We start from the raw sequence: 57,671 nt of genomic DNA, 5'->3' as shown, positions 1-57,671 counted from the left end.
TCTGCTTTATCTACTTCATCTAAATAAGCTGTTAAATCAGCTGGATCAGTTATTAAAGCTTCTGGTACTTTTATATCTTCAAAAATATTTTTTAAAACATTTACAGAGTTTTTAAAACTTTCTTCTGCACTAGGCATATAAAAAGTAGTTCTCGCTAATGGAACAAATACCGCCTTAATTGCCATAATATATACACGTCCTTTTTTTATTTCATATCGCTTAAAGATAAATACTTATCATCAAAATTGCCAATAATTGGCATAATCCATTCTTTAAAGTCTTTTGTCATTTGTTTATTTTTAGCATCATAAAAAGCATCAGGCACTTTCTTTTCTTTGCCACCAACATCTTCTAAAGCAATAGTATAATAATCTTCATTATTATCTGCTAAACAAATCATTTCATTATCATGATTGTCTTTTAATGCTTCAATAGTTACAAATCCTATTTTATAAGCTTTTTGCTCATCAATATCTGAACGTAGTGCCCCAAAACATCTCTGTGCCATAGTTAAATCTTGAGCACGTGCCTTTAAATTTAATTTTTCACTGATAAGTGATGCTAAATAAGTGGAAGCTCCACCATAAATTTTGCTTGCCTGTTTTACATCAGCAAATGGATTTGAACCGACTGGATTTCCTTCGCTATCATGAATACCTTCACCAATAACAGCTACTACAAAACCATTTTCTTCATATACTTTTTTTACATCTTCTACAAATTCAGCTTCATTAAAATCATGTTCTGGTAAATAAATTAAATGTGGTGCACCTTTTTCACTTCTTTTAGCAAGCATACTAGCAGCTGCTAACCACCCAACAGAACGACCCATAACTTCAATAATGCGAACTTGTTCAAATGTCTTCATAGATTCAAGGTCAACGCTTATATCTCTAACTAATTGCGCAATATATTTAGCAGCACTACCAAAACCTGGGCTATATTCAATGCCAAACATATCATTATCTACTGTTTTTGGTGAACCAACTACTACTAAATCTATATTTTGCTCTACTGCTGATTGATGAATTACTTTCGCTGCATACATAGTTCCATTTCCACCAATCATTATCAAAGCATCTATTCCTAATTCATTTAATTTTTGAGGAATTGCTTTAAAAATTTCTTTAGTCAAAAACATTCGACTTGAACCTAAAAACATAGCTGGAGTATTTCTTAATTTATCAATCTGTTCTTTTGTCAAAACTGATAAATCTATAATTTTATTATTTAATAAACCCTCAAAACCATTTAATAATCCATATATTGTTAAACCACTTGCTTTAGCATTTTCAACAATACCAGCTAAAGTGGAATTTATAACTGCACTACAACCTCCAGTTTGTACAACAGCTATCTTATTTACTTTTTTATTTGTTGTCATACTAACTGTCATCTCAAATCTACCTCATCTTATTTCAATTCAGATTTCCAGCCTTCAGCAAAAAATCTTAAATTTTGTTCTACTGTATTTGCTACTGCTTCTTTTGCTTTTTGTGGAATATTTACAAAATCATATGCTTCTTTATCTTGTAAATGTAAGTTAGTGAAAGTATCCATGAAAGAGCGTTTGATTTCTGTACCAATATTTACTTTCTTTACGCCCAAATCAATACATTTTGCAAATTGTTCTTTACTCAAACCAGTACCACCATGTAATACAAGTGGAGTATCAATTAATTTTGCAGTTTCTTCTAAAACATCATAATGTAAATTTGGAACACCTTTATATAATCCATGAGCATTTCCAATGGATAATGCCATTGCATCTACATTTGTTAATTCTACAAATTTAGCTGCATCTTTTGGATCTGTAACTTTTGCATTAGCTACTGATTCACCATCTTCAATACCTGCTAAAGCTCCTAATTCAGCTTCTACAGATACGCCTACTGCATGAGCAGCTTCTACTACTTTTTTAGTAAGTGCTACATTTTCTTCAAATGGTAAATGAGAACCATCAATCATTACAGAACTGAAACCTAATTGAATAGCTTTCATGCATAATTCAAAAGATTTTGAATGGTCTAAGAATACAGTAGCTGGAACTTTTGCTTCCTGAGCTAATTTAACCATCAATTTTCCTACTTCGAAATTACCTGGTTTACTTAATGGACCGCTACCAATCATTAAAATAACTGGCATGTTAACTTTTTCTGCTCCCGCTATAATTCCTTGAGCTGTAAATAAATCATATGTACTAAATGCACCTACAGCACCTTTATCTTTTATATTTCCTAAAAGTTCTTTTAATGTAACTAAAGCCATATTATTACCACCTTATCATATTTAAATCATTTTCAACAAAATTAAAATTATCCTTATCTATTATTATACTCATTGAAATATATTTTTCAAGATATATTTTAGAGTATAGGTCTCCCTTTTTTTAGAAGACCTATACCATTTGATTAACCAATTACTATTTCTTTATTTATCTGATTTTTATGCAAAGTTATATTATAACGATATCTATCTGCTCTATAAACATTATATGCATATTCTATAGGAACATTGTCTTGATAGCTTAATCGTTCCATCAACAATACAGGCTCTCCTTTTTTTATATCCAAAAGAGTTGCCTCTTCTTTAGATGCAGCTTTCGCTGAAATTGTTTCTTCCGCTTTAGTCAATTGTACATTTAAAAATCTATCAGCAATTTCATATACACCTGTATTAGATAAATCATATTTAGCTAATTCTTTACCATATTCTAATTTCCAAAAACTATTAACATAAATCAATTTTTTATCATTTATTTTATGCAATTTCTTTATTAACATAACTTTTTCTTCATTTAATAATTTTACTTCAGGAAATTTTTTCAACAAAGCTTCATCTACATCAACTTCTATGATATCTAAAACTTCAGCTTTAGGCACAAATCCCTTATTTGTCATTTCTTCGAAAAAGCCTGTCAATTTGCCTAATTCTTCTTTTATTGGTTCTTTTTTGATAAAAGTTCCTTTACCTGGTTGTCTTTCGATCCAGCCTTCTTCAACTAACTGTTTTACTGCTCTACGAACAGTTGTTGCACTGACTTTGTATTTTTCCATAATTTCCCTATCAGTAGGAAATAAATCTCCAATATTCCAAGAACCGCTTTGTATATAATTTCTTAATTCATTTGCTAATTGATAATGTAATTGAATAGGCGCTGATTTACTAAAAGCCATTTCTTTTTCTCCTCACAATAATACTCTTAATTAATACTTTTTCTATTTTAACATATTTTTAATGTATATTTTCAATGTAAGGAGATATTTTTTCTATTTTTCTATAGTTTATTGCTTAGCTTGTTGGCTTTTTCTTTTTTGTAATTCAAATAATAATTCTCTAAATCTTTGATCACTTAATTTGTAGAAGAAGCCCATTACAATAATAGTTGCAATAGCAAGTACACCTGGATAGATAAACATCAAGCCTCTAATACCTTCTAATGCTTCTAAAGATTGAACAGCATTTGGCACATAACCTACCATTGTTAATACTAAACCTGGTACAAAGCCAGCTACTGCCTGAGAGCATTTTCTAAAGAAAGTAAAGAATGAATATACAATACCTTCAGCTCTTACACCTGTTTTATATTCACCATATTCAACAGCATCTGCTACTAAAGCCCAGTTTAAGCTATTTACAAAAGAACTACCAAAGAAAGCAACACAAGAGAATACGATAAACATTGTTGGATCTGTTACAAATAAATAGTTGATAATATCACCAACAGCCCATACAGCACAACCAAACATATATGTTTGTTTTCTACCACCAAGCCATTTTACCATATGAGTTACTAAAGCAACACCGATAAATACACAACCAATACTGAAGAAGCCCATATAAGGAATGATTGTCATATCATTTAAAATGTATTGGCAATAATATACCTGTACAGCTAATTTTACGTTAAAAGCTGAGAATGTGAATAAGTTTACTAAACATAAAATTAATAATGGAGAATTTTTCAAAATAGATTTAAATGCAGTTCCTAAATGAACACGTTCATGAACTTTTCTATCTACTTTTACATGTTCTTTAATATTTAAAGCACAATATAATGTAACCAAAACACCCATTATAGCAAAAACACAAGCGGCTACGAAATAACCTGTTTCTTCACTATCAAATAACAACACAATTGGCATAAATGCAACTGTTGTAATCAACAAACCTGTATTACTACCAGCTTGACGGAAAGCTGCTAATTGTGAACGTTCCAATGGATCTTGTGTCATTACAGAAGCAATAGAACCAAATGGAATATTTACGATACTATATGTTAAACCAAATAACATATATGATGCATACGCAAATATCAATTTCCCAGTAACACTAAAATCTGGATTGGTAAAACAAACTACGGTCATTAATCCCAATGGTATAAGTCCATAAATCATAAATGGTCTAAATTTACCTAATTTTTTACTGCTAAATTTACCTGAGTCTACTACTGTACCTACAGACATATCGGCAAAAGCATCAAAAACTTTACTTACTAAGAAAATAGAACCTGCCCAAATAGCTGGCAAACCTAATATATCTGTATAGAACTTTAATAAATATATCTGCCCTAAATCGAATAAAAAGTTATTACCAACATCTCCTAATCCATAAGCAATCTTTTCCTTCAACTTTAATTTTGTAGTTGAAACAGTCTGTTCTAAACTACTCATTATAACTACTCCCCCTTAGTTATTAAATGTTTACTTATCTTAATAGAAATCACTTAATTTCTATTTTGTAACTACAGTTAAATTCTTCATTTGATTTTAATTTACAAATTTCTTCTTTTTCTGAAAAATCTACATATTTATCTTTTACATCCGGTAAACCATTCCAAGGCTCAATGCAAACAAATGGTGCCCCCTGTGGTTTTGTCCAAAATCCTACATTATTGAAATTATTAAAATATACTCTTACGAACTTACCAGATTTTTTACTTTTCAAAGTAACATATTTTGATTTAATTTGCTTCAACAAAATTAAATCTTTTTCAAATAATTTTTTGCTTATAGCTAAAGTATCTTCATCATTTAATAAATCTGCTGTTTCGTTATTAATAATTCCGTTACTCAGAAAATGTCTTTTAGCCGTTTCTTTTTGTTCGAAAATTAATTCATAATCTTCAAAATCATCTGTTTTCTCTAATGGGCAATTATAAGCAGTATGTAAACCTAGAGCAAAAAATATATCTTTATTTGCATCTTCTAGATTTTTTACTGTGTAATTCACCTGTAATCCATTTTCTGATAATACATATTCTAATTGTAAAGAGAATTTAAATGGATATACTTTTAAGCTTTCATCATTATAAATTAATTCATAAATAACACTATTTTCAGTCTTTTTTAATAATGAAAATTCATAATCTCTAGCAAAGCCATGAACTGTTAATGCATATTTTTTATTTTCAAAAATATACTCATCATTATGTACCCTACCTGTAATTGGAAAACAAATCGGTGCATGCCATGACCAATATGTCTTATCGCCTTGCCAAATATATTCTGTCTTAGTTGTTTTATCATACAAACTATGTAATTCCGCACCATGACTAGATATCTTGGCAATCAATTCATGATTTTCTAAAACTGTCATCATTTTTATCACCTCAATATTATTTTTTACAAGTTATATATTATCTTATAAAATAAATTTTGTCAAATATATTTTTCAAGATATATTCAGAAAATAATATTTGACTTTTATATTTTAATCTTATAAAATATATTTTGTAAGATATAATTAAATATTTAATGAGGTGTATATTATGTCCGATATAAATCTAAATCTTATATTAGCTATATTTATCGGTTTTGGCTCTACACTAATTCAATCTTTGACAGGATTTGGACTATCAATTGTTTCTACTCCATTATTTTTAATGGTTTACGATCCTAAACAAGTAGTACTAATTCTTCAAGTTATTTGTGTAGTAATCAATATATTTTTTGCTATTGCACTGCGAAAAAATGTAGATTATCGTTTTCTTTTGATTTTATTTATAGGTTCTTTACTTGGACAACCTCTCGGTTTATTAATCTTTCAGATTGCTCCTAATAATATATTAAAAATTTTTGTAAGTTTAATTATCTTATTTTTCTTGATAATCATGCAATTAAATCATAAAAAGATTACAGAAACTACATTGAAAACAGGTATTACCGGTGTGTTATCCGGTATCTTGACGACTGCCACTAGTATGGGTGGCCCTCCTTTAATCTTATATTTAGCAAATGCTAATCGTGATAAAGTTTCCATGCGTGCTACTTGTATCGCTTATTTTGCTATTACTAATATAAGTGCAATTATTATCTTTTTAATGGGAAATACTGACTTTACTTTCGCAATAGAACAATCAATTTATTTATTACCATTTTGTTTCATTGGTTTATGGATTGGTAATAAATTATTCCCTTATCTTTCTCAAAAAATGTTTAATCGCATTATATTTGTAATGCTTTTATTCTCCTCACTATATACTTTATATAGTGCTTTTTAACCCCTTTTATACTAAAAAATAAAGACCTTAAGTCATTTGGCTTAAGGTCTTTATTTTTATGCATCTCGTTTATTTAATCTTTTTCCTTCTTCAAGTAAAGGTTTTAAAAATTGCCCTGTATATGAAGCTTTTACTTTAGCTATATCTTCTGGTGTTCCTTTAGCTACAATAGTACCACCGCGATTGCCACCTTCAGGACCTAAATCAATCAAATAATCTGCTGTTTTAATCACATCAAGATTATGTTCAATGACAACTACAGTATCTCCACCATCAACTAATCGCTGTAATACATCTAAAAGTTGATGAATATCTGCTGTATGCAGTCCTGTTGTCGGTTCATCTAAAATATACAGAGTTTTGCCTGTACTTCTTCTAGCTAATTCAGAAGCTAATTTTACACGCTGTGCTTCACCGCCAGATAATGTTGTCGCTGGCTGTCCCAATTGAATATAACCAAGTCCTACATCTTGTAATACTTTCATATAGCGATAAATTTTAGGTATATTTTCAAAAAATACACAGCCTTCATCAACTGTCATATTGAGTACATCAGATATAGTTTTCCCTTTATATTTTACTTCTAAAGTTTCACGATTATATCTCGCTCCCTTACAAACTTCGCATGGAACATATACATCTGGTAAAAAGTGCATTTCGATTTTTATAATGCCATCACCATGACAAGCTTCGCAACGTCCACCTTTAACGTTAAAACTAAAACGACCAGGCTTATATCCTCTTATCTTCGCTTCATTAGTTTGACTAAATAATTCACGAATACTATCAAATACACCTGTATATGTCGCAGGATTAGAGCGAGGTGTTCTTCCTATTGGCGATTGGTCAATATTGATGATTTTATCTATATTTTCAATGCCTTTTATCTCTTTATGTTTACCTGGTTTCCCTTTTATTGTATATAATTTACTTGCTAAACCTTTATACAATATTTCATTTACCAAAGTAGATTTTCCAGAACCAGAAACACCTGTTACTACAGTAAATACACCTAATGGAAATTTTACATTTATATTTTTTAAATTATTTTCTTTAGCACCGACAACTTCAATAAAATTGCCATTGCCTTTTCTTCGCTCTTTTGGTACTGGTATATATTTTCTACGACTTAAATATTGCCCTGTTATTGAATTTAAATTTTGCTTGATTTCTTCAACAGTTCCTTGAGCTACTACTTCACCGCCACCAGCTCCTGCTTTTGGCCCTATATCAATAATACAATCTGCTGCATACATAGTATCTTCATCATGTTCTACCACAATCAATGTATTTCCTAAATCACGAAGATGTTTTAATGTAGCTAATAATCTATTATTATCTCTTTGATGAAGTCCTATACTAGGTTCATCTAAAATATATAATACTCCCACTAACCCTGAACCTATCTGTGTAGCTAAGCGAATACGCTGAGCTTCCCCGCCAGATAAAGTGCCTGCCGCTCTAGATAATGTTAAATATTCTAATCCTACATCTAGTAAAAAGCCTAATCTAGCATGAAGTTCTTTCATTATCTGTTTAGCAATGATTTCTTCACGCTCAGTGAATTTTAGATTTTTGAAAAATTCACTAGCTTCAGCGATAGTCATATCTGTTACTTGTTTTATATTTTTATCGCCAATAGTGATAGACAATACTTCTGGTTTTAACCTTGCCCCTTTACATTTTGGACATGGTGTAGTGCTCATATATGCTTCATATGATTCTCGCATTATATCTGAATTAGTTTCTTTATAACGACGCTCAAGCATAGGCATTACACCTTCAAATGGTGAAAAATACTCTTTATATTCATCATACATATTCACATATGAATAATTAAATCTTTCCTCACCTGAACCATTTATCAAATACTCTTGAATATTTTTATCGATTTCATTCCATGGAGTATTTAAAGTATAACCATATTTTTTCAATACAGCTTCAATCTGTACCATAGCATAAGAAGCTGGATTTTTAGATAATGGTGCAAATAAACCTTCTGCTGGGCTTAAATTTTTATTTGGCATTACTAAATCTATATCAAATTGTTGATGACTGCCAAGTCCACTACATTCAGGGCAAGCCCCATATGGACTATTAAATGAAAACATACGCGGAGCAATTTCTGGCAGACTGATACCACAATCTATACAAGCAAAATTTTGGCTAAACATCAATAATTCACCATCAACTACTTGTACATAGACAATTCCTTCACCTATATCTAAAGCAGTTTCAAGTGAATCTGCTAAACGTTGTTCAATGCCTTCACGCACAATCAAGCGGTCGATTACAACTTCAATCGTATGTTTTTTATTTTTTTCTAGATTAATTTCTTCATTAATATCTATAACTTCGCCATCAATGCGTACACGCACATAACCTTCTTTGCGAATTTGTTCCAATACTTTTTTATGTTCGCCTTTTTTTCCACGAATGATTTGTGCCATGATCAATAATTTACTGCGTTCTGGCAAACTCATGATATTATCTACCATTTGGTCTACTGTCTGCTGAGTGATAGGCTTGCCACATTTTGGACAATGAGGTTTTCCCACTCTAGCGAATAATAAACGCAAATAATCATAAATCTCGGTAACTGTTCCCACTGTAGAACGAGGATTATGACTTGTTGTCTTTTGGTCAATAGATATAGCAGGTGATAATCCTTCTATATAATCAACATCTGGTTTATCCATCTGCCCTAAAAATTGTCTAGCATATGCAGATAAAGACTCTACATAACGACGTTGACCTTCGGCATATATCGTATCAAAAGCTAATGAAGATTTTCCACTGCCACTCAATCCTGTTACTACTACTAATTTATCACGAGGAATTTTTACATCTATATTTTTTAAATTATGAGCTCTCGCTCCTTTTACTGTTATAAAATCAGACAAAATATATCCTCCTTATTTATATTATTATCAAATTTAAAATCATTTATAAATCCTAGTTTTATACTATTAATTATATCATATTAATAATAATTATTAAATAAGAATTTATTTTTGATATTTATAAACTCTTATTCATTAACGACAGCTTTATAAAATAAAAAAAGTGCAGAAAATAAATTTCTGCACTTTTAATTGCTTTATTCTATATTTTAAATTACTTATTAATAAGCATAGCCCTGAGCAAGCATAGCATCTGCTACTTTTAAGAAACCAGCAATGTTTGCACCTACTACGAGGTTACCTTCAAAGCCATATTCTTTTGCAGTTGTTGCTGCATTTTTGTAGATATTTACCATGATTGAATGTAATTTTGCATCTACTTCTTCAAATGTCCAGCTTAAACGTTCGCTGTTCTGGCTCATTTCAAGACCGGAAGTAGCAACACCGCCAGCATTTGCAGCTTTTGCAGGAGCAAAGAGAACTTTATTATCTAAGAAATAGTTGATTGCATCAATAGTGGAAGGCATATTTGCACCTTCACCAACAACTTTACAGCCGTTAGCTACAAGAGCTTTTGCGGATTCAAGATCAATTTCATTTTGAGTTGCACAAGGAAGTGCAATATCACATTTAACAGTCCAAATACCTTTGCAACCTTCATGATATTGTGCACCTTCAACACGTTCAGCGTATTCTTTAATACGTTTACGTTCAACTTCTTTAATCTGTTTTACAACATCAAGTTTGATACCATCGTTATCTACTACATAACCATTGGAATCGCTCATAGCAATAACTTTTGCACCTAATTCCATAGCTTTTTCAGCAGCATAAATAGCAACGTTACCAGAACCAGATACTACAACTTCTTTACCAGCAAAAGATGTATTGCTATCTTTTAACATTTCTTCAACGAAATAGCATAAACCATAACCAGTTGCTTCAGTTCTTACTAAAGAACCACCGAAGGATAAACCTTTACCAGTTAATACACCAGTGAATTCGTTGCGAAGACGTTTGTATTGACCAAATAAGTAACCAACTTCACGAGCACCAACACCGATATCACCAGCAGGAACGTCAGTATCTGCACCGATATGTTTTGCAAGTTCAGTCATGAAGCTTTGGCAAAAACGCATGATTTCCATATCAGATTTACCTTTTGGATCGAAATCACTACCGCCTTTACCGCCACCCATAGGAAGAGTAGTCAAAGAATTTTTCAATACTTGTTCAAAACCTAAAAATTTAATTACAGAAGCACATACGGAAGGATGTAAACGAAGACCACCTTTGTATGGTCCAATAGCAGAGTTAAATTGTACTCTATAGCCACGATTTACTTGTACGTTACCATTATCATCAACCCATGTTACACGGAAAGTAATCATACGTTCAGGCTCAACCATGCGTTCAATAATATTAGCTTTTTCATAAGCAGGATTTTTTTCAATTGCAGGTGTAATAGATTCTAAAACTTCATAAACTGCTTGTTGGAATTCTGCTTCGTTTGGATTTTTAGCTACTACTTTGTCGTAAACTTTCTGTAAATATGCGTTTTTTAAACTCATGATTAAACCACAACTCCTTGATAGAAATATCTTTATTCACAAATCATAAAATAAAAAAAATAAAATAGGTATATAAATTTTACTTATATACCTTTTCTGTATTTAACGTAAATCATTATAGCACGTCATTTTTATCTTGCATAGATATTTTTTACAAATTTACAATTAAATACTGTATACAGTATTTCTAAACTCCATTATAGCAGGTATTTATCACGTATTTTGGCTCTCGTGTACAGTATGATATAATAGATAATAATTTAATTATTATACAGAAAAGATGTGTTATCATGAATAAATTACAAAATTATCTAAATGATTATGTACAAAAATTAGATGGAGATTGGTCTTATTTAATCTGCAATCTGAAAAATCCCCAAGAAACAATTTGCTTAAATGGAAATCACCTTCATAAATCAGCTAGTATGATTAAAGTTCTTATTTTAGCTACATTATGCGCTAGTGATTTAGATTTTAATGAAAAAATCTCTATTGATTATGTACCACATGTTGAAGGTGGTGGCGCATTACAAGAAATGGATAGCGATACAAAAGTCAGCATCAAAGCTCTTGCTAGTTTAATGATTGTCCTTAGTGATAATTTAGCCACAAATATTCTCATAAAAAAATTAGGTATGTATAATATTCAAGCCTATGCTGATAAATTAAATTTAAAACAGACAAAAATTCAACGTTATATGATGGATTTTGAAGCAAGTAAGCAAGGTAAAGAAAATTATTTAACTGTAAATGATTACCATAAATTACTTTGTCATATCTATGATAATCGTCATTTAGCAAGGTTTAATATCGCATGGCAAATCTTAGCTCGCCAACAATTTAGAGACCGCATTCCTTATTATTGGGATGAAGATATCATATTCCATCATAAAACAGGTATGCTTGATTTTGTCGAACATGATGGTGGTATTTTAGAAGCAGATTTTGGCACTTATAGTATTATTATTTTTGCTTCTAATTTAAAATCAAATGCTATCGGTGGTCGTGAAATAGGAAAATTAGGGCAATATATTTATAATTATCTAGCACAAAAATAAATTTGATTATTTAATCATTAAAGGACTGATTATATGTTTAAAATTATTTCACCTAAATTAATTTTAATTTCTATATTCATAGTATATAGTTTCCTCATCAGCGGTTGTAATGATGAAGCTATGACTGATGATACTGTTCGCTATGCTTTAGAAAGCGAACCATCTACTTTAGACCCTGCTAAAAGTACTGCTCTTGCTGAATCAAATGTAGAACTTGCTTTATTTGAAGGTTTGACTCGTTTAGATGAACATGAACAACCTCAACCAGCAGCAGCTAAAAGTTGGGATATTTCTCCAGACGGCACAGAATACACATTCCATTTGCGTGATAATCTTCTCTGGAATGATGGTACACCTCTTACAGCCCATGATTTTGAATATGCATGGAAACGTGTACTTGACCCTCAAACAGCTTCTGAAAATGCTTATATGATGTATCCATTAAATAATGGTGAAGCCTTTTTCAAACAAGAAGTATCTGCTGACCAAGTAGGGGTAAAAGCTTTAGATGATAAAACTCTATATGTAAAATTAAAAGCACCTATCACATATTTTTTAAATTTAACTGCCTTTCATGCTTATTATCCTGTACCACGTCATGTTGTTGAAAAAGACCCTGAAATCTGGGCAGCTAATGATAAAATTGTTTCTAATGGGCCTTTCGTTTTAATTCATTGGATACATTCTAATCAATTACAATTTGTCAAAAATGATAAATATTGGGATAAAGATAAAGTTAAACTTGAAAATATGCAATGGCCTATCAGTGAATCTCAATCCACTCGTGTTTCTATGGTAGAAAGTGGTCAAGCTAATATCACTGTAGAACCGCCAATCTCTGAACAGGAACGCTTGACTAAAGAAGGCTTATTCAAGATGAGTCCTTATTTAGGCTCTTATTATTATAGTTTCAATACACAAAAAGCTCCATTTAATAATCCTCTAGTACGTAAAGCTTTTTCTATGGCTGTAGATAGAGAAAAACTTGTCAATAATGTAATTAAAGGTGGCAAAGAGCCAGCTTATGCTTGGGTTCCTCCAGGGCTTACTAATCCTATAACTAAACAAGATTTTCGCCGTGAAGGTGGCAATCTCGTAGAATACAATCCCCAAAAAGCAAGAGAATTACTCAGTGAAGCCGGATATCCAAATGGCGAAGGTCTTCCTCTTATAACTATTTTATATAATACAAATGAAATGCATAAAGCTGTAGCTGAAGTAATCCAAGCTATGTGGAAAGAAAATTTAAACGTCAATGTAGAACTTTTAAATCAAGAATCAAAAGTGTATTTAGACGCTAGAAATACAGGAAATTTCCAAGTAGCTCGTGCTTCATGGATTGGAGATTATGCTGACCCAATGACTTTTATGGACGTATATCTTGATGAAAATAACGATGGTCAATATCACAATCCACTCTATAATGATTTAGTTCGTAAAGCTCAAAATACAAATAATCAAGAAATTCGCATGCAAGCAATGCATGAAGCTGAAAAAATCTTAATGAACGATGCTGTTGTCTTACCGATTTATTACACTACTCAACCTTATATAGCTCAACCTTATGTAAAAAATTATCGCTGGTCAATATTAGGCACTATCGATTTTAAAGAAGCATATATCGAAAATTCCCCTGAAAAAGCTTCCAAAGAATAAATCTTATAAGTAAAACCATTATATATTTAAATATAATGGTTTTTTCTTTTATATTTTCAATAAAGTCAAAACATTTAATTGACTCATACTTATTCAAATGCTATTCTAATAATTAGATTTATTAATAATATTTATGAATAAAGGAGGCTTCCTTTATGATGAAGACTCGCCACAAAGGCAAAATTCTTGGCATTGGTAGTTGTATTGGCATCATAGCGCCAGCTACTGCTTGTGCAGATTTTGATTATACTCCTGGCATTGAACTTTTACATCAATGGGGTTATAAAACAAAAATCTCCAAAACTTTAAAAACAAATGAAGGTTATCTCGCAGGTTCTGATAAATTGCGAGCAAGTGAACTCAATAAATTTTTTGCTGATGATGAAGTTGATGCTATCTTATGTTTTGGTGGTGGCTATGGTTGTACACGCATTCTTGATTTATTAGATTATGATTTAATCCGCAAACACCCAAAATTATTAATAGGTTTTAGCGATGTTACAGCTCTTCATACTGCCATTGGACAAAATAGCCGACTTGTTACTATTCATGGACCTATGCTCAAAACTTTATCACGAAAACCTACGCAATATACGATTTCTTCTTTTTGTCGTGGTCTTCGTATGTCTGTTCCACTCGGTGCTTTTCCACTACCTAAAAAACATGATTTAGAATCATTTTATCCAGGTAGAGCATTTGGTAAGTTAATCGGTGGCAATCTAAGCGTTATCACTTCTCTTTGCGGTACTCCTTATGAATTAAAAGGGGAAAATAGTATTTTATTCTTAGAAGATATCGGTGAAGATGCTTATGCTATCGACCGTATGCTTCGTCAACTTTGGCAAAACGGTTTACTAAAAGACATCAAAGGTTTAATCTTCGGCAATTTTTCTCATTGCCAACCAAATAAACAAGAACCTTATGAATTTACTGTTAAAGAAGTTTTAGAGCAGTATGCTAATTTAGCCAAAGTTCCTACAATTTATAATTTCCCAGCAGGGCATGAACGCACAAATGCATTTTTGCCATTAGGTGTAAATGCTACTATTAATATTACTGACGATAATATTAATTTTTTCATTAGTGAAGCTCACTGTAAATTACGTTAATTCTATTAATTTCATCAATTAATTTTATTTTTAGAAAGATTTTATTTATGTACAAACAAGATTTAAAACAATTAGTCTGTCAAGAAATTGATAAACTCGAACCCGTCTTATCCAAAATTGCTGATTATCTTCATCAACATCCTGAAATCAGTATGCAAGAAATAAAAGCGGTAAATTATCTCAAAAAACTTTTAGAAGAATTTCAATTTATATTCACGCCTATTCTCAAAGACACATTTTCTACTGCTTTTATTGCTACTAAAGGAAATGGAGATAAAAAAATCGGCTTTTTAGCTGAATATGATGCCCTTCCTGATATTGGTCATGGCTGTGGTCATAATCTCATTTCTTTAATGAGTCTAGGGGCTGGATTAGCTTTCAATGCTGTAACAGATAAAATTGCCCAGACAGTAATCTTCGGCTGTCCTGCTGAAGAAACTATTGGCGCTAAATTAAATATTGCTGATAATGGTTATTTTGATGATTTACAAGCATGTTTAATCATTCACCCTGATGATAAAACAACTATCGGTGGCACATCTTTTGCTACTCACCCTTTAGAAATAACATTTCTAGGCAAAGAAGCTCATGTAGCTGACCCTGTATATCACGGTATTAATGCTTTAGATGCACTTGTAGATTTTTATCAAGAATTTAAAAAGCTTAAGCAAAGCTTTACTAAACCTAATATCATTGGCACAATTATCACAGATGGTGGCATAGCTCCTAATATCATTCCAGCTAAAGCTACACTAAGAGCTACTATTCGCAGTCTTGATACAGATTATTTAGAAGAAGTCATGCTTCCACAAATAAAAAAATTAGCACAAAAAATAGCGCTAAAACATCAAACACAGTTAAAAATGTATCACTATGAGCCACTTTATAAAAACTTGCGCAGTGATAAACTATTAAATCAATATTATCAAGAAAATTTCTCTCTACTTGGCGAAAAATATACTCTACTTCCTGATGATTTTGCTGATGGTTCTACTGATGTAGGCAATGTCAGTCATGTTACTAGAACTTGTCAACCTACTATTTGCATTGGCAATAATTTATTTGTTCACACTTTAGAATTTGCTAATGCCAGTGGTTCTGAATATGCGAAAAAACAAGCATTAATCGGTGCTAAAGCTATGGCAATGACTGCTATTGATGTGCTATTTGAAAAATAATCATATTTTGAGGTCTTATTCATTATGAAAATCATAAAAATTCAAATCGGTAAAGTCAAAATTCCCTTAAAAAAACCTTTTATAACAGCTCTGCGCCGTGTTGACTTTGCCGAAGATATCATCATAAAAATAATCACTGATACAGGCAATATAGGTTTTGGCAATGCTCCGCCAACTGCTGTCATCACTGGTGATAGTCAAGCGTCTGTAGTCTCTGCTATTCATGATATCATTGCACCTAAATTAATCGGCTTAGATATTTGCGAATTAGAAACCATCTGCAACCAAATCGATAAAGCGATGCTACATAATTCTTCTGCTAAAGCTGCTGTAGATATTGCTATTTATGATTTATTTGCTCAAATGTGTAATTTACCACTATATAAATTATTAGGTGGTTATCGCACAAATATAAAATCTGATTTAACCATCAGCTTACGTGAACCTGAAATCATGGCTCAAGATGCCATTGAAGCTGTAAATAATGGTTATACTGACTTAAAAATCAAAGTTGGCAATGACTCAGCTTTAGATTTTAAACGCATTATTGCCATTAGAAATGCTGTAGGCAATGAAATAAACATTCGCCTAGATGCCAATCAAGGCTGGAAACCTAAAGAAGCGGTTCGCCTCATTCGCCAATTTGAAGATAAAAATTTAAATATTGAACTTATTGAACAACCTGTTATTGCTCATGATACTATAGGTCTAAAATTCGTAACAGATAATGTAGATACTCCTATCATGGCTGATGAAGCAGCTTTTGGCACATATGAAGTATTCGAACTGCTCGCTAAAAGAGCTTGCGATTTAATCAATATCAAACTCATGAAAGCTGGCGGTATCCATAATGCCCTAAAAATCGCTGATATGGCAAAAATATCTGATGTTGAATGTATGATGGGCTGTATGCTTGAGTCCAAAGTAGGAATTACAGCATCTGCTAGTTTAGCTGGTGGTAAATCCATCATTACCAAAGCCGATTTAGATGCTGCTGATTTACTTGCCACAGACCCTATAGTTGGCGGTATATCCTATAAACAAAATCATATCATTTTAAATGAAAATAATGGTCTTGGTATAACAGATATCAAAGACTGGGAATTTATCACTGAAATAAAATAAAGGCTAGAAAATTCTAGCCTTTTTTTGTATCTTTATAAAAAATCTCAATTAATAATTAAATTTTATTTTAATCTTTGCTATAATAAAATTGTTATGCATATAATAATTATCATTTAAGAGGTGTTTATATATGGCTAAAGAAAAAAAAGATAAAAAAGCATTAAAAAATGCTAAAAAAGATATTTGGAATAATTATTCCGCTTCTGAAAAAAAAGCATTAGAGAAACTTTGCTTAAACTATCGTCATTTTTTAAGTAAATGCAAAACAGAACGTGAATGTGTAAAAGAAATTATTTTCCAAGCTCAAAGAGCTGGTTATAGAGATTTAAAAGATATCATCACTAATAAAGAAACACTTCAAGCTGGTGATAAAGTTTATTCCGTATGTATGAATAAATCTGTTGTATTATTCAATATCGGTTCTGAACCTATGGAAAATGGCATGAATATTCTAGGTGCTCATATCGATAGTCCTCGCCTTGATATCAAACAAAATCCACTTTATGAAGATGGTGGACTTGCTTATATGGATACACATTATTATGGTGGTATCAAAAAATATCAATGGGTTACTGTTCCACTTGCTATCCATGGTGTTGTAGCCAAAAAAGATGGAACTATTGTTGATATCAATATCGGTGAAGATGATAATGACCCTGTATTTTGCGTAACAGATTTATTAATTCATTTAGCACAAGAACAAATGCAAAAAAATGCTGCTAAAGTCATTGAAGGTGAAAACCTCGATATCTTAGTTGGCTCTATTCCTCTTGATGGCGCTGAAAAAGATGCTGTAAAAGCAAATGTTTTAAAAATCGTTGGCAAAAAATACGGTATCGAAGAAGAAGATTTCCTCTCTGCTGAACTTGAAGTAGTTCCTGCTGGTCGTGCTAGAGAAGCTGGTTTTGACCGTAGTATGATCATCTCTTACGGTCAAGATGATAGAGTTTGCGCTTATACTTCTTTAGTAGCTATGCTTGAAACAAAAAATATGACTCGCACAGCTTGTTGTCTTCTCGTAGATAAAGAAGAAATCGGCTCTGTAGGTGCTACTGGTATGCAATCTCGCTTTTTTGAAAATGCAGTAGCTGAAATTTTGAATTTACTCGGTCAATATAGCGATTTAACATTAAGACGTTGTCTTGCTAATTGCAAAATGTTATCCTCTGATGTAACTTCTGCATATGATGCTTTGTATAAAGGTTCTTTTGATATGAAAAATATCGCTTACCTTGGTCATGGCATGGCATTTAATAAATTCACAGGAGCTCGTGGAAAATCTGGCTCTAATGATGCTAATGCTGAATATCTCGGCAATATCCGTGCCATCATGGAAAAAAATAATGTAGCTATTCAATTTTCTGAACTTGGTCGTGTAGATTTAGGCGGTGGCGGAACAATCGCTTATATCATGGCTCTATATGGTATGCAAGTAATAGATAGCGGTGTTGCTGTATTGAATATGCACTCCCCATGGGAAATCACTAGCAAAATCGATGTTTATGAAACTAAAAAAGGATATAGTGCTTTCTTAAAAGACGCTTAAAATAAAAAAAAGCCTTCTAAAGCTAAAAACTTTATGAAGGCATTTTTTATTATTTTTATACAACAGCTACTAAGGCATAAAACAACATAATATAATTTATACTCAAAGCATAAGGCAAAATTTTCTTGATAACTAAATTAGTATCCACATCTACATATTGCATCAAAGCTATATTTTGCACATCTAAAGGGTCCATCATTTTTCTCAAATTATTCAACGATAATAGTGCCATACCTAATACCATAGGATTCATAGATGTTGAAGATATTATTACAGCACTTAGACCTGCTCCCATACCTTGCAAGTTGAAAGGCCCTTTGTATAAAACAAGTGGTGATAATATCGTGAAAAATAATAGACATTGCGTTGGCGATTTTGGCATTAAATGCAATAATAATGGTGCCATTAAATTTACAACTTCTGGAGTCTTCACAGCATGCATAAAAATCCCCACACTTGATAATAAAATAATAACCCTTGTAGATTTATAAATACTAACTTTCAATAATTCCAACATATCCATAAATGGCTGTTTGGAACCCATAGCTAAAAAGCCATAAGATAAAGCTAAAATTAAACCTGTTTCAATATTTAATTTAAAGCCAAAAACAGCTATAAATGGTATGAAAATAGTACATAATCCCTGCCAATTTACTTTTATATTTTTCTGCTCATAATCTATGCTTTCAATATCTTTAACATATTTACTGTTCAAGAAAATATAAAAAACTAAAGCTATAACACCAACAATTGCCATGATATAATAAAAATCTTTTACTTTATCAATATTCCATGACAATAAATTAGCGTACAAAATATGATATTCAGGATTTAAGCAACTACCTATCGCACTAGATAATAACAACAACACGACTGAACCTTGCTTATTAAATCCTATTTTTAACAAAATAGGCATAAATATAATCGCAATCAAAATTATCGAACTAAAATTTGTTATTATACTAGAAACGATTATTGTCAAAATAGCTACTACCCATAAGATACCTTTTAAATTATGTTGCAAATACTTTAAACATAAATGATTTATACTCTCATCTAATTTAAATTCTACAATAAATATTGCCAGCATCACACTTAAAATATAAATAAACATCGGCTCAGCTAAAGTCGTAGCTCCTTTTACAATAACATAATCAGCAATGCTATATTCACTGCCTGTTATGGGAGTGCCAGCTAATATCGCTGTAACTATGCCAAAAGCTGGCAAAGCACGTACAAATTCTACTTTTTTTGTTATTATTAAACCTACTGTCAACAAAAATATAAAAAAAACTAAAATGGCTAATAATCCATAATCTTCCATGACACTATCACCCACTTTATATTTTATTTTTATTCATTAGCTTTATTTAGTTCATTTACTTTGGCAATAGTTTCTGGTGATACTACAATCTTGCAAGCACCAGCTTCCACTTCCATCAAATCGCCAGCTTGATACAATAAACCTATTGAACCATCATGACAAATAAAATAATTATGACTTACATATGGTATTCTTTTTGATAAATTAACACCATTATCCAAGCCATCAACTGCATAAGCTTGGCTGTTATTCAAAGCATCTTGCAATTGCTCTAAATTGATATTTAGATATCTACTCATAGGTACACGTTCGCCAGTATGTTTATCATATGTGATAGTATAACCTTCTAATTCCATACTATTAGAGAATTTCTTTTTCTTATTCACATAAAACATCAAAGAAATAATATTATCATCTTCATATTTTTCATAATAAGTCATATCAACTTTACTATATACATGTTTTTCGATCTTTTCTTTTAAATCTTCAAGTTGTGCTTCAATATCTTCATTTATTTTGTCTTCAATCTTTTTATCCTCTATATCTACTACTGGATAAGCTAAACTATATGTTTGTTTTTTATCTCCCATATATTCACTAGACACTTGAGCTGTAGATATCGAGGGCAAGAAACTAAGTAACGTACAAATTATACATATTTTGATTATATTATTCATAAAAAAACCTCCATTAGCTATTAATATCCACAAATTATTATTAATTATATCATAAATATTTAAGACTATCACAAAATAAAAACAGAGTATAACTTTTCTTTCGATAAGCTATACTCTGTTTTATTTATCTATCCTTAATAACCATTTACTACTACATCAACTTTTCCTGTATCTGGATTAATGATTAAACCATGTACGGGGATATCATTAGGCATTAATGGATTTTCATGTATACTTGCTACGCTTTTTTCCACATTATCCTTAGGATTGTGAAATGTATCAATCCATTGGGATAATTCATCTTTTATTTTGTCAATAGCTTTTCCATCAATACCACGTTTTATCATAGTATCAATCAATTCTTTTGAAGTAGCTGTTGCCATACCACAACCATAATGACCAATAACCATAATTTCCTTGATATCAAATTGATAAATGCAAACTAACAAACTGCGAATTACATCATCAAATTTACTAGTTATTGTATTGCCTGCCGTTTTTATCATTTTAACTTCACCGCGACGAATACCAAGTGCTGGCTCTAACAATTCAACCAAGCGCGTATCCATACAACTAACAATAGCTAGATGTTTTTGTGGATATTTACTCCAAGTATTCACTTCTTGTGTATGTTCAAGATAAGCTTGATTTGCCTGTAAAACTTCATCTAAAAGCGTCATATATCTTCTTATCCAAGCTCCTTTTTTATTTATTTAATTTATAGACTATCCAATAGTAATAGTATAAGAAGCATCAAATTGCTTACTTGGTGCTAAATGCAATATACCTTTTTTATTGGAAAAATCTGTTTTTTGAGTGCTATCAGCTAAACCATACCATGGTTCAATGCATAAAAATGGTGCTTTCACTGGTTTTGTCCAAATGCCGAGATATGGAAAACCTTTGAAATTAACTTTTACAAAATGATTATTCGCTGTATTAGTTAATTTCACTTCTTCAGAAAATAATTTTTTAAATACTAGAGCATCTTCAATAAATAAATCATGGTTTAAACGCAATACTTTACCATAAACAAGTTTTACTGGAGCTACTCCGCCATCAAATACTCCTGCAGAATTTACATGATAAGAAGTCAATGGATTAGCTTCTGTCTGTTCAAACTCGAGTTCATGTTCATCAAAAGAGCCTTCAACGCCGATTGGACAATTAAATGCAGGGTGAGCACCAATGGAAAAATACATATCTTCTTTTGTATCAAGATTTTCTACTTTCCATGAAACTTTTACTTCTGCAAAATTAATAGTATAGGTAACTGTCAATTTAAACTTAAATGGATACATTCTCAATGTATCTTCATCATAAGTCAATGTGTATTCCAAAGAATTTTCTGTTTGTCCGCTAAACTCAAATTCTTTATCACGAGCAAAACCATGACCTGGCATACGATAAACAGTTCCATCATATTCATATTGACCATTTTTTAATTTACCAACAATAGGAAATAAGATTGGCGCATATCTTTGCCAGTAATTAGGGTCAGCCTGCCAAATATATTCAATACCTGTATCTTTAGCTACAAGGCTATGAATTTCAGCACCATGAGTATCTACAGTGAGGCGTAAAATATCATTTTCTAACGTTTTTAACATGAAAAAAACACCTTCTTATGTTTTATTTTTTATAACAAATCTCCCATGCGTTCTTGAGGTACTGTTAAATCTAAATGATTATCTAATGCTTCTAATACTTTTCCTTCAACAGTAAAGCGAACAGCTTTTATATCTTTGAATTCTGTTAAAGAATTTACAATAGAGCCAATCAACATTAATTCCCCAGTAGAACCACCTGTGAAATTTGTTTTAAATGCTTTATTAAAATCAACAGTGGCAATATTATTATTTACTTTAACTGATAAAACTTGTGTATCTTTTGGCATGATATAGATACCTTCTTTATCAGAAATAGGTCCATCTATTAATGCTTGTACAACAGCTTTATATTTATCTTCACGATTTAAATTTATCTGTCTTTGTGTTGGAATTAATTTTTCACCATTAGCATCAGGGAAATAAATGGTAACACCAGATACTTTCTTTTCGTTTGTTTGTTCCATATCACTTGCACTAGTGCTAGAAGAACTTACTTCTTTATTTACATTTTCTTGTACAGAGCTAGAAGAACTTTTTTCTAAATTTGTACCTTGTTCTGTACAACCAGAAGTAATTGTTAAAATAGATATTGCTAAAACTGCTAATAAACCTTTTATAGATTTTATTTTTACTCTCATTATTTTTTCGCCTCTCAAATTATATTAATTAATTGCTAAAATATTCGTTGATACCTTCTGCTATAGCTTTTGCCATTGTTGTTTGCCATTCATCATCACTTAATAAAGCTTCTTCATCATAATTAGTGATAAAAGCTGTTTCAATGAGTACAGCTGGCATATAAGAATGTTTTACTACATAAAAATTACAAGTGGAAATGCCTCTATCACGCAAGCCATTAGCTTCAATCATTTTTTCTTGAATGCTTTGTGCTAATCTTTGTCCTTGATAGCTAGAACCATAATAAAATGTCTGTGTGCCATTTGCAGCAGGATTTACAAAAGCATTGCAATGAATACTAACAAATATATCTGAATTTGCATTATTTCCTACATCAACACGTGCTTGTAATTCATTTCTTGCAGAAGCATTTGGACCATAAACATCGACATCACTATCTCTAGTCATAACCACTTTTGCTCCTGATTGATTTAAAATAGAAGCTACTTTTTGAGATATAGCAAAAGCTCCCTCTTTTTCTGTATATCCATTAGGTCCTACAGCTCCAGAATCAGAACCGCCATGACCTGGGTCAATGGTGATTATTTTATTTTTTACATTACTCAAAGCTACATCACTAGCTACAGGAGTATTTACTACACTATTAAAAATGTCGATTGCTATACCTTTTTTACCTAAACTATATATTTTATAATTATTATTTACTTCTTCTTGTAAATATATTTTTCCTTGAACTGTATCCTTTTTTTCTTGTAGAAATACTTTTTTAGCGATATTTCCATCTAATTTTTCTTGTCTTGATATATTACTTATTTGAGCATCTTCTATATTAAAAATCAACTGATATTTATTATTAGGATTTTCCTGAATAGAAAAGTTTTTTACTTCTCTATTAGTATTTATTTCTATATGAAGATACGTATCTCCTTGCTCTGAAGTCATAAGATTATGAGAAATTTTTTCTACATTTACACTACTTTTAGCTAAAGAAATATTTGGTATGACCATGAGCAACAAAACAACTGAACATAAAATTACCTTTTTTAATAAATTATACACTCTTACTACCTCTTTAATTTATTTATTATCATTTTTTAAGGACTTTAATAAATCTTCTATTTCTGCTACAGCTTTTTTTGTAGCTACTTCATCATATTTAATATCTATAGATAAATAATCTCCCTCCTTTAAATTCTCATCTAATAAATTCTTAGGAAAAACAACTTTTTGTTCATCTTCCCCTACTAATAATACAACTTTATCTTCTTCAAATCTATCAATAACAGCACTTATCATATCTTTGCCTCGATTTTATTTATATTTTATTTTTCTGTAGTAATTTTATAATCTTTACTACCATCACTTGTTATAGTAATAGAACCATTTTTATCTGTTTCATATACTTTCATACCTAATTTTTTATAACGTTCCATAGTTTGTTTATGCGGATGTCCATATTCATTACCAGCACCTAAAGAAATCAATACAGTTTTAGCATCTACTTGTTTTAGAAAAGCTTCACTTGAAGATGTTCTACTGCCATGATGCGGAGATTTTAATACTAATGAAGCAAGCTCACTACCATATGTTTTCACCATATTTTCTTCAGCTTCTTTTTCAGCATCTCCTGTGAACATCATTGTAAAATCATTGTATTTTAATTGACCAACTAAAGAATTATTATTTAAATCATCTCCAGATTTTAACATCTGTTTTGTAGGGCTAAAAACTTTGAATTTTACACCACTGCCAAAATCTAATTCATCATTTGCTGATAATTGTTGATATTTTATTTTTTTCTCTTTTATATTTTTTAAATAAGTCTTATAAGTTTGTGTTGTTGTAGGGTCTCCATTATCATAAACTTCTTTGACTTCAAAATTCTTAAATACTGCATAAGCTCCACCCAAATGGTCTGCATGCGGATGAGTTATGATTAATTTATCAATAGTTGTAATATTTCTTTCCTTCAATAATTTAACTAAATTATCACGCTCATCAATATCTCCTGTATCAATCATGATAGTTTGTTCTTTTGTTTGTATAAGCGTTGCATCACCTTGACCGATATCTAACATCTCTATTTTTAAAGCTTCGTCTTTATCTGCTGACTGTATAGTATTATCTTTTCCACAACCCCATAAAAATAAACTGCACAAAATCATCAATAAGGCAACAATCTTTTTCATTCTATCAACCTTTCACCAATTTAATTTGATATTAAGTTATATAGCAAAAGTGCTCCTTAAAATCATCAGGAGCACTCCGCATACATCAACTATTATATAAAATTTTTTATGTATAGACAATTCGTTTTACTTTTTTAATCAATTTATTTTAGAACTTAACTAGCCCTAAACTAATCATTAATGCCTTGTTTACTTCCTGCATAAAATTTTTATCCAGCGTGGTAACTTTCTTACTCAATCGAGATTTATCAATAGTACGTAATTGTTCTAACAATACCATAGAATCTCGTTCTAAGTTGCAGTATTTTGCAGGCAAATCAACATGTGTAGGCATATGTGTCTTACCTAATTTGGCAGTAATTGCAGCTACTATAATAGTTGGACTATATTTATTACCAATATCATTTTGTACAATGAGTACTGGTCGTAGTCCACCTTGCTCTGAGCCAATTACTGGGCTTAAATTAGCATAATATATATCGCCACGCTTTACAATCTCATTTCTTCTCAGCGGATACACCATTACAAGAAATTTATTAAATAATAAATTGCGCTCTTGCCTCAGGCTTTCAACTCCTTTTCTAAATAAAATATGACTAACGCGACTTTGTAGCCATTTATATTTAATATGTTTCCTCCAACATATTAAGAAATTGCTAATATCATTGATTTTTATAAAAATTACTTCTAGTATAACAAACTGTCTTGACTTAAGCTTCTTGCTTATTTAAAAATCCTATATTTTCCTATCAACTAAGCTCATTATAACATATTTTTAATAAGCATACATCTTTTTTACTATTTGTTTGCAAAATAGTTTTACAAAATTAAGCTAAAGTTTTGTTATCAGGGCAATAAATTTTACTATATGTCCAAAATAGTGAACTATTGCCCTTTATTACAAATATTATCTCAATTAATACCTTATTTATTGTCTATTTGTTTACGAGCTTTAGACAGATTTAATAAAATATCTCCTGCTATTAAACCAGCCTGTCCATTTTCTCCAGCTAAATCACCAGCAAGTCCATGTAAATAAACGCCTACTGGAGCTGACATTTTTCCAGCTAATTTTTCAGCTACAATACCCGCTATTGTACCAGCTAAAACATCACCACTACCAGCTGTTGCCATACCTGCATTGCCAACTGTAGTTACAAATATATTTCCGTCTGGATAAACAACAAGTGTTTTTTCACTTTTCAACACAAATATTGCATTAAAATATTCTGCTGCTTTTCTAGCTATTTCCCAAAGATTATCTTTTAAATCTGAAATAGTGATATGCAATAGGTTTGCCATTTCTCCCAAATGAGGTGTGAGTATTGGCATTTGTTTTATTTTCTTTAATTCATCAGGTGCTTGGCTAAAAGCAAAAATAGCATCAGCATCTAATACTAAAGGTTTATCTAAATCAATAGCTAATTTTCTTACCATTTGACATGTTTCATCATTTCTACCAAGTCCAGGTCCCATTAAAACTACATCAAAATCTTTAGCTATATCTTTTATATTTTCCATAGCACTATCGCCTAACACGCCAGGCAATATTTCTGGCAATGGTTTTACCATGACTTCTGTATTTTTCATGGATAAAATATCATATAAACTTTCAGCAGAAATAAGTGTAGATATGCCAGCACCTATTTTTAATACAGCTTGGCTAGATAAACAAGCAGCGCCTGTATAACCTGTTGAACCTGCTAAAGTTAAAACTTTTCCACAAGAACCTTTATATACATCATCTGCTCTTGAAGCTAAATGTGCTTTTACAAAAGCTTCATCTATAGCTTCTTGTTTTATATCTTCTTTAGTCAATAAATCATTTGGTATGCCAATAGTTTTTACGATTATATTACCTGTATGTTTGCAACCAGGATACATAATCAAACCAATTTTTGGTAAACCAAAAGTAATTGTAGTAGTGGCAAAAATAGCATCACTTTCCACTACTCCTGTATTAGCATTAACACCACTTGGCATATCTACTGATAAAACAGGTCTATTCGAAGTATTTACTATTTGGATACATTTTTTAATGTTTTCTCGTAATTGTCCATGAATACCTGTACCTAGCAAAGCATCAATAATGCAATCAGAAAAAGTTATTGATATTTGCAAACGATTCCAATCACGTTCAGAAACAATATGGTATATTTCAGCTTTCATATTCACTAAAACATTGTAATTAATTTTAGCAGATGGTGTAAAATGTTCTGTATTTCCTAAAATAAAAATCTTAACTTTTGCACCATTATTCATTAAATGTCTAGCTGCTACAAAGCCATCTCCGCCATTATTACCACAACCAGCTAAAATGCAATAGCTCTGTCTAGCTACAGCTATATCTTTGCATAAATTCATAGCTTCTTTTGCTATTTCATGCCCTGCATTTTCCATTAAAGCTATTTCTGGTATACCAAAATGATTAATCGCTTCATTATCAATTTGTCTCATTTGTTCAGCAGATGCAATTTTCATATTATCATTATCCCTCCAAAATAGCTTGAGCTACCGCATATTCTTTGCAATGACTCAAGGAGATAAAAATATTATATATCTTTCTTTTTGTAGCTATATATGCAAAATATCCATAAAGTTTTACATGTGGTGCTCCATCATCATCTGGTAATATCTCAATATCAGTCCACAATCCTCCACCAGATATACCTGTACCTAACGCTTTTACTACAGCTTCTTTAGCTACAAATCTAGCTGCATAAGAAGAAACTGCCATTTGTTTTCTGGAATTACAATATTCCTGTTCTTTTTTTGTAAAAATGCGCTCGATAAATTTTTCATTGGTTAAGGATTTTTCTATTCTTGATATTTCTATGATATCAACACCTGTACCCTTTATCATTCATACTTCACCCTTTATTTTATTTTAATGCCTCTTGTAATGTAAGTGCATTTTGTTTCATAGCCTTGATATAAGCATCAAGATCATTTTCTCCTGTTACTACAGGATCTAAGGTATAAACTTTAGCTCCTGTTTCATTGGCAATCGTTTTGGCTGCTGTTGATGAATATTGTGGTTCTGCAAATAAAGCCTTTGCCTGTAAATCATTTACTTGTGCAATGATTTCATCTAATTCACTAGGTGTTGGCGCTGTTCCTGGTTCACGTTCAATTACACCAACAATATTTAAATTAAATTCTTTAGCAAAATAAGGAAATGCTTCATGGAATGTAACAATATCTTTATGTGGTAAATTATCAATCTGATTATGCATATCTTGTTTTAAATCTTCCAATTTAGCAATATATTCTTTGGCATTTTTTTGATAAGCATCTGCATGTTCAGGATCTAATTTACTCAATTCATCAGTAATTGTCTGTACTTGTGTCATGCAATTAGATACACTAACCCATACATGTGGATTTTCTCCATGTTCATCTGCTAATAATTCAATGCCTTTAGCAGCTTCAACAACTTTTAAATTCTTCTGATTATCAATTACATCTTGTAAAAAAGATTCCATACCAGCTCCATTAGCTATGAAAACATCTGCATTTTCTAACTTTTTCATATCAGCTGGTGTCATTTGATAATCATGTAAACAACCTGTTTGTGGTTTAGTCATATTTTCTACAACTACCCCATCAATTCCTTTTGTAACATTCAAAGTTTCTATATAAATTGGATAAAAAGATGTAACAATTTTTATTTTATCCTCTGAATTTGCTTTATCCTCTTGACTTGTACTTGTCTTTTCACTACCACAAGCTGTAAACACCATCATTGTCATCAAACTCAAAACCACTAATAATAATTTTTTCAAAATAAAAACTCCTTTAAGATTTTATTTTTCCTCAATCATCACCAATATATATACAAAATTATATAAAATGTGGCGATACTACCAAGGATAAAATCCTTGATATACTCGCCACTAAATTAATTTATATCAAAGTTTAATAGTTGCTGCAGCAGATAATGTTTCGCGAGCTTGTTTCATGATATTTTCAATGATCGTAGCTACAGGTTCTACTTTTTGTAAAACAGTCAAAGATTGACCAGCCTGCATCATACCATTTACTACATCACCTTCAACAGCTGCTAATTTATTTGTACCTGTTGCCATGCGAATAAGTTCTTCTTTAGAAGTTTTACCTTCATTTTCTTTTTGTACAAATTCTGTAGAGAATTTATTTTTAATACCACGTACAGCACCACCAAGAGTAAGACCTGTAACAATAGTATCTGTATCTACAGCTTCAATTAATTTTTGTTTCATATTTTCATGAACAGAACATTCTTCTGCTACTAAGAAACGAGTACCCATCTGTACACCGCCAGCACCCATGAGCATAGCTGCTGCTAAGCCACGACCATCGCCGAAGCCACCAGCCATAACAACTGGAATATCTTTTATCTCTGGAATTACTTGTGTCATAAGAGCCATTGTAGTTAATACGCCAATATGACCGCCAGCTTCCATACCTTCTGCTACCATAGCATCAGCACCAGCAGCTGCTACACGTTTTGCAAGTTTTACATTTGGAATTACAGGAATTACTTTTATACCTGCTTCTTTTAATTTTGCAAAATATGGAACTGGATTTCCTGCACCTAAAGTAACAAAAGCAGGTTTTTCTTCGCAGATAACATCTACGATTTCATCTTTATTTGGTGCCATGAGCATTACATTTACACCAAATGGTTTATCTGTTAATTGTTTTGCTTTGCGGATTTCTTCGCGAACATATTCTGTAGTTCTACCACCACAAGAGATAATACCTGCACCACCAGCATTAGAAACAGCTGCTGCAAGTTTTGCATCAGAAATCCAAGCCATACCGCCTTGAATAATTGGATATTTTATACCTAAAACTTCAGTAATAGACTTTGCCATTATAATCCTCCTAAATGAAAAATCTTTTTGCTCAATTTTAATTCAAATCTTATTTTAGTATATCATAAAATCCATACTAAATCATTAGGGATTAATTATAAATAATAATTTTTGCTTGCGTGATAATTTTTTTATTTGAGCTTCACGCTTCATAGCTTCGCTTTTTGTGGCAAAAACTTCATAATAAACTAATTTAACCGGCAAACGCCCACGTGTATAGCGAGCACCTTTGCCGGCATTGTGTTTTTCTAGACGCTTTTTTAAATCATTTGTCCAACCTGTATATAAAGTACCATCACTACATTGTACTATATACGTATAACAATTCATTATTCAGCATCTTTAATTTCTATTTTATTAATAACTACATCTTCGATAGGTTTATCCATGAAATCAGTCTGTACATGACCAATAGCTTCCACTACGTCCATGCCTTTTATTACTTTACCAAAAACAGCATGATGACCATCAAGCCATGGAGTTTTATCTAAAGTGATGAAGAACTGAGAACCACCTGTATTAGGGCCAGCATTTGCCATGGATAATACGCCAGGGCCATCATGTCTTAAATCTTTGTGGAATTCATCTTTAATTGTGTAACCAGGGCCACCTGTACCATTACCATTAGGGTCTCCACCTTGAATCATGAAACCATCAATTACACGATGGAAAATTAAACCATCATAAAAATTATGTTCTGCTAAATCAATAAAATTACCTGTTGTGATTGGTGCTTTATCTTCGAATAATTCAATTTCAAAAGTACCCATATTTGTTTCAAATACTGCAATACGATTTTTACTCATTGATTGAACTTCCTTTCCTATTTGTTCATTAGAATTTATTTGTTGCTCTGCAATACCATTACTTGTAAATAAAGATAAGGTAAATACAGATGCTAATAAACATAAAAATATAAATTTTTTCATCTCATCTATTCTCCATCATACTTATTTTATTTAGTGATAAAATGACTCTCTCCAGTAACTTTAGGGCACCAAATAGAGTTCATTTTCTCTTTATTAGGAAAATCTTCTGGTATTATCCAATCTTTTTCACCTACATTGTGCATAGTAATTAAATTTTTAACTTCCGTAACTTTGCAAAACTCAGTTACACCTAAATCTAAAAATTCTTCTAATCTACTATCTACAGGGAAAAATGCTATATCCATTTTTAAACCAGATAAACGCATCATTTGCTTTACAAATCCATTTTTAGCAAATGCATTATTTTCTTTTGTATCACCTTTCCAATGCCACCAATTAAAATCACCTGCATGGAAAATCTTCCAATCATTTTTTTCTACAAAAAAAGAAATTCCTTCATCAGTAGAACTAAATGAGCGTACATGTATATTTTTATCATCATAAGTCATATATTCATCTAAAATAATAGTCTTTTCTTTAGGCAATACATCAGTTACTACATCATAGCTGATAAAATATTTCGTTGCCTTATCTTTAAACTCACTTATTTTAGGATTAAAATGATCATAATGAACATGAGATACAAAAAAATAAACTTCTTTTTTATCTTGAATAATTTTGTCCACTATATTTTTTTCATCTTGATAATAATCAAAAATTATTGCGCAATCGCCTATTTCTAAAATAAAACCGCTATTTAATAAATAAGTTACTTTTACTTTGTCATACATCAGACTCACCTCAAAAAGGCATAATATACATTCATTTTCACAAATTTTAGCAATAGTGTCAAGACCTGTTTATTTTTGTCAACAAAATAATATTTTTCTAGCATGATTTTCTATTTTTAGTTATAATATCTATTGATAACTTGTAAACATGAAAAATATAAGGGGTTGAACATAATGTTTAGATTTTTAACTGCTGGAGAATCTCATGGACAATGCTTAACAGCATTAGTTGAAGGAATTCCCGCTGGTCTTAAAATAAATCTTGATGAAATAAATAGACAAATGGCACGCCGTCAAAAAGGCTATGGTCGTGGTGGTCGTATGTCTATAGAAACAGATAAAGTAGATATCTTATCTGGTGTACGTTTTGGCGAAACAATGGGCGACCCTATTACTTTGCGTGTAGTGAATAAAGACTGGGAAAACTGGACTGACCGCATGTCTGTGATGGGTACACCTACATGGACTAAAGTTACAGCTGCTCGCCCAGGTCATGCAGATTATGTTGGTATCAAAAAATATAATCGTGAAGATATCCGCGACATTTTAGAACGCTCTAGTGCTAGGGAAACAGCTGCACGCGTGGCTGCTGGAGCTGTTGCTCGTCAATTTTTAGAAGCTTGTGGTATAAAAATCGTATCTCATGTAATCAATATCGGTGGTGTAAAAGCTAATACAGATAATATTGATTATGCTAATTTACAACCTAATGATAGCGATTTAAACTGCAACGATGCTCAAGCAGAAACTAAAATGCGCGATGCAATTCGCGATGCTGGTCAAGCAGGTGATACTTTAGGCGGAACTTTTGAAGTTGTAGTCCAAAATATGCCAATCGGCGTAGGCAGTCATATTCAATGGGATAAACGACTCGATATGCAACTTGCTGGAGCCATGATGTCCATTCAAGCTATCAAAGGCGTTGAAATCGGCGATGGTTTTGATTATGCAAATCATCCAGGCAGTCAATTACATGATGAAATGTTTTACAATGAAGATAAAACAGTTTATCGCAAAACAAATCATGCAGGTGGTATCGAAGGTGGTATGAGTAATGGCGAGCCTATTATTGTTCGTGCTTGTATGAAACCTATTCCTACACTTATGACACCACTTCACTCCATTGATATTGAAAGTAAACAAGAAGTTTTAGCTTGTAAAGAACGCAGTGATGTTTGTGCTGTTCAAGCAGCTTCCGTAGTTGGCGAAGCTATGGTTGCACTTGCTATCACTAAAGCTATGATTGACAAATTCGGCAGTGATTGCATGGTTGATGTCCTTCAAAATTTACAAGCTTATAATGAAAGAATAAAAGGATAGGATTAAAATGAAATCTAATATTGTACTTATAGGATTTATGGGCAGTGGAAAATCTATTACAGGTAAATTATTAGCTTATCGTTTAGGTTATAGTTTTGTAGATACAGATACAGCTATCGAACAAGAATACAAAACAAAAATAAAAGATATGTTTGCTAAAGAAGGCGAAGCAATATTTCGCCAACGTGAAACAGCTACTATCCAAAAATTAGCACAAAAAAGTCATCAAGTAATTTCTACAGGCGGTGGCGTTGCTACTAAAGAAACTGATATGCAAGAGCTTCGCAAAAATGGTATCGTTATAGCGCTGACAGCTATGCCACATACTATTTTAAAACGCACTGGAAATGATAAACGTCCTTTACTTGCCAAAAAAAGCAATGAAGAACGTTTAAAAACTATTATTGAACTTATGGCTAAGCGTGCTCCATTTTACAAAAAAGCTGATTTAATCATAAAAACAGATGATACAACACCACTGCAAAATGTCGAAATCATTATGAAATACTTAAAGGGTGTGAAATAATGCGCATTGTTCCCGTAAATCTCAATGAAAAATCTTATAATATCTATATTGGTCATAATCTAGAAACAACTATCATTGATTTTTTTAAAGCACAAAAATATTCTCAAAAAACTTTAATCATCACTGATACAAATATTGCTCCATTATATGCAGACAGCGTCAAAGATTTACTCACTAAAGCTGGTTTTAATGCCAAAATTGCCATCATTCCAGCTGGTGAACAATCTAAATCTTTATCCGTTGCAGAAACACTGTATACACAAGCAATTGAACATGGTCTTGACCGCAAATCTCCTATCATTGCTCTAGGCGGTGGCGTTGTTGGTGATTTAGCTGGTTTCATTGCCGCTACCTTCATGCGTGGTGTGCCTTTCATTCAAATGCCAACTAGCCTACTTGCACAAGTTGACTCTAGTGTTGGTGGCAAAGTCGCTGTAAATCATGCTCTAGGCAAAAATCTCATTGGTGCTTTTTATCAACCACAAGCCGTTTTCATGGACTTAGAAATGATGAAAACTTTACCTACTAGAGAGATTTCCACAGGCTTAGGCGAAGTCATTAAATATGGCTTTATCTATGACCATGATTTTTATACTTATTTAACTGAGCACCAACAAGAAATTCTTCAATTGAAGCCAGAAGCTCTAATTCATATCATTGCACGCTCTTGTGAAATAAAAGCAGATGTAGTATCTAAAGATGAATGTGAAGCTGGTCTTCGTGCCATCTTAAACTTTGGTCATACTTTAGGTCATGCTATTGAAAAAGAAACTAATTATGCCGTTTATAATCATGGAGAAGCAGTAGCTATCGGCATGGTTGGCGCTAGTAAATTAAGTTTTAAATTAGGCTTAATATCTCAAGATGTAGTTGATAAAATGTGTCAATTACTTGCAAATATGAACTTGCCACTTAAAGCTAAAAATTGTAATGCTCAAAAAATTTATCAAGATATTTTCCATGACAAAAAAACTGTTAACGGTAAAGTTAATTGGGTTTTATTAGAAGATATCGGCAAAGTATGTATAAAAAAAGATGTTCCTGAAAAATTAGTCAAGGAAACTATTTTAGAAATACTGTAAAAACTTTATAAATAATGCTTTAACAAAACGAGTATTTTTTTCAAATTTGAATGAAATACTCGTTTTAATTTTAAATTCTAATTTAAATTTTTAAAAAATTGTAAAAATACTTGACAAAGTTACACAAAAGTATTATAAATTTATTTGTACAATAAATAATATTAATATTTTAATAAATGAATGCAAGTTATTTTTTTAACAAAGTATTAAATTTTATTTAGTTTATTAAGCATAGTTCCGGAGCTATCTTAAAATTTTATAATTTCCTAAAGAAGGTGTATCCTTATATGATTACTTTTTTTATTAGTTTAATCGCTCTTATTGTAGGTTTCATGATTTATGGTCGTTTTGTAGAAAAAGTTTTTGCTCCTTCACTAAAACCTACTCCTGCCATAACTCATAACGATGGTGTAGATTACATACCACTTCCAACATGGAAAGTTTTTATGATTCAATTATTAAACATTGCAGGTCTTGGTCCAATTTTTGGTGCCATTGCAGGTGCTCTCTGGGGCCCAGTTGTTTATTTTTGGATTGTAATTGGGACTATTTTCTCTGGTGCCGTTCACGATTATCTCTCTGGTATGATTTCTCTTCGTCATAATGGTGAAAGTATTTCAGAAATCGTAGGTATCTATCTTGGCGATACTATGAAAACTGTAATGCGTATTTTCTCCGTTATCCTTTTAGTTTTAGTAGGTACTGTATTTATGACAGGTCCTGCATTACTTCTTGCCAAACTCACTCCTGATTCTTTAGATGTTACTTTCTGGTTAGTAGTTGTACTCATTTATTATTTCTTAGCTACTTTATTACCTATCGATAAAATCATTGGTAAAATTTATCCACTTTTTGGTGCTTGCCTAATCATCATGGCAGTTGGTGTTTCTAGTGGTATTATCCTCGGTGGCTGGCAAATGCCAGAAATGACACTCCAAAATCTTCATCCAAAAGATTTACCTATTTGGCCATTAATGTTTATCACTGTTGCTTGCGGTGCTACATCTGGTTTCCATGCTACACAATCTCCACTCATGGCTCGTTGCATGAAAGAAGAAAAAAATGGTCGCGTTGTTTTCTATGGTGCTATGGTAGCTGAAGGTATTATCGCTCTTATCTGGGCATCTGCTGGTATCGCTTTCTATGAAACAACTGGTGGATTAGCTGCTGCTATCGCTAGTGCAGGTCCTGGTGGCGTTGTTTATGATGTATCCTTTGGTACATTAGGCACTGTCGGTGGTATTTTAGCTATGATTGGTGTTATCGCTTGTCCTATCACTTCTGGTGATACTGCATTCAGAAGCGCTCGTTATACACTTTCTGATTGGTTCAAAATCGATCAAGTTTCTTATACAAAACGTTTAGCTTTATCTATTCCACTTCTTGGTATCGGTGGCATCTTATCTCAAATGAATTTTGATATCATTTGGCGTTATTTCTCTTGGGCAAACCAAACATTAGCTATGATTGCTCTTTGGACAGGTGCAATGTATCTTTGGAAACAAAATAAAGGTGGTTGGCAACATTATATCGCTGTAATTCCTGCCATTTTTATGACTATGGTTACTTTCACTTATATCCTCCAAGCTCCTGAAGGTTTTGGTTTACCAACTAGCATTACTTATCCTGCTGGTGTCATCATCACTATCTTTTGGGCTATAGTTTATTTCAAATCTACTATTTTCAAAAAATAAAATCGAAATATAAAAAACCTCCACTATTGCAAAACAATAGTGGAGGTTTTATTTTTAACTTAAAGTTTTATTTTTCGTCCAACTTTATATTCATGACGCAAATAATTTTGACAATCGATCAATTCATCGCCTTCTTTTATTTCAGGCTTTTTATATGTTCCATCGCTACATAAAATTCTAGCTTTAAGATTATCTTTCCACATTATGCGTAAAGTATCATAAATGCTATTTTTTATTTTTTGGTCATAAATTGGTGCAGCTATTTCTACACGATTTTCTGTATTTCTAGTCATCCAGTCAGCAGAAGCTATATACATTTTCATATTTTCGCCTGTACCGAAGCAGAAAATACGAGAATGCTCTAAAAATCTACCTACTACACTTATAACTTCAATATTATCTGTTTTTCCTTCTATTCCTGGTAAAATACAGCAAATACCACGAATAATCATTTTTATCTTAACGCCAGCTTGAGAAGCTTCTTTTAATGCATCTATTAATTGTCTATCTGTCAAAGAATTCATTTTTAAGAAAATGCTTGTTTCTTCTCCAGCTTTAGCTTTTTCAATTTCTTCTTTAATTAAATCTAATAAAGTATTTTTTAGACTAACAGGTGCTACTAATAGATTTTTATATTCTCCATAGAGATTATCAATACCCATATTCTGGAAAAATTCTACAGCATCTTTACCTATATCTTCATTGCTAGTTATCAAGGAAATATCTGTATATAAAGAAGATGTAGAAGCATTATAGTTACCTGTACCTATTTGTGTAAAGTATTTTATGCCTGTTTTATCTTGTTTCATAACTAAGCAAATTTTGGAATGAACTTTATAGCCTTCCATACCATAAATAACTTTACAGCCAGCATCTTGTAAAAATTCTGCCCAGTTTATATTATTTTCTTCATCAAAACGAGCTCTAAGTTCCATCAAAACAGTTACATCTTTACCCATTTTAGCTGCCATTGATAAATAATTCATCAATTGAGCTCTATGACTACCTACACGATATAAAGTAATCTTTATAGCAAATACTTTTTCGTCCGTTACAGCTTCTTTAATGAATTTTAAGAAAATATCAAAGCTTTGATATGGATATTGTAACATTACATCATTATTTGCCACATAATCCATCACACTAGCATTTTCAGGAACACAGCAGATATGAGATGGTTCAAATGGTGGATACATCAAGCTATTTTTCTGTTCTTCATTAAATTTACTACCTAAGCTGAAAATATAAGATTTATTGATAGGAGATTTATAGATAAAAATTTGTTTTGATGTGATTTTAAATTGTTCTGTGGCATATTTCATCATTGTTGAATCTATATTGCCCTCTATTTCTAAACGAACAGGTGCAAGTCTTTGTCTTTTCAATAAGACTTCACGTGCATGTTCTAAGAAATCTTCTCCTAAATCTAATCGCTCATCATCTAAGCTAATATCTGCACTTCTAGTAACAGATAAAATTGCTGTATTTTCTACTTCATAGCCATCAAAAATTTTATCAGCATATGTAGCTATGATATCTTCTGTCATCACATAGCGAATTTTAGATTTATTTGGTATATATACGATTTTAGGTAAATTGCTAGGTACTGGAATAATTCCAAAAACCTTTTTCTTTTTGCGTGTTAAAATTATACCTACATATAACGCTTTATTTAATAAATGAGGAAATGGATGTCTTACATTTATAATTTGTGGAGATAAGAATGGGCTAATTTGATTGTCAAAATATGTTTTAACATAAGTTTTATCTTTTTGATTTAAAGATTTTACTTTTTTACGTTCGATGCCGTATGTTTTAAGCTGTTTTTCTACAGTTGCAAAAATTTTATCAGCTTTTTGATTTAATTGTTTTGTAGCTACAAAGATTTTATCTAACTGCTGACTTGGTGTCATAAAGCTTTTATTATCAAAACCATTTGTATCCACAGAAGCCATTTCACATAGACTGCCTACGCGTACTCGATAAAATTCATCTAAGTTACTAGCATAAATTGCTATAAATTTTAGTCTTTCATATAGAGGCACATTTTCATCTATAGCTTCTTCTAATACTCTATCATCAAAACGAAGCCATGATAATTCTCTATTTTGTGTATATGATGTATCTATCTTTTTATGCATTCTGTTCTCCCTCTTTAGTTAATACTTGCTTATATAAATATCCTTCACGTACACCTGCACGACTTACATAAATGCTTTGTACGTTAAAATATTTAACAATAGTATTTAAGATTATCATACCTGGCATAATTGTACGCACACGTTCAGGTACGACTTTTAATAATATTTCTAAAGTTTCACGAGGTACTAATTTTTTATTTTCACGATTTTCTAGTTTTTTAACCATCCAATTTAAATTGTCAGCAATGACAAAACGATTATTTTTACTTAAATCATAAAAATAACTATTTAATCTATCTACATTACGAATAGTTCCACCTACACCGCAAACATATGGACAATCGCCCCATTGGTCTACATCGTAACGAACTATCATTTCTCTTACGCATTCTTCAATTTTTTTGCGTTCTTTTTTTGTTGGGAATAAATGTTTTACAAATTTTGTATACATGCTTAAAGAACCGATTGGTAAGCTTATAGAATTTTGTATTTGCATATTATTATACATAACTAATTCTGTACTACCGCCACCAATATCTACTAATAAACCACTTTTTAAATCAATAGTTCTAGCTGCACCAACAAAATCATATTCAGCTTCTTGAGCACCACTTAATAAATTAATAGCTAATCCTGTTCTATCTTCAATTTCACTAACTGCTGCTTGGCTATTAGAAATATTTCTTAAAGATGCAGTAGCAAAAACATGTAAATTATTTACACCTAAATCTTTAGCTAATAAATTAAAACTATCCAAGATATAGCAAGCTCTATTGATACCGTCTGCTACCATCATACCATCTTGAATAAATGATGCTAATTCTGCCATTTCTTTTTTATTTAAAAGTACTCTTGGTTTACCACCTTCTACTTTATAAATAACAAGACGCATTGTATTTGAACCAATATCTACAATACCATACATCTAAATCCCTCCTACTCTGTTTTAAGTATAATATTTTTTTATGCTAAATTCTATATATCCCCTCGTTTTTCTTTCACTATTTTACAAAAATATTACAAAATACAATCTTTTTACTAAAATAGACAAAAATAATAGCATTCTTCGTTTCACAACTTAGAATGCTGTATTTATAAATTTTATTTATTATCTACTTTAATAATAGATTAATTTTGCCTTTAATAATATTATAGTATAAAAATAAGAAAATTAAATATGAGAAATGTTAAATCTTTGTAAAATTTTCTAAGCTTCTACTTCTATATTCTGCTTAAATAATTTAATTTGCTCATTTCTTATCCAATCACCAATCGCTTTGCCTTTCAAATTTACTGGACAATTTTTCATAGATACACTATGAATTTTTTGGAGATAACTATGATAATCTGCTAAATAATAGGGCAATGATTTACTATCTGCCAAAATCACACAATTAAAGCCAGCAAAGCCTAAAGGATTTTTCTCTACCGTCAATAAAAAATCGACAATTTTTCCTACTTTTCCTAGTCTAGCTGCTCGCATATGTTCTTTGATGACAAATAATCCACCTTGCAGCCATTTTTTAGGAAGCGTCATACGTTTATTCCATGCTTTTAATACTGCTAAACCTTTTTCTTCATGTCCATAATGATGAGGTAACATTTCTTTTGGCGTTACACCTTTGCCCAAATCATGCACAAGACCTGCAAAACGCACAGCGACATCATCTGTCATATCAGCAACTAAATCCACAATCTCCATAGTATGCTCAAACGCATCACCTTCTGGATGAAATGCTACAGGTTGAGTTTTTCCAATCAACGCATAGATTTCAGGAAATAAGATTTCCAATAAATCCGCTTTCACTAAACTGCGGAAAAATATTGAGGGTTTTTTTGTTTTTAACGCACGTTGCAATTCATTAAAAATGCGTTCTTGTGGCTCTGATTTTATTTCCTCTCTACATGCTCGCATCAAATTTACAGTATCTTCATTGATTTTAAAATTTAATTCACAAGCCTGACGCGCAGCTCGAAGCGCTCTTACAGGATCCTCTTTAAAATGATGTGATACTGCTTTGATACATTTTTTTTCAATATCTTCTCGTCCTTTATATGGATCAATTATTTCTCCATCACGCACACGATAAGCAATACTATTCATAGTCGTATCTCTACGATATAAATCTTCTTCAATCGTTACTTTTTCATCATAATCTACAATAAAACCTGTATAACCTATACCTGTTTTTCTTTCCTTACGGGCAAAAGCTACTTCACATTCTTTGTCTTCAATTTTTACTAAATACACAGGAAAAGATTTTCCTACTTTTTTTGCCTTTGGAAAATTTTGCTTAAAATCATCTTCTTTTACACGACAAATGACAAAATCTTTGTCCTTAGGAATAACACCTCGTATTTTATCGCGCACCCAGCCACCTACAATATATAAAGTGCCACCTAAATCATCTATCTTCTGTGAAAATTCCATTTCATTCATAATTTAAAATCACCTACTTATAAAAAAACCCAGTTAGATATAATATCTACTGGGTTTTATTTTAATTTATTCTATTACCATAGCACCTTTATTATCAATATCTAATACTAAGTATTTAGAGCTAATATTATGTTTTGCAAAAGCCTCAACCATTGCTTTACCGATTTCTTCACCATTTTCTATCGTATAAGCAATAAGTGTTGGACCTGCTCCACTTATAGTTGTACCAAGTGCACCTTTAGAATTTGCTGCTGCAAATACATCATACATACCAGGAATTAAATCTGCTCTATATGGTTGATGTAATTTATCTGCAAAAGCACCTTTTAAAGCTTCTATTTTTCCTTGACAAATAGCTGCAATAATCATAGCTGTATGACCAATGTTAAAAATAGCATCTTTTAATGGCACTTCTTGTTTTAAAGCTGCTCTAGCTTTTTTAGTTGGTAAATAAAAATCAGGTATAGCCACTACCATTTTTAAATCAAAATTTGGCATAAAAGATACATATTCTAATTTATAATCAGTTTTTGTGCTGACTGTTATTCCGCCAAACAAAGCAGGTGCTACATTATCAGGGTGTCCTTCAATCTCAGTAGCTAACTCAAATATATCCTGTATAGAAAATCTATTATTCAAAAATACATTAGCTGCAAATAATCCCGCTACTATAGCAGTTGCACTACTGCCAAGACCACGTGATAGCGGCACATTATTTGTCATTTTTATATGTGCCCCTTGATATTTTTTCTCCAAGTGAGCTTTGGCTAATAACTTTTCTATAGAGCGCCATACCATATTTCTTTCATCACATGGTATATTTGTTGCTCCATCTCCATAAATTTCTATACATAAATTTTTTTCTTCTAAGAGTTTTAATTCCAATTCATTATAAATACTACAGGCAATACCCATAACATCAAAACCAGGACCACAATTGGCTGTAGTTCCTGGAACTCTTACCTTGACAAAATCACTCATAATTAAGCCTCCTGAGACATTACTACTCGGATAATATTAGAAATTTCATGTACTACATCTAAATTATTTAAACGAACTTTGAGGTCTTCAATTTGATTATTATTTACATTATGAGTAATTGCTACTATTTCAGAAAATTCCCCTACTCTGCGTTTTTGAATTACAGAATATAAACTTACATTGCTTTCACCAAAAGCTGTAGCAATCGCACCTAATACACCAGGTTTATCTTCAACTAATAAGCGAATATAATATCCTGATAAAACTTTATCTGGTGGGCATAATTTCTTTTCTTCATAACAAGTACAACGTATTTTACCAAAACGATCTTTACCCATATCACGTGCTACATCAATAATATCTGCTAAAACGGCTGAAGCAGTTGGTCTTTCACCTGCTCCTTTACCATAAAACATAGTATCGCCGACAGCGTTACCATGAATAAATATAGCATTAAACACATTGCGAACAGAAGCCAATGGATGATCTTTATCAATAAATGTCGGATGAACTCGAACATCTATACCATCTTCTGTATGTTTAGCTATAGCCAATAATTTTATAATATAGCCTAATTCTTTAGCGTAAGTTATATCTTCAGGTGTAATGTTAGTAATACCTTCTACTTTTACATCTTCTAAACTTACGCGTGTATTAAATGCAATAGAAGATAAAATTGCTGCTTTTCTAGCGGCATCTAAACCAGCGACATCGGCTGTAGGATCTGCTTCTGCATAGCCTTTAGCTTGAGCTCTTGCTAATGCAGTATCATAATCCATACCTTGCTCTGTCATCTTAGTTAACATGTAATTAGTTGTACCATTTACAATACCAATTAATTCTGTGATTTTATTCGCAGTTAAACATTGTTTTAATGGAGTGATAATCGGTATGCCACCTGCTACACTTGCTTCAAACATAAAATCTACATCATGTTTTTCAGCTGCATCAAACATATCTTTACCAAACTGTGCTAAAACATCTTTATTTGCAGTAACTACATGTTTACCATTTTCCATAGCTTTTAACATATATTCACGTGCTGGATGTATGCCACCTAATAATTCTACAACAATATCAATGCTTTCATCATTTAAAATATCATCAATATTATCTGTAAAAACAACATCTCCATTAAAATCACGTTTTTTGTTTAAATTGCGAACTAAAACTTTGCTCACTTCGATATCATTGCCAATTTTTGCTCTGATATCATGATAATTTTCTTGTAAAACTTTTAAAACACCTGTACCTACTGTGCCACAACCTAATAAACCTAATTTTATCTTCTTTGCCATAAATATCCCTCTCTCAAGACTAGACTTTTAAACTTGACCAATAACCTCTAAACGTCTTACGCCGTTCACAAGACGCAATTTATCGAGCAATGCTTCAAGGTCAATATTCATATTTTTAGTTTCAATAGAAATTGTTGCTACTGCTACTCCTTGAAGAGGAATACCTTGGTTAATAGTCAATACGTTTCCTTTATCTTCAGAAATCATATTTAACACATTAGAAAGTACTCCCTGTTTATTATCAAGAACAAAAGAAACAGAAACAATTTTATTGATACTTGCTTCATAAAATGGTAAAACAAAGTCTTTATATTTATAATAAGCACTACGGCTTAAACCCATTTTAGAAACGGCATCATTTATAGTCATATTATCATGACGACGTAACATTTCTTTTACCTTGATTGTTTTTTTGATTGCAGAAGGTAAAATATCTTCTTTTACTAAATAGTATCCTGAATCTTTTTTTGTCATTATTAAATCCTCCGTACTTTTACAATGGATAATATTCTTTTTATAGCAGACATTATATCATTTTATCGCCATAATAGCAAAGGGTATTATTAAGTTTTAGATAAATTATCTATGACCTGCTTTTATTTTATTTTCATTTCCATTTAAAAGACGTACTATATTTGTTTTGTGGCGGTAAATAACAAATATAGCTGCTACTATACCGAAAATGACAAACTCCATAGGCATATCAAAAGCATAGGCTAAGATTGGTACAAAAGCTGCTGCAACGATTGAAGCAAGTGATACATATTTACTAATCATTACAATTATAAGCCAAATAAAAAAGACACAAACAGATACTTTTGGCATCAACATAATCAATACACCAAGTCCTGTTGCTACGCCTTTTCCACCTTTTAATTTTAAAAATATAGAGGCAGAATGACCTACTATTGCTAATATACCACCTAAAATCATAGCCATAGAGCTACCAACTAAAGTTATACCTAGATACACGCCTAATAAGCCTTTTATCAAATCAGCTAAAAATATGACAAATCCAGGAAATTTTCCTAAAGTACGCCAAGCATTAGTAGCACCAATATTTTTACTACCATGTTCACGTAAATCTACATGCCAAATTCCTTTTCCTAAAACCAAGCCACTTGGAATAGAACCAATGACATAACTACAGATTATTACTATAAGAAAATTAAATTCCATTATTCATCATCTTCCTCTTTTCTTCCACGAACTACTAATTTAAGAGGAGTTCCTTCAAAACCAAAACTTTCTCTTAGTTTGTTTTCTAAGAAACGCAAATAGGAAAAATGCATCAATTCTGGGTCATTAACAAATACCAAGAATTTTGGTGGTTTAATATCAGCTTGAGTCATAAAGTAAATTTTTAATTGTTTACCTTTATGAGATGGTGGTGGATTGATAGAAACAGCGTCCATTACTAATTGATTTAATACACTTGTCTGTACACGCATAGCTTGTTGTTCAGCTACATATTTTACAAGGTCAACTACACGATGTACACGCTGTTTTGTAAGTGCAGAAGTGTATAAAACTGGTGCATATTGTAAAAATCCAAGTTCATCACGAATATCTTCAGTAAAACGCAAAGAAGTTTTATCATCTTTTTCAATTAAATCCCATTTATTGACAACAATGATACAACCTTTACCAGATTCATGAGCATAACCTGCAATTTTTTTGTCTTGTTCTGTTACACCTTCAGGAGCTGAAATTACCATTAAAACTACATCTGCTCTATCTACAGCACGAAGAGAACGCATTACGCTATAACGCTCGATAGGCATATCAATTTTACCTTTACGTCTCATACCAGCAGTATCAATCAAAGTAAAATGTGTATTGCCATCATCAAATTTTGTATCAATAGCATCACGAGTAGTTCCTGCTACATCACTTACGATTACACGTTCTTGACCTAATAAGGCATTTACTAAAGAAGATTTACCTACATTTGGTCTACCAATAACGGCAATGCGAATTTCATCATGTTCGATATCATCTTCTAAATCTTTAGGGAAATTAGCTACTATTTCATCTAATAAATCGCCTACATTCAAAGCATTTGCAGCAGAAATACCGATTGGCTCGCCAAGTCCTAAATTATAAAATTCATATACATCTAAATGCTGTTTTGGACTGTCAATTTTATTTACAGCGACAATAACAGGTTTTCTTGTATTTCTTAAGATATGACCTATTTCTTCATCATCATGAGTCATTCCTGTACGACCGTCAACCATAAATACAATTACATCAGCTTCTTCAATTGCTAGACGTGCTTGTTGACGCATGGAAGCTAAAATTTTACCTTCGCCGTCATTTTCAAGTTCAATCCCGCCAGTATCAATCATTGTGAATTGATGATTTAACCATTCAGCGTCCATATAAATTCTATCTCTAGTAACACCTGGAAAATCCTCAACAATGGATACTCTCTTTTTACCTATTTGATTAAAAAACGTAGATTTACCTACATTAGGGCGTCCTACAATAGCTACTATTGGTTTACTCAAATTCTTCACCTCATCAATAATATTATTTTGCAAAACTCATTTATTATATACTGTCATCATTATTTTGTATAGCTAGCATTTGATTGCCATGTATAAATAGCTTTGCTTCGTTCACATTTTATATTGTACCAATCAGCTAACAAATTCTTTAACATAATGGCATCGCTAGCAACTTTAACTTCTTCATCAGGAAAAGCTTTTTTAATATCCTCTAAAGTATAATCATCTAAGAAAATATCTTCACCTTCACGAAGTGCACAGCTTGGAATAATAATACCATCTCTATTAGCTTTATTCTGCTTTAGATTTTTTATAATATCTTGACCTGTCAATAATCCTGTAACAGTTACTTCATGACCAAAAAATTCATTTTCTAAAGCTAATACATTGGCATTTAAATTATCTATATTCAATTCATCAACTAAATTTTTAATCACTTTTCCTGCTGATTTTCCACAGATAATATCTAAATTTAAAGGTTTTTGATAATTATTTGGATTAATCTCTGTCTCTTTCCATTGTTCAATAAAATTACGTGTAAGACCTATACCATTATCAAGCTGTGGAAAACCATCATATTCTTCAGCTTTTGGCAACGGTTCACCAGCTAACAGATAAAATTCATCACTTAAATAGATAAAATTTTTACCTGTTTGTTTACGCATTTTTTCTTGCCAATGACGTACTTGTTCGATGACTTTTTTAGCGCCTTGTGCATCAAATGTTTTAAGTGGATAACAATTTTCTCTAAATTTAGTAAGACCTACTGGTACAATACCTAAAGTTTTTGCATATGGCTGCATACTGATGATATCTTGAATTGTTCTATCTAATTCCGCGCCATCATTTAACCCTGGACATAATACCACTTGTGTATGATATTCCACATCAGCCTCATTTAATTTAGCCAATTGTTCCATAATTAATTCACCACGTTTTGTTCTGAGCATTTCTCCACGAAGTTTTGGATTAGTTGTATGCACAGAAATATATAATGGTGATAAATGTAATCTGTGTATTCTCTCTAAATCACGAGGTCCCATATTCGTCATGGTAACAAAATTCCCATAAAGGAAAGATAAACGATAATCGTCATCTTTTATATATAAGGAATCACGCATATTAGGAGCTACTTGATCCACAAAACAAAAATAACAATTATTAGCACATTGGCGAATTTTACCAAATACAGCTGATTCAAATTCTGCCCCAAGCTCTTCATCTATATCTTTTTCAAAAGCAATTATTTCTTGCTCTCCATTTTCATGTTCTATTAACATTTCAATTTCTTCATCTGCTAAAGCAAAACTTAAATCAATAATATCTGTCAATTCTTGTTCATTTATAGATATTATTTTATCACCAGGTACTAATTCTAATTCTTCAGCTAAACTTCCTTGATGTATAGCCGATATGATACCGCCTTTAGCCAATCAAATCACCTCTTTTATCTTATTTTATGTTAATTATACAATTTATTAAATCAGAAAAAAAGAGTGATGATTTACACCACTCTTTTTACCTTTTATTTTTGATATTAAATAAAATTATTCGTTTACTTCGTCGCCAATTGTAACAGCTGTGTTATCTTGTTTTGCTAAGAAATCTTGATATTCAGCTTTTTCAGCGTCTTGTTGCACTTTTGTAATGCTAAGAGCAACTTTTTTATTATCCATATCTACATGAATAACTTTTACAGTAACTTCATCGCCAACACTTACAGCTTCAGAAGCTTTTGTAATGTGTTTTGGAGAAAGTTCACGCATACGAATTAAACCATCAAAACCAGGTTCAATTTCCATAAATGCACCAAAATCTGTTAATTTTACGATTTTGCCTTTTACATAAGAACCTACTGGATATTTTTCTGCTTTATCGAACCAAGGATCACGAACAGTATCTTTAATGCTTAAAGAAATACGTTTTGTTTCTGGGTCAAAAGCTTTTACTAAAACTTCTACTTCTTGACCAACGGATAATACGTCTGCTGGATTTTTGATATGATCCCAAGAAAGATCAGAGATATGTGCAAGTCCATCAACACCACCGATATCAATAAATGCACCATAATCTACTAAACGTTTTACAACACCTGTACGTTTTTCACCTTCAACAATGCTTGCTAAAGCTTCTTCACGTTTTTGTTCACGTTGTGCTTCAAGAACGCTACGACGAGAAAGAACGAGGCGTTGTTTTTTAGGGTCTGCTTCCATAATTTCAACTTCAACTTTTTGACCTACAAATTCATTTAAATCTTTGACAAAATGAAGTGCAATCTGAGAAGCAGGAATAAATCCACGAAGACCAAAAGCAGTAGTGAGTAAACCACCTTTTACAACCTGAAGAATTTCTACTTCAATGATTTGTTTTTCTTCTTTAACTTTTTCTACTTTTTCCCATGCAACTAAACGGTCTGCACGAGTTTTGGAAAGAATTAATCCATTTTCTCCGCCTAAAGCAACTACATATACGTTAATTTTGTCGCCAACTTTAACTACATCTGTAGCAGCTTCTGGTTCTGGATAAGCCAATTCTTTTTTTGCGATAGGAATTTCTGTTTTATAACCGATATCAACATACGCTTCATCACGGTTAACTAAAACCACAGTACCTTCTATAACTTCATGTGGATTAAATTCCTTCATAGATTCTTCTGCTAATAAGCTTGCCATGTCTTGCACTTTTCATATACCTCCTTGATAATCCAGTCAGGTGTAGATGCACCTGCTGTAATACCAATTTTTTTAATATTATTGAACCAATCATCATGTAATTCATCAACCGTTTCTATATGATGTGTTACACAATGCTCGGTGCATAATTGCGCTAATCGAGTTGTATTAGCACTATTGCGACCACCAACAACAATCATCATATCTACTTCTTTAGATAATTTTATCGCAGCAGACTGACGTTTATCTGTGGCTGTGCAAATTGTTCTTAAAATCCTGATATCATAAGATTTAGTTAATAAAATATTAACAATCTCACTAAAGGCTTTTACTGAAAATGTTGTTTGCGCTACAATACCCAATTTAGATACAAAAGCTATATTTTCAGCTTCTTCTTGTGAACCAATAACTAATGAATTTTTACCAGCCCACTCTTTAATACTTTTTACCTCAGGATGATTTTTTTCGCCTATAATAATAACTTTGAAGCCTTCATCAGCTAGCGTTTTGGCTGACATTTGAGCTTTCTTAACATGTGGACAAGTAGCATCTGCAAGCTCTAGCCCTTTTGCTTTTATCGCATCATATATGCTTGGACCTACACCATGAGAGCGAATTATTATTTTCCCATTCTCCATTTCATCAACTGATTCTACTATTCCGATACCTTCATCAGCTAATGCTTTCACCATTTGCGGATTATGAATTATTGGTCCTAAAGTGCAAACTTTTTTTGATAAATCTTTATTATCTTTAGCAGTTTTTATTGCTCTTTTTACACCATAACAAAATCCATAATCGTCAGCTAAAATTACTTCCAAAATTTATCACCATCAAAAATTATATTACTAAGCTTACCATATAGTATACCATACTATGCTATCTTTATTCTACTTTATTTTTTAGCATTGACGCAATTTCTTGCATTATTTTTTCAGTAAATTCTTGTAAATTTTCTTTATCCACTTTTTCTGCTTCAAAAGTCATAGGTTTTCCATAAATTAAAGTTATTTTTCTAAACGGTCTTAATTTAAATGTTCCTTGTATTGCTACAGGAATAACTGTCGCTTTTGATTTTGCGGCAATGAGTGCTACTCCTGGTGCACCCTTGTGTAATTTTCCATCTTTACTTCTAGTACCTTCAGGAAACATACATATACACTCTTTTGCTTCTAACATCTGCAATGCTGTTTTTATTGCAGCTCTATCTGAAGCACCTCTTTTTACAGGAAAAGTATGCACATTTTCTAAAATATTTTTCAATATCGGCACTTTAAACAACTCTTCTTTAGCCATATAAGCCAAATGACGAGGTATGAACGTTCCTACTAGTGGAGGATCCCAGTTGCTTAAATGATTAGCAGCTAAAATTACAGCTCCTTCTTTAGGTATATTTTCTTTTCCTTTGACTGTTGTAGGAAAAATAACAGAATAAATAAATGTAAATATTATTCTAAGTAATCCATATAACATAATTAAAAATCCTCAAATTATAAATTCACAAAAATAGCCTTAAGCATTAGCTAGTCTTATAATCTCTTGTAAAACTTCATCAATAGTCATTTTTGTTGTATCTAATAAAATAGCATCGTCTGCTTTTTTCAATGGAGAAACTTCTCTTTGCATATCAGCTTCATCTCTAGCTATAATATCTTTTTTTATTTCTTCTACATCTACATCATAGCCTTTTTCTCTCATTTCTTTAGCTCTACGATTTGCTCTTTCATCAGCAGAAGCTGTTAAATAAATTTTTAAATCAGCATTAGGAAGTACACATGTTCCAATATCTCTACCATCCATCAATACAGAGCCATCTTGTGCTATTTTACGTTGAAGTTCTACCATTTTTTGACGAACTTCACTAATTGCTGCTACTTGTGATACTAAAGCTGTTACTTCTGGTGTTCTAATCGCTGTACTTACATCTTGTTCATTTACAAAAATGAGCATATTTCCATTATCATCATACGCCAATCGTATATTAATATCTTCAATTACAGATAAAACTTGTGCTGTATTTACAGGCACTTGATATTTTTGCAATACAAGCCAAGCTACACCTCTATACATCGCACCAGTATCAATATAAATATAATTTAATTTTTTAGCTGCCATTTTCGCTATGGTAGATTTACCTGCTCCCGCTGGACCATCAATAGCAATTACAGATTTCTTCATCATTCTCACCTATATAAAATTTATAAATTATTCAAAACGAGTTAATATCTCATAAAAAGTTGGATAGGAAATATTTACACATTCACTATTTTCAATTTCAATACCTACACCGCTAGCTCCTAATATTGCAAGTGCCATGGCAATTCTATGATCATCATGAGAATTACATACAGCTTTTTGTAAATTATTTCTTTGACCGCCAGTGATGATTAAACCATCTTGAGTTCCTTTTATGCATGGACAAACTTTGTTAAATTCATCTGTGATAACTTGCAATCTATCTGTTTCTTTTACACGTAATTCGCCAGCACCTGTAATAATAGTTTCACCTTCTGCAAACATACTAGCTACAGTGATAATAGGAATTTCATCAATGAGTCTAGGCATGATGTCTGCACCAAAACTTGTGCCATGTAATTTAGCATAACGCACACGAATATCAGCAATAGGTTCTACTTCATCGCGAACATTTAAAAGTTCAATATTAGCTCCCATAGCTTTTAATACATCAATAATTCCTGTACGTGTTTCATTTATACCTACATCTTTTAAGATAATATCGCTATCTTCAATAATTGAACCAGCTACAAGCCAAAAAGCAGCTGAAGAAATATCACCTGGTACATGAATTTCTTTTGGAGCTGTCATTTTTTCCACTTTACTAATTGTTATACTTGTGCCAGATTTTTCTAATTTTACGCCAAAACCTTCAAGCATACGTTCTGTATGATCTCTAGAAGTATATGGCTCAGTTACTGTAGTTTTGCCTTCAGCATTCATGCCAGCGAGTAAAATAGCAGATTTCACCTGCGCACTAGCCATTGGCATTTGATAATCAATGCCTTGTAAACTTTCTTTTGCAGGAATTATAGTTATAGGCAATAATTTATTTTCTTTTCTTCCTACAATATTAGCCCCCATTTGGCTCAATGGGTTAATTACCCTTCCCATAGGACGACGACTAAGTGAAGCATCACCTGTAAAAGTAGTTAAAAATTTTTGACCTGCCAATATTCCCATCATTAAACGAAGTGTTGTGCCTGAATTTCCAGCATCAATTATACTTTGTGGTTCTTGAAGTCCATGAAAACCATTACCTTTTACAATCAAAGTATTTTCATCTAATTCTTTAACTTTTACACCTAAAGCTCTCATACAATTAACAGTAGACATACAATCTGCTGCATGTAAAAAATTAGTGATTTTTACTTCACTATCACAAAGACCAGCAAACATTACACTGCGATGTGATACTGATTTATCTCCAGGTATTAAAATTTCTCCTTTTAAGCCTGTTTTTATCGGTTGAATTTCTTTTAAAGCCCCCATAACTTCAAACCTTTCTTTAACAAATTTAATTATTTTAAGCATAATTATAACACTATAGCACGATAATTGTAAAAATTTTTATATTTACATCTTTATTACTAAAATTTATTACTTAGATAAAATATTTATCATAAAATTTTTAAAATTTATAGTTAAATTTATGCTTTTAATCATTAAATTTTTCTCATACATTTTTTATATAATCTAGATAATCAACGCCTGCATAAATTACTTTATTATCTCTTATAACAAAACCAACTTCTGTACCCCAATCGCCTTCACCTTCGACAGCATAAGCTATTTCATCATCATCATTTATCATATCCACATATAAAGCCTCAAACCAACAATAATTCAAGATTTCACGAACATCATTTATCTTTGATAATGTACATTCATCTTTTACATTTTCCCAAAGTTGTGTGCAAATTTCATCTATCATATTATCTGTGAGATTATTAAAAGACTCTACACATTTTTCAGCACATTCTTTTAACTTATCGTCATTTATATAAATGCTTAATTTATGCTTATGTTCATCATCTTGAAAAAATTTACTTTGAAAACTACCTTCACCATTTTCATTCGACCAATAAATCATAAAATAATTTCTCCTAAAATTTTTAAATTAATAAATTTACTACTTTATTAATTTCATTCTACCATATTTAAAATACCTTAATATAAATAACTGCTAAAATTCATTCAATATTAATTACAATTTTACAATTTACAAATAGCCTTAATAATCATGCTTTTAGTTAAATAGAAAAAGTTAATAAATAAAAAACACTTGACAAATTTAACAGAATAGTTTAATGTATACATATCGTAAAGTTGTAAACATGAAATCAAATATAATAAATCCTATGAACAGACAAGTAACTTATAGCAAAAAGCTACAGAGAGCTGATGGTTGGTGCAAATCAGTGTGATGTTATAGTGAACATCATCTGGGAGGATTTTGACTGAAAAGTAATTATACTTAGTAAGTCAAAACGGCTTTTCCTCGTTATTGGAAAATACATTTGTATATTATAGTTATCAATTAATTATTATAAATGTATTCTGAGTGTTGCTATTATTAGCAAAATTTGGGTGGTACCACGGATTTAAAAAGTTCGTCCCTTAGAAATATATTTCATATATATTTTTAAGAGATGAACTTTTTTATTATATTAATGCATGTTTGCATAAATTTATAAAGTATTTTTTAATACAAAAGATACAAAAGGAGATTTTTTATTATGGCAAAAATTTATTATCAAGAAGATTGTAATCTTAACTTATTAAAAGGTAAAAAAATTGCTGTCATCGGCTATGGTAGTCAGGGTCATGCACATGCGTTAAATTTAAAAGAATCTGGTTTAGATGTTGTTGTAGGTCTTTACAAAGGAAGTAAATCCTGGGCTAAAGCAGAAGCTCAAGGTTTTGATGTATTCACAGCTGCTGAAGCTGCTGCTCAAGCAGATGTTATCATGGTTCTTATCAATGATGAAAAACAAGCAAAAATGTATAAAGAATCTATCGAACCTAATTTAACAGCTGGTAAAATGCTCATGTTCGCTCATGGTTTTGCTATTCATTTCAATCAAATCGTTCCACCAAAAGATGTTGATGTTACTATGATTGCACCAAAAGCTCCTGGTCATACAGTTAGAAGCGAATATTTAAGAGGTCGTGGAACTCCATGTCTTGTTGCTGTATATCAAGATGCTACAGGCAACGCTTTAGATTTAGCTCTTGCTTATGCAAATGGTCTTGGTTGCTCTAGAGCAGGTGTTCTTGAAACAACTTTCAAAACTGAAACAGAAACTGACCTCTTTGGTGAACAAGCTGTTCTTTGCGGTGGTGTTTGCGCTTTAATGCAAGCTGGTTTTGAAACATTAGTTGAAGCAGGTTATGACCCACGTAATGCATATTTTGAATGTATTCATGAAATGAAACTTATCGTTGACCTTATCTATGAAAGCGGTTTTGCTGGTATGCGTTATTCTATCTCCAACACTGCTGAATATGGTGATTATATCACTGGTCCAAAAATCATTACAGAAGATACTAAAAAAGCTATGAAGAAAATTCTTTCTGATATTCAAGATGGTACTTTTGCTAAAGATTGGCTCATGGATAACCAAACTGGTTGTGCTCATTTCCTTGCTATGCGTAAACGTGCAGCTGAACATGAATGCGAAAAAGTTGGTGCTGAACTTCGTAAACTTTATAGCTGGAATGATTCCGATAAACTTATCAACAATTAATAGCGGCGATATATAAAGCAAAAAGAGATGCTGCAAAGCATCTCTTTTTTTATCAAAATATTTGATTACATATATAAAGGAGGAAAAATTCATGCGAATAAACGGCGCTCAAGCAATTATTGAATGTTTGAAAAAAGAAAATGTAAATCTTGTTTTTGGTTACCCTGGCGGTGCTGTTTTGACATTATATGATGCTTTATATCAAAATAAATTTCCTCATATTCTAACCAAACATGAACAAGGTGCTATTCATGCTGCTGACGGTTATGCTCGTTCTAGTGGAAAAGTTGGAGTATGTTTTGCTACATCTGGTCCAGGTGCTGCCAATTTAATCACAGGTATTGCGACAGCTAATATAGACTCTATTCCTATCGTTTGTATTACAGGACAGGTTGCTACTCATCTAATTGGTAAAGATTCTTTCCAAGAAGCCGATGTATGTGGTATTACAGCACCTGTAACTAAACATAATTACTTAATAAAAAAAGTTAGCGATTTACCACGAGTATTTAAAGAAGCATTCCATATTGCTTCTACTGGTAGACCTGGCCCTGTTGTCATTGATATTGCTAAAGATGTATTTGAAGCTGAAATAGATTTTGAATATCCTACAGAAGTTAATCTTCGTGGATACAAATTACAAAAAGATGGCAATACAGACGATATTGATACTTTAATCGAAGCTGTAAAAACTGCTGAAAAACCTGTTTTATTTGTCGGCGGTGGCGTTATTTCTTCAAATACTTCTGCGTATATCAAACAATTAACTGAAATAACTGGCATTCCTGTTGTTGAAAGCCTTATGGGTAGAGGTTCTATTCCATGCGACCAATTAGAATCCTTAGGCATGGTAGGTATGCATGGTACTTATACAGCAAATATGGCAGTAATGGAATGTGATTTATTAATTGCTTTAGGCGCTCGTTTTGATGACCGTGTTACTGGTAAAGTTTCTGAATTTGCCCCTAATGCCAAAATCGCTCATTTTGATATTGATAGTGCGGAAATAAATAAAAATGTACATGTAGATTATCCTGTTGTCGGTGATTTACGTTGGTCTTTACCTTTGTTCACAGCTAAACTTTCTATCATTGGTGCACAATTAAAAGATCAATATAAACCTTGGCGTGATTACATCTTTGAAATGAAACATTTCAATCCTTTATTATATCGTGATGATGAAAATTTAATCATGCCTGAAAATATTATCACTAATATCAGTAACATTTGTGATGAAAACACTATTGTAGTAACAGATGTTGGTCAACATCAAATGTGGGCAGCACAATATTACAATTTACAAAAATCTCGCAAATTTATCACTTCTGGTGGACTTGGTACTATGGGATTTGGTCTTCCTGCTGCAATTGGCGCTAAACTTGCAAATCCTGATAAAAAAGTAGTTTTATTTACTGGTGATGGTAGTATTATGATGAATTGTCAAGAATTTGCTACTGTTGCTGATTATAATTTAGATATAAAAGTAGTAGTACTCAATAACCATATGCTTGGCATGGTTGCTCAATGGCAACGTATGTTCTACAATCATCATTATTCCCATTCCGTATTAAGAGGTAAAACTGATTTAGTAAAATTAGCTCAAGCTATGGGTGTAAATGGTTATCGCATTGATAATAAAACTACATTCAATGAACAATTAGCTAATTACATCAATAGTGATGGCGCTTGTCTCATTGATATATTAATTCCTGATGAAGAAAATGTATTCCCTATGGTTCCCGCTGGTGGACGACTTGATCAAATGGTATTGGAGGCAGAACAATGAAATATCAATTAACACTATTAGCTGAAGATACTCCTGGAGTATTGAGCCATATTGTTTCCCTTATCAGCAGACGTTCATTTAATATCAATACCTTATCTGTAGGCTATACAGAAGAAGAACATGTTACTAGAATGAGCTTTGTCTTGACTGCTGATAGTGAAAATGAAGTAGAACAAGTTATGAAGCAAATCAATAAACTCATTAATGTAATTAAAATCGTTAATTTGACTCATATTGATTCAATCAATCGTGAACTTGTGATGATAAAAGTAAAAGCTGACCCTATAACTAGAAATGATATTGTAAATATAGTAAATATCTTCCGTGCAAAAATAGTTGATATCAATCGCGAAACACTCGTTATCGAATTAACTGGCGACCATACAAAAATTGATGCCCTTTGTGAAATGCTTGCAGATTATGAAGTAATCGAAGTAGCTAGAACTGGTACACTCACTATGTCACGTGGTCCTATTCCTGTAAAAAATATGTAATATATAAAATAAAGACATTCTTTTTTATAAATTTTAATTTAAAATTTGATATAGAAGAGAATGTCTTTTTATTTTTATTAATTTTAAAGAGGTGATTTCTTTGATATTAAATGTTTTAGTAGATAATAATACTTTTATTGATAAGTATTTTTTAGGTGAACCTGCACTTAGTTATTTTATTGAACTAGATAATAAAAAAATTCTTTTTGATACAGGATATTCAGACATTTTCTTAACTAACGCAAATAAAATGAATATTTCTTTAGCTAACTTAGATTATATTGTTTTATCTCATGGCCATAGCGACCATACTGGTGGGCTAAAAAGTCTTTTACATAAATATAATCTAGAAAAGACAAAATTAATAGCTCATACTCAAATTCTTTATCCTAAACGAAAAAATAATATAGATATTGGAATGTCTATGTCTTTTGATGAATTATCATATAAATTAGAGCCTATACTTACAAAAGAACCTTATTGGATTGATAATAATCTTGTATTTTTAAGTGAAATTCCCACTAAATTTCCATTTGAGCGCATAAAAGTAGGAGAAGTTTTTAAAGATAATCAATGGCAAGATGATTTAAATTTTGATGATAGCGCCATGGTTTATAAAGGCAAAGACGGATTAGTTATCATAACTGCTTGTTCTCATAGTGGAATTTGTAATATTATCGAATATAGTAAATCTTTATTTCCTAATACAAAAATTCACAGTATTATTGGCGGTTTTCATCTATTAAAAGTCGATGATAAATTAAGAAAAACTATTGATTATTTAAAAGAGCAAGATATCGATATTATTTATCCTGCTCATTGTACCTGCATTCAAGCAAAAATTCAAATGGCTAAGTATATGAACATTCAAGAAGTTGGCGTTAATTTAAAATTAGAGTTTAAATAAAAAGAGTACAGAATTTTGAACTGCACCCCAAAAGTTGGACAAAAAACAACTTTTGGAGGTGCAGTTTTTTTATGAGATGAATTGTCAATCCAAGTGCGACACTTCTTTTAAAAATAAATTAAATGGATTATCCCAATTTAAACATTTTCTTGGTCTATTATTTAATAGTATTAATTTTTCTATTAAATCATCATTAGATATTTTCCCTAAATCTGTTTTCTTTGGATAATATTCTCTTAATAACCCATTTGAATTTTCGTTACTACCTCTTTGCCATGCTGCATAAGCATCTGCAAAATATACTTTTATATTTAATTTTTCTACTTCTTTATAACATGCAAATTCTTTTCCTCTATCTGTTGTAAATGTTTTTAATGCCTTTTTTGGTAGTACTTTCACTAATTTTTTTATTGCTTTTAGCATTGATGGAGCTGTTCTATCTTTTA

At 31.6% G+C, this 57,671-nt stretch carries 55 protein-coding genes and 1 other annotated feature (1 of these 56 running past the window's edge); of the genes, 15 read left to right on the top strand and 40 right to left on the bottom strand.

Features of this window, described 5'->3' with window-relative positions:
* The 6 genes from F553_RS0101300 to F553_RS0101275 all read right to left on the bottom strand — a co-directional run.
* Window positions 1–185, bottom strand: partial view of a hypothetical protein gene (locus F553_RS0101300; protein ID WP_018998683.1) — the 5' end (the start) only. It extends 1,147 nt beyond the left edge of the window; 185 of the gene's 1,332 nt are visible here — the first part of the coding sequence; it begins with the start codon at window positions 183–185; its stop codon lies beyond the left edge, outside the window.
* Window positions 186–205: 20 nt separating this feature from the next.
* On the bottom strand, window positions 206–1,396 hold the full coding sequence (locus F553_RS0101295) for a diphosphate--fructose-6-phosphate 1-phosphotransferase (RefSeq protein WP_018998682.1): 1,191 nt from the start codon (window positions 1,394–1,396) through the stop codon (window positions 206–208).
* A gap of 17 nt (window positions 1,397–1,413) precedes the next feature.
* Window positions 1,414–2,268: a class II fructose-bisphosphate aldolase gene (locus F553_RS0101290; RefSeq protein ID WP_018998681.1), complete on the bottom strand. Its 855-nt coding sequence runs from the start codon at window positions 2,266–2,268 to the stop codon at window positions 1,414–1,416.
* Window positions 2,269–2,411: 143 nt separating this feature from the next.
* On the bottom strand, window positions 2,412–3,176 hold the full coding sequence (locus tag F553_RS0101285) for a GntR family transcriptional regulator (protein WP_018998680.1): 765 nt from the start codon (window positions 3,174–3,176) through the stop codon (window positions 2,412–2,414).
* A gap of 108 nt (window positions 3,177–3,284) precedes the next feature.
* On the bottom strand, window positions 3,285–4,673 hold the full coding sequence (locus tag F553_RS0101280) for a glycoside-pentoside-hexuronide (GPH):cation symporter (protein ID WP_018998679.1): 1,389 nt from the start codon (window positions 4,671–4,673) through the stop codon (window positions 3,285–3,287).
* A 49-nt stretch (window positions 4,674–4,722) separates the two neighbouring features.
* Complete coding sequence (locus tag F553_RS0101275; RefSeq protein WP_026296887.1) at window positions 4,723–5,601, bottom strand: aldose 1-epimerase family protein; 879 nt, start codon at window positions 5,599–5,601, stop codon at window positions 4,723–4,725.
* 169 nt (window positions 5,602–5,770) lie between these two features.
* Here F553_RS0101275 and F553_RS0101270 point away from each other — a divergent pair, with 169 nt between their 5' ends.
* Window positions 5,771–6,502 carry a sulfite exporter TauE/SafE family protein gene (locus F553_RS0101270; protein ID WP_018998677.1) on the top strand — a complete coding sequence of 244 codons (732 nt, stop codon included), beginning with the start codon at window positions 5,771–5,773 and terminating at the stop codon, window positions 6,500–6,502.
* Window positions 6,503–6,558: 56 nt separating this feature from the next.
* Here the strand turns inward: F553_RS0101270 and uvrA are convergent, their stop codons facing one another.
* Both uvrA and gdhA read right to left on the bottom strand, forming a co-directional pair.
* Window positions 6,559–9,405 carry an excinuclease ABC subunit UvrA gene (gene uvrA / locus F553_RS0101265; RefSeq protein WP_018998676.1) on the bottom strand — a complete coding sequence of 949 codons (2,847 nt, stop codon included), beginning with the start codon at window positions 9,403–9,405 and terminating at the stop codon, window positions 6,559–6,561.
* A gap of 221 nt (window positions 9,406–9,626) precedes the next feature.
* Window positions 9,627–10,976 carry an NADP-specific glutamate dehydrogenase gene (gdhA, locus tag F553_RS0101260; RefSeq protein ID WP_018998675.1) on the bottom strand — a complete coding sequence of 450 codons (1,350 nt, stop codon included), beginning with the start codon at window positions 10,974–10,976 and terminating at the stop codon, window positions 9,627–9,629.
* Window positions 10,977–11,266: 290 nt separating this feature from the next.
* Here gdhA and F553_RS0101255 point away from each other — a divergent pair, with 290 nt between their 5' ends.
* The 6 genes from F553_RS0101255 to F553_RS0101230 all read left to right on the top strand — a co-directional run bounded on the left by F553_RS0101255 (window position 11,267) and on the right by F553_RS0101230 (window position 18,648).
* Window positions 11,267–12,034: a serine hydrolase gene (locus tag F553_RS0101255; protein ID WP_018998674.1), complete on the top strand. Its 768-nt coding sequence runs from the start codon at window positions 11,267–11,269 to the stop codon at window positions 12,032–12,034.
* A 33-nt stretch (window positions 12,035–12,067) separates the two neighbouring features.
* Window positions 12,068–13,690 carry a peptide ABC transporter substrate-binding protein gene (locus F553_RS0101250; protein ID WP_018998673.1) on the top strand — a complete coding sequence of 541 codons (1,623 nt, stop codon included), beginning with the start codon at window positions 12,068–12,070 and terminating at the stop codon, window positions 13,688–13,690.
* Between the two features lie 155 nt (window positions 13,691–13,845).
* A complete protein-coding gene (locus tag F553_RS0101245; RefSeq protein WP_008537314.1) occupies window positions 13,846–14,799 on the top strand; it encodes a S66 peptidase family protein in 954 nt (317 codons plus the stop codon).
* 47 nt (window positions 14,800–14,846) lie between these two features.
* Window positions 14,847–15,977 (top strand): amidohydrolase, encoded by a 1,131-nt coding sequence (locus F553_RS0101240; RefSeq protein ID WP_018998672.1) that lies wholly within the window; start codon window positions 14,847–14,849, stop codon window positions 15,975–15,977.
* Window positions 15,978–16,001: 24 nt separating this feature from the next.
* Window positions 16,002–17,102, top strand: a complete 1,101-nt coding sequence (locus F553_RS0101235; protein WP_018998671.1) for a dipeptide epimerase — start codon at window positions 16,002–16,004, stop codon at window positions 17,100–17,102.
* 130 nt (window positions 17,103–17,232) lie between these two features.
* A complete protein-coding gene (locus F553_RS0101230) occupies window positions 17,233–18,648 on the top strand; it encodes an aminopeptidase (protein WP_018998670.1) in 1,416 nt (471 codons plus the stop codon).
* Window positions 18,649–18,703: 55 nt separating this feature from the next.
* On the opposite strand, the gene F553_RS0101225 is transcribed toward F553_RS0101230, so the two are convergent.
* From F553_RS0101225 to F553_RS0101150, 16 genes are all read right to left on the bottom strand, one after another.
* Entirely contained in the window at window positions 18,704–19,972 is a 1,269-nt protein-coding gene (locus F553_RS0101225) for a hypothetical protein (protein WP_018998669.1), read from the bottom strand.
* Window positions 19,973–20,001: 29 nt separating this feature from the next.
* Window positions 20,002–20,649, bottom strand: coding sequence for a hypothetical protein (locus F553_RS0101220; protein ID WP_018998668.1), 648 nt, complete (start codon window positions 20,647–20,649; stop codon window positions 20,002–20,004).
* 134 nt (window positions 20,650–20,783) lie between these two features.
* Complete coding sequence (locus F553_RS0101215) at window positions 20,784–21,329, bottom strand: beta-class carbonic anhydrase (protein WP_018998667.1); 546 nt, start codon at window positions 21,327–21,329, stop codon at window positions 20,784–20,786.
* Between the two features lie 45 nt (window positions 21,330–21,374).
* Window positions 21,375–22,259: an aldose 1-epimerase family protein gene (locus tag F553_RS0101210; protein ID WP_018998666.1), complete on the bottom strand. Its 885-nt coding sequence runs from the start codon at window positions 22,257–22,259 to the stop codon at window positions 21,375–21,377.
* A 29-nt stretch (window positions 22,260–22,288) separates the two neighbouring features.
* Window positions 22,289–22,897, bottom strand: coding sequence for a GerMN domain-containing protein (locus tag F553_RS0101205; RefSeq protein WP_008537306.1), 609 nt, complete (start codon window positions 22,895–22,897; stop codon window positions 22,289–22,291).
* Window positions 22,898–22,925: 28 nt separating this feature from the next.
* Complete coding sequence (locus tag F553_RS0101200; RefSeq protein ID WP_018998665.1) at window positions 22,926–23,957, bottom strand: N-acetylmuramoyl-L-alanine amidase family protein; 1,032 nt, start codon at window positions 23,955–23,957, stop codon at window positions 22,926–22,928.
* A gap of 18 nt (window positions 23,958–23,975) precedes the next feature.
* A complete protein-coding gene (locus F553_RS0101195; RefSeq protein ID WP_008537303.1) occupies window positions 23,976–24,194 on the bottom strand; it encodes a DUF3006 domain-containing protein in 219 nt (72 codons plus the stop codon).
* A 26-nt stretch (window positions 24,195–24,220) separates the two neighbouring features.
* Entirely contained in the window at window positions 24,221–25,087 is an 867-nt protein-coding gene (locus F553_RS0101190; protein ID WP_018998664.1) for a ComEC/Rec2 family competence protein, read from the bottom strand.
* Between the two features lie 148 nt (window positions 25,088–25,235).
* Entirely contained in the window at window positions 25,236–25,610 is a 375-nt protein-coding gene (locus F553_RS0101185) for a type II toxin-antitoxin system PemK/MazF family toxin (protein ID WP_008537301.1), read from the bottom strand.
* A gap of 401 nt (window positions 25,611–26,011) precedes the next feature.
* The gene (locus F553_RS0101180; RefSeq protein ID WP_018998663.1) at window positions 26,012–27,568 is read right to left on the bottom strand and encodes a bifunctional ADP-dependent NAD(P)H-hydrate dehydratase/NAD(P)H-hydrate epimerase; all 1,557 of its coding nucleotides are present in this window, start codon (window positions 27,566–27,568) and stop codon (window positions 26,012–26,014) included.
* Window positions 27,569–27,575: 7 nt separating this feature from the next.
* Complete coding sequence (gene acpS / locus F553_RS0101175; RefSeq protein ID WP_018998662.1) at window positions 27,576–27,950, bottom strand: holo-ACP synthase; 375 nt, start codon at window positions 27,948–27,950, stop codon at window positions 27,576–27,578.
* Window positions 27,951–27,969: 19 nt separating this feature from the next.
* Entirely contained in the window at window positions 27,970–28,872 is a 903-nt protein-coding gene (locus F553_RS0101170) for a metal ABC transporter substrate-binding protein (protein ID WP_018998661.1), read from the bottom strand.
* 126 nt (window positions 28,873–28,998) lie between these two features.
* Complete coding sequence (locus F553_RS0101165; protein ID WP_018998660.1) at window positions 28,999–29,946, bottom strand: nitronate monooxygenase; 948 nt, start codon at window positions 29,944–29,946, stop codon at window positions 28,999–29,001.
* A gap of 84 nt (window positions 29,947–30,030) precedes the next feature.
* Window positions 30,031–30,276, bottom strand: coding sequence for a GIY-YIG nuclease family protein (locus tag F553_RS0101160; protein WP_018998659.1), 246 nt, complete (start codon window positions 30,274–30,276; stop codon window positions 30,031–30,033).
* A complete protein-coding gene (locus F553_RS0101155) occupies window positions 30,276–30,875 on the bottom strand; it encodes a peptidylprolyl isomerase (RefSeq protein WP_015563179.1) in 600 nt (199 codons plus the stop codon). Before F553_RS0101155 ends, F553_RS0101160 begins: the two co-directional genes overlap by 1 nt.
* 26 nt (window positions 30,876–30,901) lie before the next feature.
* Complete coding sequence (locus F553_RS0101150) at window positions 30,902–31,606, bottom strand: MBL fold metallo-hydrolase (RefSeq protein ID WP_018998658.1); 705 nt, start codon at window positions 31,604–31,606, stop codon at window positions 30,902–30,904.
* 174 nt (window positions 31,607–31,780) lie between these two features.
* Here F553_RS0101150 and aroC point away from each other — a divergent pair, with 174 nt between their 5' ends.
* The 4 genes from aroC (at window position 31,781) to F553_RS0101130 (ending at window position 36,228) form a co-directional block, all read left to right on the top strand.
* Window positions 31,781–32,926, top strand: a complete 1,146-nt coding sequence (aroC, locus tag F553_RS0101145) for a chorismate synthase (protein ID WP_018998657.1) — start codon at window positions 31,781–31,783, stop codon at window positions 32,924–32,926.
* Between the two features lie 7 nt (window positions 32,927–32,933).
* On the top strand, window positions 32,934–33,452 hold the full coding sequence (locus tag F553_RS0101140) for a shikimate kinase (protein WP_008537292.1): 519 nt from the start codon (window positions 32,934–32,936) through the stop codon (window positions 33,450–33,452).
* The gene (gene aroB / locus F553_RS0101135) at window positions 33,452–34,534 is read left to right on the top strand and encodes a 3-dehydroquinate synthase (RefSeq protein ID WP_018998656.1); all 1,083 of its coding nucleotides are present in this window, start codon (window positions 33,452–33,454) and stop codon (window positions 34,532–34,534) included. The genes F553_RS0101140 and aroB overlap by 1 nt, the downstream gene beginning before the upstream one ends.
* Window positions 34,535–34,821: 287 nt before the next feature.
* Window positions 34,822–36,228 carry a carbon starvation CstA family protein gene (locus tag F553_RS0101130; protein ID WP_018998655.1) on the top strand — a complete coding sequence of 469 codons (1,407 nt, stop codon included), beginning with the start codon at window positions 34,822–34,824 and terminating at the stop codon, window positions 36,226–36,228.
* A 59-nt stretch (window positions 36,229–36,287) separates the two neighbouring features.
* On the opposite strand, the gene ppk1 is transcribed toward F553_RS0101130, so the two are convergent.
* From ppk1 to F553_RS0101055, 15 genes are all read right to left on the bottom strand, one after another.
* Window positions 36,288–38,369: a polyphosphate kinase 1 gene (gene ppk1, locus F553_RS0101125; RefSeq protein WP_018998654.1), complete on the bottom strand. Its 2,082-nt coding sequence runs from the start codon at window positions 38,367–38,369 to the stop codon at window positions 36,288–36,290.
* Window positions 38,362–39,294, bottom strand: coding sequence for a Ppx/GppA phosphatase family protein (locus tag F553_RS0101120; RefSeq protein ID WP_018998653.1), 933 nt, complete (start codon window positions 39,292–39,294; stop codon window positions 38,362–38,364). The genes ppk1 and F553_RS0101120 overlap by 8 nt, the downstream gene beginning before the upstream one ends.
* Window positions 39,295–39,576: 282 nt before the next feature.
* The gene (locus tag F553_RS0101115) at window positions 39,577–40,809 is read right to left on the bottom strand and encodes a tRNA nucleotidyltransferase/poly(A) polymerase-related protein (protein ID WP_018998652.1); all 1,233 of its coding nucleotides are present in this window, start codon (window positions 40,807–40,809) and stop codon (window positions 39,577–39,579) included.
* Between the two features lie 66 nt (window positions 40,810–40,875).
* On the bottom strand, window positions 40,876–41,790 hold the full coding sequence (gene thrB, locus F553_RS0101110; RefSeq protein WP_018998651.1) for a homoserine kinase: 915 nt from the start codon (window positions 41,788–41,790) through the stop codon (window positions 40,876–40,878).
* 2 nt (window positions 41,791–41,792) lie between these two features.
* Window positions 41,793–43,088: a homoserine dehydrogenase gene (locus tag F553_RS0101105; RefSeq protein ID WP_008537284.1), complete on the bottom strand. Its 1,296-nt coding sequence runs from the start codon at window positions 43,086–43,088 to the stop codon at window positions 41,793–41,795.
* 27 nt (window positions 43,089–43,115) lie between these two features.
* Window positions 43,116–43,562, bottom strand: coding sequence for an ACT domain-containing protein (locus tag F553_RS0101100; protein ID WP_008537283.1), 447 nt, complete (start codon window positions 43,560–43,562; stop codon window positions 43,116–43,118).
* Window positions 43,563–43,667: 105 nt separating this feature from the next.
* Window positions 43,668–44,267, bottom strand: coding sequence for a glycerol-3-phosphate 1-O-acyltransferase PlsY (plsY, locus tag F553_RS0101095; protein WP_018998650.1), 600 nt, complete (start codon window positions 44,265–44,267; stop codon window positions 43,668–43,670).
* Window positions 44,267–45,601: a ribosome biogenesis GTPase Der gene (gene der, locus F553_RS0101090; RefSeq protein WP_008537281.1), complete on the bottom strand. Its 1,335-nt coding sequence runs from the start codon at window positions 45,599–45,601 to the stop codon at window positions 44,267–44,269. Before der ends, plsY begins: the two co-directional genes overlap by 1 nt.
* A 59-nt stretch (window positions 45,602–45,660) precedes the next feature.
* Window positions 45,661–47,034 (bottom strand): DUF512 domain-containing protein, encoded by a 1,374-nt coding sequence (locus tag F553_RS0101085; RefSeq protein WP_018998649.1) that lies wholly within the window; start codon window positions 47,032–47,034, stop codon window positions 45,661–45,663.
* Between the two features lie 114 nt (window positions 47,035–47,148).
* Complete coding sequence (gene rpsA / locus F553_RS0101080; RefSeq protein WP_018998648.1) at window positions 47,149–48,282, bottom strand: 30S ribosomal protein S1; 1,134 nt, start codon at window positions 48,280–48,282, stop codon at window positions 47,149–47,151.
* Window positions 48,258–49,094 (bottom strand): 4-hydroxy-3-methylbut-2-enyl diphosphate reductase, encoded by an 837-nt coding sequence (ispH, locus tag F553_RS0101075; RefSeq protein ID WP_018998647.1) that lies wholly within the window; start codon window positions 49,092–49,094, stop codon window positions 48,258–48,260. The genes rpsA and ispH overlap by 25 nt, the downstream gene beginning before the upstream one ends.
* 64 nt (window positions 49,095–49,158) lie before the next feature.
* Entirely contained in the window at window positions 49,159–49,746 is a 588-nt protein-coding gene (locus F553_RS0101070; protein WP_018998646.1) for a lysophospholipid acyltransferase family protein, read from the bottom strand.
* A gap of 39 nt (window positions 49,747–49,785) precedes the next feature.
* Window positions 49,786–50,451, bottom strand: a complete 666-nt coding sequence (cmk, locus tag F553_RS0101065) for a (d)CMP kinase (protein WP_018998645.1) — start codon at window positions 50,449–50,451, stop codon at window positions 49,786–49,788.
* A 27-nt stretch (window positions 50,452–50,478) separates the two neighbouring features.
* Complete coding sequence (gene aroA / locus F553_RS0101060) at window positions 50,479–51,780, bottom strand: 3-phosphoshikimate 1-carboxyvinyltransferase (RefSeq protein WP_018998644.1); 1,302 nt, start codon at window positions 51,778–51,780, stop codon at window positions 50,479–50,481.
* A 184-nt stretch (window positions 51,781–51,964) separates the two neighbouring features.
* Complete coding sequence (locus F553_RS0101055; protein ID WP_018998643.1) at window positions 51,965–52,381, bottom strand: DUF6985 domain-containing protein; 417 nt, start codon at window positions 52,379–52,381, stop codon at window positions 51,965–51,967.
* Between the two features lie 259 nt (window positions 52,382–52,640).
* Window positions 52,641–52,912: a binding site (T-box leader), on the top strand.
* Between the two features lie 115 nt (window positions 52,913–53,027).
* On the opposite strand from F553_RS0101055, the gene ilvC reads away from it, so the two are divergent.
* The 4 genes from ilvC to F553_RS12640 all read left to right on the top strand — a co-directional run bounded on the left by ilvC (window position 53,028) and on the right by F553_RS12640 (window position 57,225).
* Window positions 53,028–54,038 (top strand): ketol-acid reductoisomerase, encoded by a 1,011-nt coding sequence (gene ilvC / locus F553_RS0101050; protein WP_008537271.1) that lies wholly within the window; start codon window positions 53,028–53,030, stop codon window positions 54,036–54,038.
* Between the two features lie 91 nt (window positions 54,039–54,129).
* Window positions 54,130–55,824 (top strand): biosynthetic-type acetolactate synthase large subunit, encoded by a 1,695-nt coding sequence (ilvB, locus tag F553_RS0101045; protein WP_018998642.1) that lies wholly within the window; start codon window positions 54,130–54,132, stop codon window positions 55,822–55,824.
* Window positions 55,821–56,318, top strand: a complete 498-nt coding sequence (gene ilvN / locus F553_RS0101040; RefSeq protein ID WP_018998641.1) for an acetolactate synthase small subunit — start codon at window positions 55,821–55,823, stop codon at window positions 56,316–56,318. Before ilvB ends, ilvN begins: the two co-directional genes overlap by 4 nt.
* A gap of 100 nt (window positions 56,319–56,418) precedes the next feature.
* Window positions 56,419–57,225 carry an MBL fold metallo-hydrolase gene (locus tag F553_RS12640; RefSeq protein WP_018998640.1) on the top strand — a complete coding sequence of 269 codons (807 nt, stop codon included), beginning with the start codon at window positions 56,419–56,421 and terminating at the stop codon, window positions 57,223–57,225.
* An 84-nt stretch (window positions 57,226–57,309) separates the two neighbouring features.
* Here F553_RS12640 and F553_RS0101030 read toward each other — a convergent pair.
* On the bottom strand, window positions 57,310–57,671 hold a 362-nt coding region (locus F553_RS0101030), incomplete at its 5' end, for an IS30 family transposase (RefSeq protein ID WP_018998639.1).

This window comes from Megamonas rupellensis DSM 19944 (genome assembly GCF_000378365.1).
Classification (GTDB): Bacteria; Bacillota; Negativicutes; order Selenomonadales; family Selenomonadaceae; genus Megamonas; species Megamonas funiformis.
Note: the sequence above shows the minus strand (reverse complement) of the source record. Positions and strands in the feature narration are given on the sequence as shown.

What these genes read in the sequence shown, in the direction of transcription:
- F553_RS0101160 (WP_018998659.1), bottom strand. Translation starts at nt 30,276, where the DNA reads ATGAATTGTTATACGTATATAGTACAATGTAGTGATGGTACTTTATAT.
- F553_RS0101140 (WP_008537292.1), top strand. Translation starts at nt 32,934, where the DNA reads ATGAAATCTAATATTGTACTTATAGGATTTATGGGCAGTGGAAAATCT.
- F553_RS0101295 (WP_018998682.1), bottom strand. Translation starts at nt 1,396, where the DNA reads ATGACAGTTAGTATGACAACAAATAAAAAAGTAAATAAGATAGCTGTT.
- F553_RS0101070 (WP_018998646.1), bottom strand. Translation starts at nt 49,746, where the DNA reads ATGTTATATGGATTACTTAGAATAATATTTACATTTATTTATTCTGTT.
- F553_RS0101120 (WP_018998653.1), bottom strand. Translation starts at nt 39,294, where the DNA reads ATGTATGGTATTGTAGATATTGGTTCAAATACAATGCGTCTTGTTATT.
- F553_RS0101115 (WP_018998652.1), bottom strand. Translation starts at nt 40,809, where the DNA reads ATGAATGAAATGGAATTTTCACAGAAGATAGATGATTTAGGTGGCACT.
- F553_RS0101255 (WP_018998674.1), top strand. Translation starts at nt 11,267, where the DNA reads ATGAATAAATTACAAAATTATCTAAATGATTATGTACAAAAATTAGAT.
- ilvC (WP_008537271.1), top strand. Translation starts at nt 53,028, where the DNA reads ATGGCAAAAATTTATTATCAAGAAGATTGTAATCTTAACTTATTAAAA.
- F553_RS0101185 (WP_008537301.1), bottom strand. Translation starts at nt 25,610, where the DNA reads ATGGTGTATCCGCTGAGAAGAAATGAGATTGTAAAGCGTGGCGATATA.
- F553_RS0101100 (WP_008537283.1), bottom strand. Translation starts at nt 43,562, where the DNA reads ATGACAAAAAAAGATTCAGGATACTATTTAGTAAAAGAAGATATTTTA.
- thrB (WP_018998651.1), bottom strand. Translation starts at nt 41,790, where the DNA reads ATGAGTGATTTTGTCAAGGTAAGAGTTCCAGGAACTACAGCCAATTGT.
- F553_RS0101180 (WP_018998663.1), bottom strand. Translation starts at nt 27,568, where the DNA reads ATGAAAATTGCATCTGCTGAACAAATGAGACAAATTGATAATGAAGCG.
- F553_RS0101105 (WP_008537284.1), bottom strand. Translation starts at nt 43,088, where the DNA reads ATGGCAAAGAAGATAAAATTAGGTTTATTAGGTTGTGGCACAGTAGGT.
- F553_RS0101235 (WP_018998671.1), top strand. Translation starts at nt 16,002, where the DNA reads ATGAAAATCATAAAAATTCAAATCGGTAAAGTCAAAATTCCCTTAAAA.
- F553_RS0101220 (WP_018998668.1), bottom strand. Translation starts at nt 20,649, where the DNA reads ATGAATAATATAATCAAAATATGTATAATTTGTACGTTACTTAGTTTC.
- cmk (WP_018998645.1), bottom strand. Translation starts at nt 50,451, where the DNA reads ATGAAGAAATCTGTAATTGCTATTGATGGTCCAGCGGGAGCAGGTAAA.
- F553_RS0101165 (WP_018998660.1), bottom strand. Translation starts at nt 29,946, where the DNA reads ATGGCAAAGTCTATTACTGAAGTTTTAGGTATAAAATATCCAATTATT.
- gdhA (WP_018998675.1), bottom strand. Translation starts at nt 10,976, where the DNA reads ATGAGTTTAAAAAACGCATATTTACAGAAAGTTTACGACAAAGTAGTA.
- F553_RS0101290 (WP_018998681.1), bottom strand. Translation starts at nt 2,268, where the DNA reads ATGGCTTTAGTTACATTAAAAGAACTTTTAGGAAATATAAAAGATAAA.
- F553_RS0101275 (WP_026296887.1), bottom strand. Translation starts at nt 5,601, where the DNA reads ATGATGACAGTTTTAGAAAATCATGAATTGATTGCCAAGATATCTAGT.
- aroC (WP_018998657.1), top strand. Translation starts at nt 31,781, where the DNA reads ATGTTTAGATTTTTAACTGCTGGAGAATCTCATGGACAATGCTTAACA.
- F553_RS0101150 (WP_018998658.1), bottom strand. Translation starts at nt 31,606, where the DNA reads ATGTATGACAAAGTAAAAGTAACTTATTTATTAAATAGCGGTTTTATT.
- F553_RS0101250 (WP_018998673.1), top strand. Translation starts at nt 12,068, where the DNA reads ATGTTTAAAATTATTTCACCTAAATTAATTTTAATTTCTATATTCATA.
- F553_RS0101130 (WP_018998655.1), top strand. Translation starts at nt 34,822, where the DNA reads ATGATTACTTTTTTTATTAGTTTAATCGCTCTTATTGTAGGTTTCATG.
- F553_RS0101190 (WP_018998664.1), bottom strand. Translation starts at nt 25,087, where the DNA reads ATGAAAAAGATTGTTGCCTTATTGATGATTTTGTGCAGTTTATTTTTA.
- F553_RS0101285 (WP_018998680.1), bottom strand. Translation starts at nt 3,176, where the DNA reads ATGGCTTTTAGTAAATCAGCGCCTATTCAATTACATTATCAATTAGCA.
- ilvB (WP_018998642.1), top strand. Translation starts at nt 54,130, where the DNA reads ATGCGAATAAACGGCGCTCAAGCAATTATTGAATGTTTGAAAAAAGAA.
- acpS (WP_018998662.1), bottom strand. Translation starts at nt 27,950, where the DNA reads ATGATAAAGGGTACAGGTGTTGATATCATAGAAATATCAAGAATAGAA.
- F553_RS0101230 (WP_018998670.1), top strand. Translation starts at nt 17,233, where the DNA reads ATGGCTAAAGAAAAAAAAGATAAAAAAGCATTAAAAAATGCTAAAAAA.
- F553_RS0101210 (WP_018998666.1), bottom strand. Translation starts at nt 22,259, where the DNA reads ATGTTAAAAACGTTAGAAAATGATATTTTACGCCTCACTGTAGATACT.
- F553_RS0101155 (WP_015563179.1), bottom strand. Translation starts at nt 30,875, where the DNA reads ATGAAAAAATTTATATTTTTATGTTTATTAGCATCTGTATTTACCTTA.
- ilvN (WP_018998641.1), top strand. Translation starts at nt 55,821, where the DNA reads ATGAAATATCAATTAACACTATTAGCTGAAGATACTCCTGGAGTATTG.
- F553_RS0101055 (WP_018998643.1), bottom strand. Translation starts at nt 52,381, where the DNA reads ATGATTTATTGGTCGAATGAAAATGGTGAAGGTAGTTTTCAAAGTAAA.
- aroB (WP_018998656.1), top strand. Translation starts at nt 33,452, where the DNA reads ATGCGCATTGTTCCCGTAAATCTCAATGAAAAATCTTATAATATCTAT.
- F553_RS0101215 (WP_018998667.1), bottom strand. Translation starts at nt 21,329, where the DNA reads ATGACGCTTTTAGATGAAGTTTTACAGGCAAATCAAGCTTATCTTGAA.
- plsY (WP_018998650.1), bottom strand. Translation starts at nt 44,267, where the DNA reads ATGGAATTTAATTTTCTTATAGTAATAATCTGTAGTTATGTCATTGGT.
- F553_RS0101205 (WP_008537306.1), bottom strand. Translation starts at nt 22,897, where the DNA reads ATGAGAGTAAAAATAAAATCTATAAAAGGTTTATTAGCAGTTTTAGCA.
- F553_RS0101270 (WP_018998677.1), top strand. Translation starts at nt 5,771, where the DNA reads ATGTCCGATATAAATCTAAATCTTATATTAGCTATATTTATCGGTTTT.
- aroA (WP_018998644.1), bottom strand. Translation starts at nt 51,780, where the DNA reads ATGGGGGCTTTAAAAGAAATTCAACCGATAAAAACAGGCTTAAAAGGA.
- F553_RS0101225 (WP_018998669.1), bottom strand. Translation starts at nt 19,972, where the DNA reads ATGGAAGATTATGGATTATTAGCCATTTTAGTTTTTTTTATATTTTTG.
- ppk1 (WP_018998654.1), bottom strand. Translation starts at nt 38,369, where the DNA reads ATGCATAAAAAGATAGATACATCATATACACAAAATAGAGAATTATCA.
- F553_RS0101280 (WP_018998679.1), bottom strand. Translation starts at nt 4,673, where the DNA reads ATGAGTAGTTTAGAACAGACTGTTTCAACTACAAAATTAAAGTTGAAG.
- F553_RS0101245 (WP_008537314.1), top strand. Translation starts at nt 13,846, where the DNA reads ATGATGAAGACTCGCCACAAAGGCAAAATTCTTGGCATTGGTAGTTGT.
- F553_RS0101195 (WP_008537303.1), bottom strand. Translation starts at nt 24,194, where the DNA reads ATGATAAGTGCTGTTATTGATAGATTTGAAGAAGATAAAGTTGTATTA.
- F553_RS0101240 (WP_018998672.1), top strand. Translation starts at nt 14,847, where the DNA reads ATGTACAAACAAGATTTAAAACAATTAGTCTGTCAAGAAATTGATAAA.